57 protein-coding genes and 6 pseudogenes (2 of these 63 running past the window's edge) are annotated in these 54331 nt (G+C 70.8%); 35 read left to right on the forward strand and 28 right to left on the reverse strand.

Going from position 1 to position 54331, the window contains the following annotated elements; genetic code table 11:
* On the forward strand, positions 1-89 hold the 3' end of the coding sequence (locus A2U95_RS28490) for a GNAT family N-acetyltransferase (RefSeq protein WP_166028245.1). 457 nt of this gene lie to the left of the window's left edge; the window shows 89 of its 546 coding nt (coding positions 458-546); its start codon lies off the left edge, out of view; its stop codon occupies positions 87-89.
* 215 nt (positions 90-304) lie between these two features.
* Here the strand turns inward: A2U95_RS28490 and A2U95_RS28495 are convergent, their stop codons facing one another.
* The 3 genes from A2U95_RS28495 to A2U95_RS28505 form a co-directional block, all read right to left on the reverse strand.
* On the reverse strand, positions 305-613 hold the full coding sequence (locus A2U95_RS28495) for a helix-turn-helix transcriptional regulator (RefSeq protein WP_240958273.1): 309 nt from the start codon (positions 611-613) through the stop codon (positions 305-307).
* Positions 607-990 carry a type II toxin-antitoxin system RelE/ParE family toxin gene (locus A2U95_RS28500; protein ID WP_166028247.1) on the reverse strand — a complete coding sequence of 128 codons (384 nt, stop codon included), beginning with the start codon at positions 988-990 and terminating at the stop codon, positions 607-609. The genes A2U95_RS28495 and A2U95_RS28500 overlap by 7 nt, the downstream gene beginning before the upstream one ends.
* 405 nt (positions 991-1395) lie before the next feature.
* Positions 1396-1599 carry a hypothetical protein gene (locus A2U95_RS28505; RefSeq protein ID WP_166028249.1) on the reverse strand — a complete coding sequence of 68 codons (204 nt, stop codon included), beginning with the start codon at positions 1597-1599 and terminating at the stop codon, positions 1396-1398.
* A gap of 399 nt (positions 1600-1998) precedes the next feature.
* Between A2U95_RS28505 and A2U95_RS28510 the strand changes: the two genes are divergently transcribed.
* The 3 genes from A2U95_RS28510 to A2U95_RS28525 all read left to right on the forward strand — a co-directional run bounded on the left by A2U95_RS28510 (position 1999) and on the right by A2U95_RS28525 (position 3619).
* Entirely contained in the window at positions 1999-2916 is a 918-nt protein-coding gene (locus tag A2U95_RS28510) for a protein-glutamine glutaminase family protein (protein ID WP_206283096.1), read from the forward strand.
* A 23-nt stretch (positions 2917-2939) separates the two neighbouring features.
* Positions 2940-3110 carry a hypothetical protein gene (locus A2U95_RS33890; RefSeq protein ID WP_420857068.1) on the forward strand — a complete coding sequence of 57 codons (171 nt, stop codon included), beginning with the start codon at positions 2940-2942 and terminating at the stop codon, positions 3108-3110.
* Between the two features lie 233 nt (positions 3111-3343).
* Positions 3344-3619: a hypothetical protein gene (locus A2U95_RS28525; protein WP_166028252.1), complete on the forward strand. Its 276-nt coding sequence runs from the start codon at positions 3344-3346 to the stop codon at positions 3617-3619.
* An 814-nt stretch (positions 3620-4433) separates the two neighbouring features.
* Here the strand turns inward: A2U95_RS28525 and A2U95_RS28535 are convergent.
* Positions 4434-4847: pseudogene (locus A2U95_RS28535) on the reverse strand (hypothetical protein); the annotation flags it as partial.
* Positions 4848-4951: 104 nt separating this feature from the next.
* Between A2U95_RS28535 and A2U95_RS28540 the strand changes: the two are divergent.
* Positions 4952-5374: a MerR family transcriptional regulator gene (locus A2U95_RS28540; RefSeq protein ID WP_240958292.1), complete on the forward strand. Its 423-nt coding sequence runs from the start codon at positions 4952-4954 to the stop codon at positions 5372-5374.
* Between the two features lie 277 nt (positions 5375-5651).
* Here the strand turns inward: A2U95_RS28540 and A2U95_RS28545 are convergent, their stop codons facing one another.
* Positions 5652-5885 (reverse strand): hypothetical protein, encoded by a 234-nt coding sequence (locus A2U95_RS28545; RefSeq protein ID WP_166028254.1) that lies wholly within the window; start codon positions 5883-5885, stop codon positions 5652-5654.
* A 115-nt stretch (positions 5886-6000) separates the two neighbouring features.
* Here A2U95_RS28545 and A2U95_RS28550 point away from each other — a divergent pair, with 115 nt between their 5' ends.
* The 3 genes from A2U95_RS28550 to A2U95_RS28560 all read left to right on the forward strand — a co-directional run bounded on the left by A2U95_RS28550 (position 6001) and on the right by A2U95_RS28560 (position 7736).
* Positions 6001-6588: a hypothetical protein gene (locus A2U95_RS28550; protein WP_166028256.1), complete on the forward strand. Its 588-nt coding sequence runs from the start codon at positions 6001-6003 to the stop codon at positions 6586-6588.
* Between the two features lie 177 nt (positions 6589-6765).
* The gene (locus A2U95_RS28555; RefSeq protein ID WP_166028259.1) at positions 6766-7086 is read left to right on the forward strand and encodes a hypothetical protein; all 321 of its coding nucleotides are present in this window, start codon (positions 6766-6768) and stop codon (positions 7084-7086) included.
* Between the two features lie 320 nt (positions 7087-7406).
* Entirely contained in the window at positions 7407-7736 is a 330-nt protein-coding gene (locus tag A2U95_RS28560) for a hypothetical protein (protein ID WP_166028261.1), read from the forward strand.
* Between the two features lie 197 nt (positions 7737-7933).
* Here A2U95_RS28560 and A2U95_RS28565 read toward each other — a convergent pair whose 3' ends face one another.
* On the reverse strand, positions 7934-8857 hold the full coding sequence (locus A2U95_RS28565; protein ID WP_166028263.1) for an aminoglycoside phosphotransferase family protein: 924 nt from the start codon (positions 8855-8857) through the stop codon (positions 7934-7936).
* A 465-nt stretch (positions 8858-9322) separates the two neighbouring features.
* Here A2U95_RS28565 and A2U95_RS33100 point away from each other — a divergent pair, with 465 nt between their 5' ends.
* The gene (locus tag A2U95_RS33100) at positions 9323-9472 is read left to right on the forward strand and encodes a hypothetical protein (RefSeq protein ID WP_240958294.1); all 150 of its coding nucleotides are present in this window, start codon (positions 9323-9325) and stop codon (positions 9470-9472) included.
* A 1056-nt stretch (positions 9473-10528) separates the two neighbouring features.
* On the opposite strand, the gene A2U95_RS28575 is transcribed toward A2U95_RS33100, so the two are convergent.
* Complete coding sequence (locus A2U95_RS28575) at positions 10529-11377, reverse strand: NmrA family NAD(P)-binding protein (RefSeq protein WP_166028267.1); 849 nt, start codon at positions 11375-11377, stop codon at positions 10529-10531.
* Positions 11374-11799 carry a nuclear transport factor 2 family protein gene (locus A2U95_RS28580; RefSeq protein ID WP_166028269.1) on the reverse strand — a complete coding sequence of 142 codons (426 nt, stop codon included), beginning with the start codon at positions 11797-11799 and terminating at the stop codon, positions 11374-11376. Before A2U95_RS28580 ends, A2U95_RS28575 begins: the two co-directional genes overlap by 4 nt.
* Positions 11800-11885: 86 nt before the next feature.
* Here A2U95_RS28580 and A2U95_RS28585 point away from each other — a divergent pair, with 86 nt between their 5' ends.
* The 4 genes from A2U95_RS28585 (at position 11886) to A2U95_RS28600 (ending at position 13898) form a co-directional block, all read left to right on the forward strand.
* Complete coding sequence (locus A2U95_RS28585) at positions 11886-12497, forward strand: TetR/AcrR family transcriptional regulator (protein WP_166028271.1); 612 nt, start codon at positions 11886-11888, stop codon at positions 12495-12497.
* 121 nt (positions 12498-12618) lie between these two features.
* Positions 12619-12822 carry a hypothetical protein gene (locus A2U95_RS33105; protein ID WP_166028272.1) on the forward strand — a complete coding sequence of 68 codons (204 nt, stop codon included), beginning with the start codon at positions 12619-12621 and terminating at the stop codon, positions 12820-12822.
* Positions 12819-13238 carry a VOC family protein gene (locus A2U95_RS28595; protein WP_166028274.1) on the forward strand — a complete coding sequence of 140 codons (420 nt, stop codon included), beginning with the start codon at positions 12819-12821 and terminating at the stop codon, positions 13236-13238. Before A2U95_RS33105 ends, A2U95_RS28595 begins: the two co-directional genes overlap by 4 nt.
* 186 nt (positions 13239-13424) lie before the next feature.
* Positions 13425-13898, forward strand: coding sequence for a hypothetical protein (locus tag A2U95_RS28600; protein WP_166028276.1), 474 nt, complete (start codon positions 13425-13427; stop codon positions 13896-13898).
* A gap of 384 nt (positions 13899-14282) precedes the next feature.
* On the opposite strand, the gene A2U95_RS28605 is transcribed toward A2U95_RS28600, so the two are convergent.
* Positions 14283-14519: a hypothetical protein gene (locus A2U95_RS28605; RefSeq protein ID WP_166028278.1), complete on the reverse strand. Its 237-nt coding sequence runs from the start codon at positions 14517-14519 to the stop codon at positions 14283-14285.
* Between the two features lie 159 nt (positions 14520-14678).
* Here A2U95_RS28605 and A2U95_RS33895 point away from each other — a divergent pair.
* A pseudogene (locus tag A2U95_RS33895) lies at positions 14679-15109 on the forward strand (IS5 family transposase); the annotation flags it as partial.
* Between the two features lie 2 nt (positions 15110-15111).
* Here the strand turns inward: A2U95_RS33895 and A2U95_RS28615 are convergent.
* Both A2U95_RS28615 and A2U95_RS28620 read right to left on the reverse strand, forming a co-directional pair.
* On the reverse strand, positions 15112-15612 hold the full coding sequence (locus A2U95_RS28615) for a GNAT family N-acetyltransferase (RefSeq protein WP_166028280.1): 501 nt from the start codon (positions 15610-15612) through the stop codon (positions 15112-15114).
* Between the two features lie 287 nt (positions 15613-15899).
* Positions 15900-16280 (reverse strand): UTRA domain-containing protein, encoded by a 381-nt coding sequence (locus A2U95_RS28620; protein WP_420857069.1) that lies wholly within the window; start codon positions 16278-16280, stop codon positions 15900-15902.
* A gap of 121 nt (positions 16281-16401) precedes the next feature.
* On the opposite strand from A2U95_RS28620, the gene A2U95_RS28625 reads away from it, so the two are divergent.
* Positions 16402-16674, forward strand: a complete 273-nt coding sequence (locus tag A2U95_RS28625; protein ID WP_166028282.1) for a ribosomal protein L7/L12 — start codon at positions 16402-16404, stop codon at positions 16672-16674.
* Positions 16675-17472: 798 nt separating this feature from the next.
* Here A2U95_RS28625 and A2U95_RS28630 read toward each other — a convergent pair.
* From A2U95_RS28630 to A2U95_RS28645, 4 genes and pseudogenes are all read right to left on the reverse strand, one after another.
* Positions 17473-17961, reverse strand: a complete 489-nt coding sequence (locus A2U95_RS28630; protein ID WP_166028284.1) for an ATP-binding protein — start codon at positions 17959-17961, stop codon at positions 17473-17475.
* Between the two features lie 129 nt (positions 17962-18090).
* Entirely contained in the window at positions 18091-18429 is a 339-nt protein-coding gene (locus A2U95_RS28635; protein ID WP_166028286.1) for an STAS domain-containing protein, read from the reverse strand.
* A gap of 498 nt (positions 18430-18927) precedes the next feature.
* Positions 18928-19341, reverse strand: coding sequence for an SRPBCC family protein (locus tag A2U95_RS28640; protein ID WP_166028288.1), 414 nt, complete (start codon positions 19339-19341; stop codon positions 18928-18930).
* Positions 19342-19646: 305 nt separating this feature from the next.
* A pseudogene (locus A2U95_RS28645) lies at positions 19647-19817 on the reverse strand (IS5/IS1182 family transposase); the annotation flags it as partial.
* Positions 19818-20196: 379 nt separating this feature from the next.
* Here A2U95_RS28645 and A2U95_RS28650 point away from each other — a divergent pair.
* Together A2U95_RS28650 and A2U95_RS28655 are read left to right on the forward strand one after the other, a co-directional pair.
* Entirely contained in the window at positions 20197-20601 is a 405-nt protein-coding gene (locus A2U95_RS28650) for a RidA family protein (RefSeq protein ID WP_166028290.1), read from the forward strand.
* A 110-nt stretch (positions 20602-20711) separates the two neighbouring features.
* Positions 20712-21446 (forward strand): annotated as a pseudogene (locus tag A2U95_RS28655) (transposase family protein).
* A gap of 51 nt (positions 21447-21497) precedes the next feature.
* Here the strand turns inward: A2U95_RS28655 and A2U95_RS28660 are convergent.
* Entirely contained in the window at positions 21498-21812 is a 315-nt protein-coding gene (locus tag A2U95_RS28660; protein ID WP_166028292.1) for a hypothetical protein, read from the reverse strand.
* Positions 21813-22172: 360 nt separating this feature from the next.
* Here A2U95_RS28660 and A2U95_RS28665 point away from each other — a divergent pair, with 360 nt between their 5' ends.
* Together A2U95_RS28665 and A2U95_RS28670 are read left to right on the forward strand one after the other, a co-directional pair.
* Positions 22173-22472: a hypothetical protein gene (locus A2U95_RS28665; RefSeq protein WP_166028294.1), complete on the forward strand. Its 300-nt coding sequence runs from the start codon at positions 22173-22175 to the stop codon at positions 22470-22472.
* A 317-nt stretch (positions 22473-22789) separates the two neighbouring features.
* Complete coding sequence (locus A2U95_RS28670) at positions 22790-23002, forward strand: hypothetical protein (protein ID WP_166028296.1); 213 nt, start codon at positions 22790-22792, stop codon at positions 23000-23002.
* 49 nt (positions 23003-23051) lie between these two features.
* Here the strand turns inward: A2U95_RS28670 and A2U95_RS28675 are convergent, their stop codons facing one another.
* The 3 genes and pseudogenes from A2U95_RS28675 to A2U95_RS28685 form a co-directional block, all read right to left on the reverse strand.
* Positions 23052-23816 (reverse strand): GNAT family N-acetyltransferase, encoded by a 765-nt coding sequence (locus A2U95_RS28675; protein ID WP_166028298.1) that lies wholly within the window; start codon positions 23814-23816, stop codon positions 23052-23054.
* 103 nt (positions 23817-23919) lie between these two features.
* Positions 23920-24491: pseudogene (locus tag A2U95_RS28680) on the reverse strand (helix-turn-helix domain-containing protein).
* 195 nt (positions 24492-24686) lie between these two features.
* Complete coding sequence (locus A2U95_RS28685; RefSeq protein ID WP_166028300.1) at positions 24687-26135, reverse strand: FG-GAP-like repeat-containing protein; 1449 nt, start codon at positions 26133-26135, stop codon at positions 24687-24689.
* 826 nt (positions 26136-26961) lie between these two features.
* Between A2U95_RS28685 and A2U95_RS28690 the strand changes: the two are divergent.
* Positions 26962-27318, forward strand: a pseudogene (locus A2U95_RS28690) (transposase family protein); the annotation flags it as partial.
* A gap of 210 nt (positions 27319-27528) precedes the next feature.
* Here A2U95_RS28690 and A2U95_RS28695 read toward each other — a convergent pair.
* Positions 27529-27906: an ASCH domain-containing protein gene (locus A2U95_RS28695; protein WP_206283098.1), complete on the reverse strand. Its 378-nt coding sequence runs from the start codon at positions 27904-27906 to the stop codon at positions 27529-27531.
* 677 nt (positions 27907-28583) lie between these two features.
* On the opposite strand from A2U95_RS28695, the gene A2U95_RS28700 reads away from it, so the two are divergent.
* Positions 28584-29924, forward strand: coding sequence for a tetratricopeptide repeat protein (locus tag A2U95_RS28700; RefSeq protein ID WP_166028304.1), 1341 nt, complete (start codon positions 28584-28586; stop codon positions 29922-29924).
* Between the two features lie 50 nt (positions 29925-29974).
* Complete coding sequence (locus tag A2U95_RS28705; RefSeq protein WP_166028306.1) at positions 29975-30496, forward strand: hypothetical protein; 522 nt, start codon at positions 29975-29977, stop codon at positions 30494-30496.
* 414 nt (positions 30497-30910) lie between these two features.
* Here A2U95_RS28705 and A2U95_RS28710 read toward each other — a convergent pair whose 3' ends face one another.
* Entirely contained in the window at positions 30911-31447 is a 537-nt protein-coding gene (locus tag A2U95_RS28710) for a GNAT family N-acetyltransferase (RefSeq protein WP_166028308.1), read from the reverse strand.
* A gap of 271 nt (positions 31448-31718) precedes the next feature.
* Entirely contained in the window at positions 31719-32072 is a 354-nt protein-coding gene (locus A2U95_RS28715) for a VOC family protein (RefSeq protein WP_206283099.1), read from the reverse strand.
* Positions 32073-32117: 45 nt separating this feature from the next.
* On the opposite strand from A2U95_RS28715, the gene A2U95_RS28720 reads away from it, so the two are divergent.
* From A2U95_RS28720 to A2U95_RS28735, 4 genes are all read left to right on the forward strand, one after another.
* Positions 32118-32480 carry a hypothetical protein gene (locus tag A2U95_RS28720; protein WP_166028311.1) on the forward strand — a complete coding sequence of 121 codons (363 nt, stop codon included), beginning with the start codon at positions 32118-32120 and terminating at the stop codon, positions 32478-32480.
* Positions 32481-32901: 421 nt separating this feature from the next.
* Positions 32902-36675 (forward strand): hypothetical protein, encoded by a 3774-nt coding sequence (locus A2U95_RS28725; protein WP_166028313.1) that lies wholly within the window; start codon positions 32902-32904, stop codon positions 36673-36675.
* A 297-nt stretch (positions 36676-36972) separates the two neighbouring features.
* Complete coding sequence (locus A2U95_RS28730; RefSeq protein ID WP_240958307.1) at positions 36973-37626, forward strand: hypothetical protein; 654 nt, start codon at positions 36973-36975, stop codon at positions 37624-37626.
* An 81-nt stretch (positions 37627-37707) separates the two neighbouring features.
* Positions 37708-38286, forward strand: a complete 579-nt coding sequence (locus A2U95_RS28735) for a chloramphenicol phosphotransferase CPT family protein (protein WP_166028315.1) — start codon at positions 37708-37710, stop codon at positions 38284-38286.
* Positions 38287-38332: 46 nt separating this feature from the next.
* Here A2U95_RS28735 and A2U95_RS28740 read toward each other — a convergent pair whose 3' ends face one another.
* Positions 38333-39178, reverse strand: coding sequence for a hypothetical protein (locus A2U95_RS28740; RefSeq protein ID WP_166028317.1), 846 nt, complete (start codon positions 39176-39178; stop codon positions 38333-38335).
* A 403-nt stretch (positions 39179-39581) separates the two neighbouring features.
* On the opposite strand from A2U95_RS28740, the gene A2U95_RS28745 reads away from it, so the two are divergent.
* The 3 genes from A2U95_RS28745 to A2U95_RS28755 all read left to right on the forward strand — a co-directional run bounded on the left by A2U95_RS28745 (position 39582) and on the right by A2U95_RS28755 (position 44089).
* Positions 39582-41594 carry a M20/M25/M40 family metallo-hydrolase gene (locus A2U95_RS28745; protein ID WP_166028319.1) on the forward strand — a complete coding sequence of 671 codons (2013 nt, stop codon included), beginning with the start codon at positions 39582-39584 and terminating at the stop codon, positions 41592-41594.
* A gap of 70 nt (positions 41595-41664) precedes the next feature.
* On the forward strand, positions 41665-43707 hold the full coding sequence (locus tag A2U95_RS28750) for a M36 family metallopeptidase (RefSeq protein ID WP_166028321.1): 2043 nt from the start codon (positions 41665-41667) through the stop codon (positions 43705-43707).
* 175 nt (positions 43708-43882) lie between these two features.
* Positions 43883-44089, forward strand: coding sequence for a hypothetical protein (locus A2U95_RS28755; RefSeq protein ID WP_166028323.1), 207 nt, complete (start codon positions 43883-43885; stop codon positions 44087-44089).
* A 423-nt stretch (positions 44090-44512) separates the two neighbouring features.
* Here A2U95_RS28755 and A2U95_RS28760 read toward each other — a convergent pair whose 3' ends face one another.
* Together A2U95_RS28760 and A2U95_RS28765 are read right to left on the reverse strand one after the other, a co-directional pair.
* Entirely contained in the window at positions 44513-44758 is a 246-nt protein-coding gene (locus A2U95_RS28760) for a DUF5133 domain-containing protein (RefSeq protein ID WP_166028325.1), read from the reverse strand.
* 326 nt (positions 44759-45084) lie between these two features.
* Positions 45085-45597 carry a PadR family transcriptional regulator gene (locus A2U95_RS28765; protein ID WP_166028327.1) on the reverse strand — a complete coding sequence of 171 codons (513 nt, stop codon included), beginning with the start codon at positions 45595-45597 and terminating at the stop codon, positions 45085-45087.
* Positions 45598-45660: 63 nt separating this feature from the next.
* Here A2U95_RS28765 and A2U95_RS28770 point away from each other — a divergent pair, with 63 nt between their 5' ends.
* Both A2U95_RS28770 and A2U95_RS28775 read left to right on the forward strand, forming a co-directional pair.
* Positions 45661-46350: a cysteine hydrolase family protein gene (locus tag A2U95_RS28770; protein ID WP_166028329.1), complete on the forward strand. Its 690-nt coding sequence runs from the start codon at positions 45661-45663 to the stop codon at positions 46348-46350.
* Between the two features lie 80 nt (positions 46351-46430).
* Positions 46431-47072: a gamma carbonic anhydrase family protein gene (locus tag A2U95_RS28775; protein WP_166028331.1), complete on the forward strand. Its 642-nt coding sequence runs from the start codon at positions 46431-46433 to the stop codon at positions 47070-47072.
* 381 nt (positions 47073-47453) lie between these two features.
* Here the strand turns inward: A2U95_RS28775 and A2U95_RS28780 are convergent, their stop codons facing one another.
* Entirely contained in the window at positions 47454-48044 is a 591-nt protein-coding gene (locus A2U95_RS28780) for an SMI1/KNR4 family protein (protein WP_166028439.1), read from the reverse strand.
* 390 nt (positions 48045-48434) lie between these two features.
* Here A2U95_RS28780 and A2U95_RS28785 point away from each other — a divergent pair, with 390 nt between their 5' ends.
* Genes A2U95_RS28785 through A2U95_RS28795 form a run of 3 tightly spaced genes read left to right on the forward strand, consistent with a single transcriptional unit; the run spans position 48435 to position 51450 of the window.
* Positions 48435-49985: a PP2C family protein-serine/threonine phosphatase gene (locus A2U95_RS28785; RefSeq protein ID WP_166028441.1), complete on the forward strand. Its 1551-nt coding sequence runs from the start codon at positions 48435-48437 to the stop codon at positions 49983-49985.
* A complete protein-coding gene (locus A2U95_RS28790; protein ID WP_166028333.1) occupies positions 49982-51076 on the forward strand; it encodes a cobalamin B12-binding domain-containing protein in 1095 nt (364 codons plus the stop codon). The genes A2U95_RS28785 and A2U95_RS28790 overlap by 4 nt, the downstream gene beginning before the upstream one ends.
* Positions 51073-51450, forward strand: a complete 378-nt coding sequence (locus tag A2U95_RS28795; protein WP_166028335.1) for an STAS domain-containing protein — start codon at positions 51073-51075, stop codon at positions 51448-51450. Before A2U95_RS28790 ends, A2U95_RS28795 begins: the two co-directional genes overlap by 4 nt.
* 263 nt (positions 51451-51713) lie before the next feature.
* Here A2U95_RS28795 and A2U95_RS28800 read toward each other — a convergent pair whose 3' ends face one another.
* On the reverse strand, positions 51714-52031 hold the full coding sequence (locus A2U95_RS28800) for a beta/gamma crystallin domain-containing protein (protein WP_166028443.1): 318 nt from the start codon (positions 52029-52031) through the stop codon (positions 51714-51716).
* 1355 nt (positions 52032-53386) lie between these two features.
* On the opposite strand from A2U95_RS28800, the gene A2U95_RS28805 reads away from it, so the two are divergent.
* Entirely contained in the window at positions 53387-53713 is a 327-nt protein-coding gene (locus A2U95_RS28805) for a hypothetical protein (protein WP_166028337.1), read from the forward strand.
* Positions 53714-53925: 212 nt separating this feature from the next.
* On the opposite strand, the gene A2U95_RS28810 is transcribed toward A2U95_RS28805, so the two are convergent.
* Positions 53926-54331, reverse strand: partial view of an endonuclease gene (locus A2U95_RS28810; RefSeq protein ID WP_166028339.1) — the 3' end only. The gene runs 1595 nt beyond the window's last position; only the last 406 of its 2001 coding nucleotides appear in the window; its start codon lies beyond the right edge, outside the window — the gene reads right to left on this strand; the stop codon is at positions 53926-53928.

Consider the following 54331-nt stretch of genomic DNA (forward strand, 5'->3'; position numbering starts at 1 on the left):
GCTTCAGGGCCGCCGAGATCTTCGACACCTACACCCGGTACCACCGGGCCCTCGCCGCCTCACCCCGCGCGTACCCCGCCCGACGGTGAAACCGGACCGGACCAGCTGCCGTCGGACGGGCGAGCGGGCCCGATGTCATCCGGTCAACCTCAGCAGCGGGTCCGCCGGCGCGGCGCACCACGCCACGGTGGCTGCCCCGCCTTGATGCGGAACGTCCGTCGCAGGGCCGTCACCTGCGGGACATCCCCACGGCACCCGACAACCGGCCGAACGCCGCGACGACGTCTCCGCCCGCCGCTCTCCCTCAGGCCGCGTCGCCGATGCTGATGTGGAGCGGCTGTTCCAAGGCGGCCGCGACCCTGAGCAGCGTGCGGGTGGAGGGCAGGGTGAGGCTGGTCTCCAGCCGGGCGACGGCAGGCTGTGACATGCCCGCCCGCCGCGCCAGTTCCGCCTGTGACCAGCCACGCTCGGTGCGCCGACGGTGGATGGAACGGCCGATCTCGATCGCCAGGCCGGTCTCGTCGTAGACCTTCCGCGCCTCCGGGCCGAGATCCTCGCCCGCCCCGGAGAGCTCCTTGGCCCGACGGGTCCTCCAGGTGCTGTGCCTCACCATTCCTCCTCCTTCACGACCCTGTCGTAAACCTCATGATCCTCGGCGGGCTGGTGTCCGGCCTCGCATTCCTCCTGCGCCCGCCGCGCCCGCCACACCTCCGCGGCCTCCTGTATCCGCGTCTTGCGGAACACGGTCAGCAGGACGACCCGGCGACCGGGCGCCAGCCAGTACGTGATCCGCTGCTGATCACGGCGGAGCGAGAACCGCAGCTCACGCAGCTTGCCGCCCAGGTGACGCGCATGCGGTTCGCCGAGCGTCTCCGCGTGGTCCGCCAGGACGTCCGCCAGCTTCATCACGCGTAGGTAGTCCTCTGCCGGGAGCGACTCCAGCCACTCCCGCACTTCAATTTCCAGTTCGATCTCGTAGCGGCCAACCATAACAAAAAACGTATAGATCGGTTGCTCCGTTCTTGCGCGAACGGAAGATGATCACCCCGAACGGATGAACAGGTGGACCGCGTGCTCGGTCGAAGCGTTGCCCTGTGAATGATTTTCGGGTCGCCGCGCAGCGGGCCGTGAGGAGCGTCGTGGAGGCTCCACCGCGGTGGGTCCGGCCCTCACCGCGGCTGCGGCGCGGCTGATCCGTGATGGTGCACGTCGCGTGGACGCGGGGCGTGCCGTTGGCGAGGGCGGTGAGGCGGTGGTCGCCGGGCCGCAGTGACCGTGTCGGATGGCTGCGTCCGACGCTGCGGCGCAGTGGCGCCCGAGGTGCGCTCCGGGGGAGGAAGTGCAGGCGGGGCCTGCCGGTGTCGCCTAGGGCCGGGGTGAGGGCGTAATGGAGGATCAGGCGTTCGCGTGCTGCCGGACGGGGCCGAGGTGGAGGTCGAAGGCGAAGGCCGGCGGCTGTCCCGAGGGGGTGGAACCGCTGGTCGTGCGGAGACTGGTGATGCGTACCGGGATGTCGGGACCGGCGTTGACCAGTGCGAAGGCGTCCAGGTCGCCGCGGACGGCCCGATGCCGGAACCGGAGGGCATGCTCTGCCGGCATGAACGGACAACAGTTCCGGCAGCCCGTCGAGACAGCCCGCGATCAGGCGTCCGAACCGGACGACGGTGGGAAGGTCACCCGCCGGGCGACCTCCCCACGCGACGGTGCGTTCGACGACCCGGCGGGGGATGTGCCCAGGCCGGACGGACCCTGCAGGTGGGCACCGCCGTGGACCCCGCAGCTGCCGAACAGGCGGGACAAGTGCCCCTCGGGTTGAGATGATGCGGTGTCACTCCGCCGGGGGGCGGGGGGAGGGAGTGGTTCATGCGTCGGTCGGCTCGTGAGGAGATACCCGCGCAGGGCACGGACCGCGCGCTGAGGCGTGCCCCGGACCGGGCGGAGGGCGCCGGCGCGCGAGCGGATTCCCCTCCGTCCGCCCATCCCTCGGCCCTGTGGGCGTTGCAGCGCAGTGCGGGTAACGCGGCGGTCACCGCGGTGATCCAGCGCATGGAGGGTGCGGCCGGGAAACGGAAAAGGTCCACCTCGCCGGAGGATCAGGAGGCGCCCAAGCAGGCACGGGCGGCGACGTCCTCCGAGGAGGAGTACTCATCTTCTTCGGAGGAGGCGGAGACCTCCTCCGAGGAGGAGCGGGAAGAGCCGTTCTCGGCGCAGGTCATGCTGCAGATCGCGAACGAACAGCGCCGGATGACGGGGCTGCTGGAGCAGATGGACGAACGCGGCGCTCCCGATCACATCAAGAGAGCTGCCGAAGACAAGCTGGAGATCCTCACCCTGCTGCGGAACCTGGCTCCCATGCGGTCGGTGGATACCGTGCACGAGGCCATCAGGCTCCTCGGAATGAGACCGGACAGTACGGCGAAGACCCGGTATCTGGCGAAGCTCGAGGAGCAGCTCGACTACCTCGCGGAGGAGTTTCCGAACGCCGGTCCGCCGACCGCGGAGACCCTGCGAGCCATGTGGCCCGAACTGGTGCCCGCCTTCGGCGGCGCCGGCGGTCAGGTGGGCGAGGACGGTTGTGAGGACCGGGCCCATGCCATCTGTCTGGCGATCGCCCGGCGGTCCCCGGCGATCGCGGCCCACCATCTCTCGAAGCAGTGGGCCCTGCCCGATGGAGGACTGCTGCACGCCGATCACCAGTGGAACCACCATGTCGCCGCCTCCGTGACGACCGCGAACGGCGTTCTGGTCATCGATCCCGTCTTTTCCCGTTCGGAACCGATCGAACTGAGCAGGTGGGCCGCCATGGTCCAGGTGGACCTGGACACCAACGTCCACCAGGTCGCCTGGGGATTCCTCGGGAGGCCGGGGGCGGACAACCTGCCGGACGTCAACAGCGCGGTGGAGTACGTGCCTTAGGTGTCCTGACAAAGGCGTCGGACGTGGCGGTGGGCGATGAGGCAGGCGGTGAGGCCGAGGAAGGCTTCGTGGATGTCGTCCCGTCGTTCCTTGCGGATGCGTGGGCAGCGGAAGCCGTGCAGCCAGGCGATGGCGCGTTCGACGACCCGGCGGAAAAGGCTCGGGCCGGGCGGACCGGAACGTCCACCGGCTGAGGCGCGGCAGCCGAGGCGGGCATCCGCCGGCGTTCGACCATGGGGCCTACGAGCGGCGCGACACCGTCGAGCGGTGCATCGACCGCCCCGAGCGGTGGCGGGGGATCTCCGCGCCACCCGCTACGAGAGGACGGCGACCCTCCACCTGGCCGGCCTCCACGTCGCGGGCATCTCCCTCCAGGCAGCCCGCCGCTCCGAAGCCGCTCCGAACGGGACGGCCTAGTGTTGAGGCCGTGACCTGGAGTGAGGCGGAGTACCTCGACTGTCTGCGGACCGAGCGGCGTGGCTACGCCTGGGCGATGCGGCATCACGGAGGGCTGACACCGGCGGAAGCTGCCGCAGCCGCCTCGGAGCGATACCCGTACGAGCCGGATGACGCGCCGTACCGCGGGCTCATCTTCCACGATGAGGCATGGCACTGGGCGATGCTGGCGATCCACGGCGACCGGTACGTGGTGGAGCACCCCGAACTGGTCGAACCGCCACCCGGGTACCGGGCCCTCGGATGAGCCTCGTGAGGAGAGAGGACGTGAAGGGTGTCGGAAGGGAGGAGGGGTTCGGCCCCACGCCCGTAGCGCCGGTGGAGCCGACGGCAGCCCGTACGCCCAGGCGAAGGACCCTCCTGGCCGGCTCCGCGGGATCGGCCCCGCTCGCAATGGCGGCACACCGTCACCACGCGGGGAAGCGGGCGGACCGTCATCCGTGAAGGCTCCGCGAGCGGTTCGCCGAGGACATCGTGCTCATCCTGGACGGCGCCCCGGTCCCCGCCCGCGACCACACCGTCGCCGGGCGGTCGGAGATCCCCCTCGCGCTCGAGCAGGGACAGGAGCCGCTGCCGGTGGTGATCACGGCTGGGCGGTGGGGCGACCCACCGCGGTCCGAGCCGGTCCTGGAGCGATCCGGGTGCCGGTGTGGACGAATGACGGTGATGAGCGCGCCCACCGACGCTGCTCACGGCTCGTACAGCGGCAGGAAGTGGATGACCGCCTGCTCGTAGGGATGGGCGTCGCGGACAGCCTGCCGGACGGCGCTGGCCTGGTCCGCGTCACAGACCGATTCGATCCGGCACTCCTCGCTGTGCTGGGTGACGCCCACCTCGCCGTCGTACGGCCGCGCGCCCGGCAGTGCCTGCCAGGTGCCCGTCACCTTCCAGATGCTGGAACACCGCGCGTACTCGCCCACCCGCCCCGCACCGGCCGCGTGGAGGGCCTCGAGCACACCCTCCGCATGACTCTCCGGAACAGATATCTCGATCTTCAGACGCGTCGTGCCGGAACCCTGGCCGACGGGCCGTCCGGCCCGGTGTCCATGGCCGGCCCCGGGACGGCGGTTCCGCAGCCAGGGGGCCAGCTGGACGACTCCCCACGCGACCTCGACGGTGAGAAACAGCCACAGTATCCGTGAGGCGCCGCTGACCAGCGCGTATGCCATCCACGCTGAGAACAGGATGCGCGCGATGCCGTCGAAGAATCCGTGGACCGGCAGCGGCTGGACGATGCGCAGCGCGGCCCAGACGACCACCACCGAGCCCATCAGGTTCGCGTACAGGATCTGCCACGGATCGAGTTCGGGCAGAGCGCCCCAGCCGAGCGCCTCGCCCAGTGAGGACAGTACGTCGTGCACCAGCGCGTACGTCCACGGCGTCGCGAATCCCACGGTGACCACGAAGTCGTACGAGGCACTCGCGCGTACGGTGCGGAGATAGGCGGGGTGTGAGGGGGCATCAGGACGGATCATGACGAGGCTCCGGCTGCTTGACTGTTCGGCTGTCAGCGACGCCTCACGCTAAACAGTGGAGTACGGTCCAAGGTCAAGTCATCATCCGAAGGGGGACGGCGGGGATGCGCATCGGAGAGCTGGCCGCGCGGACGGGGGTGACCAGGGACACGATTCGTTTCTACGAGAAGGTCGGTCTCGTCGCAGGCCGGCGTCTGGCCAACGGCTACCGCGACTTCCCGCCCGAGACGGTGGCCTGGCTGCAGTACGTCCGCGCCGCACAGACACTCGGGTTCTCGTTGGCGGAGATCGCGCGGACCGGCGAGGAGTTGCGCGGGATGCCGGACGCGGCGGAAGCGCTGTCCGCGCTGTTCGAGGAGAAGATCAAGCTGGTCGACGCACGCATGTCCGAGCTCGCCGCCCTGCGCGCCGAACTTGCCGAGCGCGTGGGCACCGGATGCCCCTTGCGGGCAGTCGACCTGGAGAAGACCGGCGTCGGGAACATGGCGGGTCCACCGTTGACCCGGGCGCTCGGACCGGTCGACTGAAGCGCTCGGTCACGATTCCTGGTCCGGGACGTGGTGGCACCGGGCCTGCGAGGTGTGGGGGCGTCGTGCCGTGGAGCGGGGCAAGTGATCCTGTGCCCAGGGGGCGGCATCCCGGAACCGGGGCGGGTGAGTTCGGTGCCTGGACCGAGCAGGGCCGTCCGGGAACAGGGATGTGCTGGTCCGTGCTCCGCCGTAGGCATGACACAGGATCCGCTTCCGCACACGGCGGACACCGAACCGAGTGATCAAGCACGACATGCCGTTCGAGGAGCGGCTTCTACCGGCGGCGCAGGGACATGGGCCCGCAACGAGTGGACCAGTCACCGGCCGACGACAGCCGCTCCCCACCGGCCCGCACGACGACAAGCCCGCCGTCTTCGAAAGTGATGCGATCACCGGCAGCCAGGAAGAGCGGGCTCGCCGGCTCGAAGACGTATCCGTCGTCGGTCTCGAGGTCCTTCACCAGCACCAACCGCGAGGTCGGCGTGGCTCCGTCGGCTATCAGGCGCATGCCGGGACGATCCCACACGGCCTGGGCTCATCTCGACCCTGTTCGGCGGCTGACCCGCGGCTTGGGCGTCGAAGATCACGTCAGGGCGTGCCGGAAGTGCTCCAGGTTGACCGACGTGAGTGAACGGGGGCGCTGTTATCGATACGTCGGACCGGCCGAGCTGAAGGCTGCGGTCCGGCGTGGTGACGGCGGGCGCCGGATCAGTTCGTCGGCCGAGTTCCACGGCTGGGTCGTGGAGCAGTCGGCGGCGGAGCTGGCCGAACCGTTCACTTTTGTGGTCGGTACGGATGGTGTGCTTCGCCTGGCGCCGCGGCGGAGCGAGCACGTGGCCTGCGCCGGCGGAGGCATGGTTCTGGGTGCCGGCGAGATCGGTTTCCTGCGCGAGGCGGACCGGTGGACCGTGAGCGAGGTCAGCAACCAGTCCACCGGGTACTGCCCGGACGTCAGCTCCTGGGCGGAGGTAGCCCGCGCCCTGGACGCTGTGGAGCTCGGCCGGCCTTCCGGCTTCACCCACGAGGTGGTGTTCCGGCGGTGCCCCGACTGCCAGGAGCACAACATCGTGCGCGAGGGGGACTTCGTCTGCGTCTTCTGCGGCAGTGATCTGCCCGCGACGTGGAACGTGGACCCCCTCGTGCGACGGCCGGGGGCACAGCCACTCACCGATGGCGGCGAAGAGGACGGTCGCCTCGCACCCGGACAGTGATCCTCCACAACTCGGGATCCGCTGTCGGCACACGGTCCGGGAGTGCGATCGGCGCCTGACACCGCCGGAGAGCAGGCGGCCGCCCTGGCATGCATGACCGCCCGGAGCCGCCGGCGCTCCACGCCGTTGATGTCACTCGCAGACGGCGGACCGGCGTTCCGCTGACACGATGGCCCCATGGACGACCTCGAACACATCCGGGCACGGAGCATGGCCTACTTCCGCGCCCTCGACGAAAACGTCACCGTGCGGTACCACTTCCGCCACGCTGACGAGGAAGGCGGCGTGTGGTACTTCGAGGCCGTCCCCGACGGCGGTGAGCTGGTCGCCGTCAAGCAAGTGGAACTGACTCCGGCCGGTCACCCGCATCGGTACAGCTGGGAGCACCTGGAGGATGAGCACGGCTTCCTGACGGACCAAGCACTCGTCCCGGAAGAGGACCCACTGGAGGCCGTCCCGGTCGAGGAATTCCAGCGGGTGTGGGGAGCCTCCCCCTGAGCGGCGGACACGCTGATACGGGATCTGCCTGATCCGGAGGAAGCGAGGGACCGCCGATGACGATACGGGCCGACCCGGCCCGGGGAGGAGTGGTCGGCACCTGGGCCGCTTCGAAGACATCCGCCAGGTGACGCTCAGCTGCCGCTTCACGAGAAGTGAGCCAGAACCACGATTCAAGCGCCGCCGGCAGGGTCCGGCGGGGACGGTCCAGGACCGGCCGCCCGCCGCTCTTGGCCCTGCCCGACGAGTCGCTCGGCGCACCGGTCATCCGGCCCCGCGTGCGACGATCACCCCGTGGTCACCGACATCGAGGGGCGGAGATGGCACTGGGCCGCAAAGGAGCACGGCGCATGGTCGTCGGCGGTACGACCTATCGCTGGCGGCTGCGCCGCAGGCCGATCTACAGCCAAGCTCTCGGCTGGTCCCCATGCACCTATGCCGTGGAGCACGCGGATCGTCCGGGGACGACCCTCGTCGTCACCACGCACCACGTCCACCCCGGCAACTGGCTCGACGCTCCCGGCGGCTCCGTGCTGCCCTCCGATGTCGCCGGAGCCGTCGTCTCCGCCCTGCGGGCGGGGTGGGACCCCACCCGCAAGGGCTCGCCGTTCCTGCTCGACCGGTCCGCCGGTTTCTCCCGCTTGCTGTGAAGGTGAGGGAGGAGCACCGCACGCATGACAGGAGCGGCTGGGCAGTCCCGCGCACGGCCTGCTCCTGATGCCCGCTTCCCCTCCCGTGAGCTCGTCACACGACCTTGTCGAGCTTCGCCGGTGGTGTCCGACAGGTGTGAAGGTTCGGCAGGGAGAAATACCCGGCGGCGGATCTTCGTTTCCGAAAGGGGGCAGGGTCACCGGCTGAGCAGCGACTTCGCGATCACGATGGAGGACGAGGCGAGAGCGGTCTCGCCGTCGTCGATGTCCCACAGCGAGTTCTGCAGCAGCCGCCCGAGCGTCCAGCCGGTCGCGCGTGCGCGGTCCAGGCCGAGGACCTCGGTGAGCAGGTCGAAGCGGCGCCGCACGACGCGCAGGGCGCCGTTCTTCACGACGACGTCGTCCCACCTGCTGTCCAGGGCCGGCCAGAGGTCGAAGCCGGGGTCCCCGGCGAGCGGCTCGGGATCGATGGCGAGCCACGGCTCACGCTGCGCGGCGAGAACGTTGTCGTAGTGCAGATCCCAGTGCAGCATCCGGTCTCCGGGCTCGCCGGCCAGCTCGGCCACCGCCGACGCCCAGCCGCGCAGGAGCTGCCGGTCCGCCGGGTCAGCCAGAGCCGCGACCGCATGGGGAACCTTTTCCAGCATCTCGGTGACGATGTCACCGAGGCTGCGCAGTCCCTGCGGTGCGGGGACGCGGACCAGCCGGGCCTGAAGCCCGGCGAGGATGCCCATCGCCACGTCGTCGTCCTCGATCGAGGACAGCGTGCGGGCAGCGTCCAGCCGCTCCAGCAGCATGGTGCCGCTTTCGGGATCGTGGTCGAGCAGCCGAACGATCCCGTCGCCGTTCCAGGTGCGCAGTCCGACGAGTGCGGCGGTGGTCTCCTCCCTGGGCATCTGCAGTCGGAGGACCGCGCGCGTGCCGTGCTCGCGCAGCACCGGCAGCACCAGCGAGGCCTCCCCGGCTCCGACCGCGCCGTCCCGTTCCAGTTCCCAGCGGTCCAGGAATTCCGCAGCGAGGGCCGGCAGTCCGGCGATCCAGGCCCGGCCTTCCTCGCCGAAGCCCCTGGCGTACGACACCGCCAGGGACCGGGGGACCTCGACCGCTTCTGACGTGCTCAAATCGCGTGTCCTTCAACGGGAGTCACGTTTCCCGGCGCAACCTACCGGAGCACGGCGGACGGCCGTACCTCCGGCGGCCCTCACCGTTACGAGCTCCCTGGCTGATGCGGTGCTCGCGCTCGCGGACATCACGGCCACCAGGAAGGACCTGGAGGGCTACGGACCAGGAACACCACCTGATCCGTAGTTCTGTGCGCAACGGTCGCGAACGGCCATACCGGCCGGACCGCGGCCCTGCAGGACGCCGCCGAACGGCGTCGGTCGCCGTGGTTGTCGTACTCCGCTGCTGTACGGCAGGATCGAACTGTGTCCCGGTCAGTAGGCGCGCATACCGCCGATCCGTGCCCTCGGTGCTTCATCGAGGCCGTTCGTCCGGGCGAGCCGATGACTCGCAAGGGACGCGATGTGGTCGGCTACCTCTGCGATCGCTGCGGACACACGTGGTCGCGGCCGGTAGAGGACGACTTGGAGGTCTATGACGTCGTCAGGGTGGACCTCCCCGACGCCACGCTCCACGGCGTCGTCTGGCGGGTGGAGACCGATCGGGTCCAGGTACGAGGCGCGGGCGGTGCCTGGCTGCGGTGGGTCGAACGCTGGAGGGTCATCATCTACTGAACGATCACCCGGGTGATCCTGGAAACCGTCGTGGCGGCGATGCCACCGTGGGGACACATCCCACCGCCTCCGCGCTGAGAGCAGCGACAACGGCCCCTGACCTGGACATCCGGTCGAGGGCCGCTCTCCTGTCCGCGTGCCGTGACTGCTCGGTGTCCCCCGTGGTCCCCCGCTCGATCGGGCACGGCGGAGGCACGGCCGCCTTCTGATCCGCAGCTTCATGGGGAGCGGGCAGCGACGTCCACAGAGGCCGCCATGGGACTTCCAAGAGGCAGCGGCAGGCGGAGGCGGTCACTGCGGTTGCGGTACGGACGCCGGCTCCGGGACTGCGGCAGCTGCGCGACCTGCACAGCGACGATGAGATGGACGACGGCGAACACGGATAGCCGCGGGCCAGTGCAGTCGGAAGCGGTCCGGCTCGGAGTCACCGCCTATGACTCCGGGCCGGACCGCCTTGTGCGTGACGGTGGGTCGAGGCGTCGATGGCCCAAGTGCCTCACCGATGTGGAGCACAGAGCCGTCTCCCTGGCTGGTGTGGAACTACGCGAGCCCTACGGCCGCTTTGGCTCACCTCGAACTCCGGGTCTGCCTCGCCCCGGGCCATGAGCGTGTCCGGCCCTCGGAGCGGCCGAGAGGCAGGAGACCGGGTATCTGGGGCGGCATGAACGAGGGGCGAAAGATCCAGGCGTCAGATCGTGACGTCGAGCCAGTCGAAGATGCGCCACCGCCGAGCGAAGAGCACCGGGGTGGCAGTGAGCGGCGCCGCCTTCCTCCTCGGTGAAGGTCAGGAGCTTCTTCGGCGCGGTGAGGTGCTGGTGCAGCATGCGCGGATCGGGCTCTTCAGTGGCGGAGCAGAACAGGTCGGCGGCTGCTTCGCACACCAGGACGGGGCAGGAGGCCTTCTCCGCGCTTGCGTCGTAGAAGTTGTGGCGGGCGTACTCGGCCAGGAAGGCCCTGTCGGTCGAGGTCCTCATGACGTAGCGGTCATGGTCGCAGGCCCAGCCCGGCCGAGACTGGGCAGGGTCTCGAACCAGAACCGCTGATCGTCCTGGAACATCAGCTGCCGCATCGCGTCTCCCTCTCGAGGAGGGCCCGAAAGGCGCGCGGGGGCCGACCGGTGAGGCGCTGGACGGTGTCGGTGATGCGGTCCTCCGCCCCTTCGGCGATGGCACGGTCCATGCCGGCCAGCATTGCGGCGAACTCCACCGGTACCTGCGTCGTGAGGCGATCGCGCATCTGCTCGTAGGACAGGCGGCGGTGGACCACGGGCCGGCCGGTGACCTCGGTGATGATCGTGGCGATGTCGTCGTGGCTGAGTGCCTCGGGCCCGGTGAGGAGGAGATCGGTGTTGGGGGCCTGCTCGTGGGTCAGGGCGTGGACGGCGACGGCCGCGATGTCCTCGGCGTCGACGAAGCCGACCCGGCCGCTCGCGGTGGCGGTCCAGATGATGCCCTCGTCGCGGATGCTGCGGGCGTGCGCGTGCTCGCCGGTGAAGTTCTGCATGAACCACGAAGGCCGCAGTACCGCCCACTGTTCGAACAGATCGGGCAGGGCCTGGTGCACTGTTCCCACCGCCGGGCCGCCTGCGGGGATGGCCGAGGAGCTCAGCAGCACCGCGCGGCGCACACCGGAGGCGCGGGCCTGATGGAGGAACGGCAGCATGGTCGCCGCGGGGTCGGAGTCGCCCAGGGGCGGTATGAGGTAGACGCGGTCGACGCCGTGGAGGGCGGCCGCGTGGGTGGCGGGGTCGTGCCAGTCGAAGGGGACCGGCTCGGCGCCGGGGACCGGGGTGGCCCGGCGGCTGGCGGCTTTGACGCGGTGGCCCGCGGCCGTCAGCCGTGCGGCGGTGCGGCTGCCGGTGGTGCCGGTGGCGCCGATGACCAAAGTGGTGCCGGTGGTGGTCATCGGCTGCTCCCGGTGAAGTCGGTGCCGGGTTCCTGGACGGCGAGGGGGTTCCAGTAGTCGCGGTAGGAGGTGATGTGCCCGTCGCGAACGGTCACGACGGCGATGTAGGTCATGTCGAAGGGAGCGTCGCTCTCCACCAGGCGGCCGACGCCGCGCATCTCGACCACGATGGTCGCCGGATCGGTGGTCTGGTGGATCCGTAGGTCGGGGAAGTCGTGCAGGTCGATGTGGTCGGGGTAGTGGCGCATGTAGGCGGCGACGGCCTCCTTGCCCTCCAGACGCCGGGGCCAGCCGTCGGGGGCGAAGGGGAACTCCATGAGGCCGTCCTCGGCCCACAGGGCGACCCACGCGGGAATGTCCTTGTCGAGCAGCAGTCGCAGACTGTGGCGGTACAGATCCGCCGGGGAGGTCGGTGCGGACATGGGTATCCTCCAGTCACAGAATCCGGACCTTGGGTCCGCTTCAACGATACGGACCGCCGGTCCGTTTTGCAAAGGGAAGGAGCGGCATGCCCGAACGCCAGTCGTCTCGCAAGGACGCCATCCGCAACCGGGAGGCCGTGCTCGCGGCCGCCGACACCCTCTTCAGCCGCCGTGAGAGTCCCGAGGACGTCACCATGGCCGACGTCGCGGCTGCGGCCGGCGTCGGCAAGGGCACGCTCTTCCGGGCCTTCGGCGATCGCGCCGGGCTGCTCCGCGCGCTGTACGAGGCGCGGCTCGAACCGATCAGGCAGGCCGTCGAGACCGGCCCACCACCCCTGGGACCCGCGACCCCACCGCACGATCGCGTACCCGCCCTCCTCGATGCCGTCCTGTGCTTCAAACTCGACAACCGGCGCCTTGCGCTGGCCCTGGAGGAAGACGGGAGCAGCAGCCCGTACCGGGCGGAGCACTACGAGCGGTGGCACAGCCTGCTCCGAGCCGTACTGGAGCAGATCCCCGGCCTGACCGACAGCGACTTCACCGCCCATGCCCTGCTCGCCGCCACACGAGCCGACCTCGTCGAGCACCTGGCCGGAGAGGAGCGCATGACGCGGGAAGGAATGCGGGCACAGTTGGCGAACTTCGTCACCAGAGTCCTGGCCTCCGGCCCACCGCAAGGGTTGACCGCCGAGGAATGACCGAGGATCGGGCGAGTCCTTGATCAGCGGGGCCTCTCGCAAACGGCTCTCAGAGCCCCTTCTCACACAAACGCGGGCCGGACCACCTTCTGCGACTCGTGTTGTGCGTGGATTCGGGGCTGTGACGGGCACTCAGAACCCCTCTCCGGGCGACGCGGACGACGTCGAGCGCCACCCCTGCCCCCGCTGTGATGTCCAGCCCGGCTCGCCCCGCCGCTCGCGTGGCGGCGCGGTCGCCGGCGCGTACCTCGTCGCTCTCGTCCGCTCCGGCGCCACGTTCGAGAATGTCGTCCTGATCGAGCCCGAGGAGGCGGTGGCCGCGTGAACCGGCCGACGCACGGAACACTGCACCACGTCGAGATCTGGGTTCCCGACCTCGATCGCGCCCTTGCCTCACTCGGCTGGCTGCTTCAGACGCTGGGTTACGCCGTCTCGCAGAACTGGGACACCGGCCGCAGCTGGCTGCTCGGGCCGACCTACCTCGTCCTCGAACAGTCCCCGGCCCTCACCGCCGACCGGTATGACCGCCGCCGCCCCGGGCTGAATCACCTGGCCTTCCACGTCGAAGATGCCACCGCCGTCGAGAAACTCGCCGTCGACGCGGCCCAGCACGGCTGGAGCCTGATGTTCCCCGAACTCCACCCGTACGCCGGCGGACCGCAGCACTATGCGGCCTACCTGGAGAACACCGACGGCTTCGAAGTCGAGCTCGTCGCAATCAACCCACACCCCGACAGGTGAGCTGATCCGATCCACAACTCTTGACCATTGCTCACCCGGCCTGCGCCTCAGCCGGTCTTCCGCTGGGGCCCGCCGCCGAGCGCTGCTGTTCGTGCTTGTTGGTGCCAGCCGCCGCACGCGGTTTTTTGCAAGGGCGACGCTGTGGAGCGAGGGGAGCCGGCCCCGGTGTGGCGGAGGATGGTGTTCATGTGTGCTCTTTTCGACCCTCCTGAGCCTCGCCGCGTCTCGCCGGGCGAGTACCCGGTGTGGGACCAGGCTCTCGCCCTTGTGAACCGGGACCTGGCGGTGACGCTTCCCCAGCTGGAACCCCTGCAACTGCTGGCCCTTCCGCCCTACGACGCGGATGAGCCGGAGAACGTCCACGTCGCCATGGCCAACGGCGAGTGGCACGGCGACTGCCTGGACCCGAACTCGCAGGACGGCCTTGCCTCCGCGCTGGCGGGCGTTGCCGATGCCGCGCAGGAGACTGTCATGGAGCTTCTGTGGCAGGCGTGGCCCCTGTGCCCCGAGCATGGCCTGGGCATGCATCCAAGGGAGGATGCACAGGAGCGACTGTTCTGGTGGTGTGCGGGAGAACGGGCGCGTCGCGGTCCGGCTCATGTCCACGCGGCCGTGGGTGCACTCGACGCTTTGGGAGCGTCGATTCATACACGATCTTGAAAACCGTCGCAGCAGCGATGCCACCAGGAGTCCACCTCCCACTGCCTCCGCGCTGGTAGCAGCGATAACGGCCCCTGACCTGGACATCCGGTCGAGGGCCGCTCTCCTGTCCGTGTGCCGTGACTGTCCGGTGTTCCCCGTGGTCCCCGCTCGATCGGGCACGGCGGGGGGACGGCCACCTTCTGATCTGTAGCTCCCTACGGATCGGTCAGTGACGGTCATACCGGTTGCGCTACGGCTCTGAAAGGACGCTGCCGGTCGTAGTCGGTGGCTGTGGTTGTTGTACTTCGCTGCTGTACAGCACCGGTTCATGGGGACGCGTGGCCCCTTGGACGCCGAGCTGCGACAGCGGTGAGCTGGGCTTCCCGCCAGATCTGGCGGCAGTCAGTCGGAATCAGGGAGCCAGGATCGTGCATCCGCAAGAACAGCTGCCGCGAGGTCAGGAGGCAATTCTGCGGACGCCCAGACCTCCAGTTGGCCATCGGGTGCTTCGAACGAGCGCGACACAGCAATCTCCAGATCGCCACCCAGCTCCGCATACTCCATGCTCCAACAGTCATCGATGATGTTGGTGAAACGAGTTACGGCAAAGCGTCTTCCGGCGAATGTCACGTCACTCATGGCTGTTCATTTCCCCCGGCAACGGTCAGTTCCCCTGGAAGCGATGAGCCGAGTCTCCCACGTGCTTCATCCAGTGTCGGCTGCCTTCTGACCAGCGAAGATCTCGCGACTAGGTCGTGTATCGAAAAACAGATCTCGGCCTGTGAATGATCACGGTTCATGGATCGGGGAGATCTCACGGACGAGCGGTGGGCGGTGCTGGAGCCGTTGTTGCCGAAGGGCATGAGGGCGGGTCGGCCGCCGGTCTGACCTCGGCGGCGGCTGATCGACGGCATACGGTTTCGGGTTCGGACGGGTGTGCCGTGGCGGGACGTGCCTGTCGAGTATGGGCCGTGGGGTCGGGTCCATGACCTGTTCCGCCGGTGGCAGCGGAATGGCACCCGGCACCACATCCTGACCCGGCTCCAGTCCCGGGCCGACGTGCAGAGGGAGATCACGTGGGACCTGAGCGTCGATTCCACGGTGTGTCGTGCCCATCAGCATGCGGCCGGGGCGCGCAAGCAGGGGGCCTACAGAAAGAGCCGCCGGGCGGTGTCTTCACCGAGCCGGGTGATCCCGGGCTGGGACGTTCCCGCGGCGGGTTCACCACCAATCAGAGGGAACGCTGCATGCACACCAACTGCTTCCGCTCATCCCAGGATCGGGTGGCGGTGAAGCCGAGCCGTTCGTACAGAGCGATGGCCCCAGTTCGCCACTCCCACACCGAAAGCCGGACAGTGTGTACCCCGTCCTCCGCGGCTTGGGTGAGCGCAGCGCCGAGCAGGGCCGAGGCAACGCCACGGCCACGGGACTCCGGGTCGGTCCAGAGCCTCTTGATCTCCGCCTGCCCGTTGTTCGGGGAGGTCACCACCAGGCACCCCACAATGGTGTTGTCCAGGAGAGCCACCAGTACGACATCACTGGCGAATGCGGTCCGGGGGTCGGTGATCTCTGCCCGGTAGCGGTCCGGCAGTCCCTGCACGTCGGCTACCGATTCGCCTTTCTCGGCCTCCGTCTGAAGATGGTAGGCGGCCAGCAGCGCGGTCAGGCCGTCCTCGATCGGAGGGGTCTGGCCTGGCCAGCGGACGACAGTAACCTCGCGGTAGTCAGCCATGACACCTCCATCACACCGGAGGTCTTCGCCATGATCAAGACCCTGGCATCGTCAACAACGCTCGTGGGCGATACACCTAGCACGCGTGGGCCAGGGCATGGCGTAGCAACCACCCGCCGACCCCGCTCCCGTCCCGTATGCCTGGGCCGAGGGCATACGGGATGGGAGCTCCCCCGCATCAGCCGCACTCGGCCGGCACTCACGGGCGGCGCCCCGCCATCTCGGAGCCTGAGCGCCTCCGCCGGAGGCATGCCCTTCACCGCGGCCCCGCTCATGCGGTACTCGCCTCACCGCCTGGCCCTGCTCCTTCCACGGGGCGGCTTTCGTCCCGCGAACACGGTGCGACAGATCAGGACGACGGGCCTCTTGGAGAAGATCTTCGACTGCGCGGACTCCTCCGTCGAGGACATCCGGGAGCGGATCTCCTCGCGGAAGCGGACCGGCCTGTAGCCGAGTTCGGCCAGCCTGGCGTAGATGCCTCCAGGTCCGCTGTTCCCCTGGGTGAGAGCCGAGCCCGCGACCACAGTGGTGGGCAGGTAGCTTGTTGCGAAGAGGACCGGCTTGCCGTCCAGGACGAGGCGTCGGCACCTGACACAGACCGTCTCGTCGTCCTCCAGGTCGAGGACTGTCTTGATGTGCCCGGGGGCGTCCTCCTCGGAGACGGGCACCCGGCCTGACTCTGTGGATGTATGCCCACCCCATGCCGAGCAGCCGTCAGCGCACCCGAAAAGCCGTGGCTGCCGTCCTCGAGGGCGCATACGCTCCCGTTCGCTGAGGCAGGAAGGCGAGATGTCCGACGAGAAGTCCACCGATCACTACACGCTGCTCTGCGACGACCCGTCCCACGAGGTGGTGCTCATCGACTGCGGGCCCCGCGAGACGGATGCGATCCGAGCCGTGCGAAAGGTGACCGGGGTGAGCTTGTGGCACAGCCGGCTGCTGGCGCGCCAGGCCCCCGTCACCCTCCTTGAAGGGCTGTCCGCGTACAGGGCCCAGTCCGCTGTCGCCGTGCTCCGGAGCGCCGGCGCCAGAGCGGAGTGGAGACAGGAGCCGGAGCCCTGAGAGCGCACGGCCCCTCGCCTCGACGGTCCGGAGACGGCGCGCCGGCCGCGTTGCCCCGGTAGTGGTAGCGCACCCGCTTGCGCAGGTTCTGCGTACTGGTCCGGTTCGCCATGTACCGCGGGGCTGTCCCGACGTACAGCAGGCGCCCGGCCTCCAGGTCGGGGTGGGGCGACTGCTCGAAGTGCCACCCGTAGGCCCCTGCCGCCGCCGGGACAGGACTCGGACGAACCAAGACCTCCCGCGCCGACCACAACTGATCGGGACTGACAAGAGCGGTGGCTTCCACGGCACCTCCAGGCGCACGTCGGCTGACCGCCGCAGGCCACTGGTCGCCACTGACAGAGCATCCCCCGCCTGTGTAGCCGTGTGACCACCGCTTCACAGTCCACTCCGACGTCCTCGGCAGGCGGCTGCTGTGAGGCTTGGGCTGATGTCTGCGGCTGTCCGAACTCGTCGGCATCCGGCACTGTTGATGTCAGCCATGGATGTCAGGTGCCCCGCTTGGTCCGGCTACGGACGACGGTAGGCGACACGGTCGACACCGGGTGTGGGGGTCCGCGACAGATTCATGTAACACGGGTGGTCGGGGTCGCCTACCTCCATGAGCACGAACAGATCGACTTCGTGATCGGCGAAGCGATGGAGGTGCTGCAAAAAGAGTTCCAGCTCCTCGTCGGAGAGAGGCTCGCCATTTCGCTCGTTTCGCACTCCCCCACCCTACGGCTGGCCTGGGTGGCAGGAGCCTTCGTCCCGAGGTAACTCGTGGAGGGCGCTGTCCGCTGGAAACGGCTGCCAGGTTCAGTGCGGGACGGCGGAGGAGAACGCGGGACTGCCGTTGCCCGGCGGTGTCACGGGCAGGTGGGCGGTGATCAGTTTCCCTGTGGCACGCAGGGCGACGACGACTTTCTCGCTGACGGTCTGGACCAGGTGCAGGCCGTGGCCGCCGATACGGCGCGGGTCGGCCTTCTCCGGTGCCGGCTGTTCGGTGGAGCTGTCCCATACGGTGATCGTCAGCTCCTGCTCGGACATCCGCAGGGTCATCCCGCAGGTGCCCGGAGCGTGCCGGATGGCATTGGTGACCAACTCGCTCGTGGCGAGTTCGGCGTCCATGGCCAGAGCGGGCGGTACCGCTGCGTGGCCGGCCCGCGGGGCGTGGGTGAGGAATGTGCGTACGGCTCGACGGGCGTCTGCGGCCCGAGCCGCACCCTCTGCCCAGATTGCGGCGTAGCGCAGCGGGGTCTTCTCGTCCGTACCGTCTGTCGTTTGCTTGTTCAGCGGGACGACCATGTCGGTTTCCCTCAGTATGCTCGCCGTTCAGTGGGGGGTTGCGCTTCTGTCGCGTACCCAGGAGCCGGGGGCGTATACCACGGGACCGCCCGATGCCGCCCATCGGGGGTGCCCTCCGCTCCTCGCCGGTCAGGGCTGTGTGGCGGCGTCGCTGTCGGGGTGGATGGGGAAGATCTGGTCGAGGCCGACCATGCGCAGCACGCGGAGGGTGGGGGCGGGGACGGTTGCGAGTACGACGTCGGCGTGGGCGGCGCGGGCGTGGTGATGGGCGACGATCAGGGCGGTGATGCCGCTCGAGTCGCAGAACTCCATGCCGGTCAGGTCCAGGGCGAGGCGCTGGCCCGGCTTGAGGGTGAGGGTGGTGATCAGTTTGCGGAGTTCGCCGGCGGTGGTGTGGTCGAGGTCGCCGTTGATCTCCGGAACGGGTCCGGTTGTGGCGTCTCGGGCGGTGGTCTTCAGCGTGCTCATCCGGTGGCTTCGGTGGTATCTCACTCCGCTTCCACGCTCGAACGGGCGAGTCCGCCACCGCCCGGGCAGGTCGGCCGGACCTGTACCTCTTCAGCCGGTCGGACGGCATGCATGGCTTCAACCGCACACGTCGCGACCGGGGGGCCGGTGCCGGCTCGGGGACGGCACTTTCAGCAGTCCTCGTCTGCCGGTCTCCAGGGCTGTCGCCGCATCGAGAGACCGCGGGCGTGGCCGGGACCGGGCTCGTCCATATCAGAGCGTGCCCGCGCAGGTCGCGTGCCGGCTCGCCGCCGGTCTGGTCGAGCAGACCATGGCCGCATGCTGGTTCGCCGGCGCCCGCGACATCGCCGGCACCACCGCGGCGCAGGTCGGGCGGGCCGCCCTCCCACGCACTGCTCCTCGCCCACCTCCAGCAGGCCACCTTTTCCCGGTGCGGCGGTCGATCTCCAGCAGCAGGCCACTGTGTCACGGCCCTGAGCACTGGGCCCGGTCGGAGCCTTAGCCTGCCGCGTTGTCGACCCGCATGCGCACCTGTTCCTCCAGACGTCGCAGGCTGTCTTCCAGGGCCTCGTTGACCGCGCGTTCGCCCGGGTCGTGGCCCTCGTCGAAGAAGGACAGGTGGATGGTTACCTCGCTGGCGCCGCTGCCGATGCCCGCCACCTGAAGCCAGCCGGTGTAAGTGCCCTGCTCGCGGGTGCCCCACTCCAGGCGCATCTGGTCCGGTTCGGCTTGCAGCAGGGCGGACACGTTCTGGTCGGAGAGATCGTCGTGCACGGTCGCGGCAGGTGGGTCCTGGACGTGCACGTGCAGTGTGTCCGGCAGCCAGGCGTCGAGCTGGCCGGCATTGGCCGCTTGGTCGAAGACGTGCTCGGGCTGCGCAGGCATCGTGCGGGAGCGTTCGTACTCGGACATCGTGGGGGCGCCCCTTCCGGCCGGAAGTCGTACCCCGACTGCGTGCCCATTCCACGGCGCCGATAACGGGTGTCTCTTCCACGTCCGCCGAAAGGGGGACCCGCGGACTCAGCCGGCCGCGCGCGCCCTGGTCGCTCATGGTGGTCCGGGTCGGCCTCCACCTGCCGCCGGGGCCACCCGTGGTCGAGGTCAGCCCCAGCCGCTCGCTGGCCGCCGCGTGCCGCCGCTGCGGTCCACCGTCACCGCGAAGGAGGAGGACCTGCTGGAGCTGGCCGCCCCGGCATGATCAGAGGAACGATCACCGCGACACCGAATCCGGCTGCGAGCTGGGCAGGCGTGTGTCCCATTCGCAGGTGGGCCAGAGCCGGCAGAGCCTGGCGGCCGGTACTCAGACGCCTCCAGCGGGAGCCGATCACACGGCGGCGCTGCCGCAGGCGGGCGGACAGGAAGCGCAGGGCAGAGCAGGATACGTTGATGCGATGGGGTCTCCCCTGCTCGAGCGGAGCCGAGAGCTTGGGGAAGGGCGGACAAGCATGCGAAGCCTCTGGTGGAGACGGTTCTCTTGGTCGAAAACCCATCCACCAGGAGCTTCACCTCGTCGTCGGCCCAACCGGCGGGTTCCTGCCGGACGTTGGAAAGGGCTCAGTGGCCCCAGGACGCCGAATGGCTTGAGACCACGCTCCTTCCACTCGTCATACCGGCGCTCGAAAGGGCCCACTGCAGCCAATTTCGTGCGCGCGGAGAACACTTCGACGGCGCTGTCGGACAAGCATCGTTCGCACGGATCCGTAACTTCTACGCGCAAGGGTCTGTCCGCAACTGGCGGTCCCATGAGCCGTATCAAGGGAGTGAGTCATGAGTTCTCAGATGAAGGCATTCGGGTTCGGCATGCCGTGGGAGTCGTTGTACGGGTACAGCCAGGCCACTCAGGTCGGTGACACGGTTTACGTGTCGGGGCAGCTGTCTCATGACCGTCACGGCAACTTCGTGGGTGCCGGCGACTTCGAACTGCAGGTCCGCACCACGCTGGAGAATCTGGACCTGGTGCTGAGGCACTTCGGGGCCGAGCGTGGTCAGATAGCAGAGACCACGGTTCTGGTGAGAGGACTGCGGGAGAACTTCGACACGACAGCACGCCTCCATGCCGAGTACTTCGGGGAGCACCGGCCCGCCAGCACGGTCATGGGCGTTTCCGACCTGGCACTGCCGGAGCAGCTCGTCGAGATCGGCGCGCTCGTGCGTCTCGATGTGAAGCCATAGGCGAGGAGGCCGGCCCGCTTCCTTCGGTGAATCTCTTTCATCCTGCCCTGCAGGGGCGGAAAGGCCTGATCAGCGCGGGTGGTGACGTGGCAGAGCCCCTCGTCGCCGGTGTGGTGATCTCACCCGTCACACCGGCGATCGAGGGGCTCTGCGGTTCCGTGTCCTTCCACGCCCGACGTGCGCCATGAGCTCGTGGAGCACGTCTCGTGGCTCTTCCCCTGCCCGACGGTGTGGACTGCTCGCCAGGGCGGAAGCTGAGCTGCTTCGAACAAGCACTGCTCGCCCTGGCCCACCTGCGCATGAGCGCGACGGTCGCCCAGGCGGGAAAAGGGGTGCGTGGTGTCCGAGACGACGGCGTGGCGATACGTGGACGAGACGCTCGAAATCCCGGCCGCCTGGGCGCCGGGCCTGCATGAGGCGCTGGTGGGCCTGGGCGAAGGCGACGTCGTCGTCGTCGACGGGATCCTGATTCCCACCGACAGGGCGGCGCGGACGAGCCGTACCACTCGATGAAACACTGCCGGCACGAGATGAACGTGCAGCTCACCGCCCCTCCGCTCCGGCTTCTCCCGCGCGACGCCAGGACGCACTCATGACCTGACCGCAGCCCGCGCCCACGGCATCGTCCATGCCTCGAGCCCTGCAGGCAGTACAACCGCGGCCATGCCCGCCTGCGCGCCTCGGGTGAACCTGCCTCCGCCCGGTTGAGGTCCTGACGGGCGCTGCGCGGAGTCCGCTGCTCACCCCGGCGCACCAGCCGCACTGTCCAAGCCGTCCGCATGCCCTTGACCTGCGACTACATAGGACGAAAGAGGTTCATTGGTGCAATCGCCACAAGAATGTGACGATGGGGAGGCGCCCGCGCCGAAGCGCCTCCCCATGCCTGAGCGGTTGGGTCAGAAGATCGGCGTGTGCGCTTGGATGTCGGCGAGACCTTCTTCCATGGTCATCGACGGCAGCACGTGGACGCGGTTCCAATGGGGGAGACGAGCCTCCACCAGGAAGCGGTCGACATTCTCGGCCTTGTCGGACCGTACGACCACGACGACCATGTGCTCACGATTGACAAAGGGGCCGGCCACGATGTCGACGCCTGCCTCCTGGGCGAGGTTCAACATGTGGGGGGCGGTCTTGAGCATCAGGTCGCGCGTCGCCGCGTTGGCGGTCGGACAGATTTCCGGATCATGGGTCGCGAGCAGGACAAAGTGCATCTCACGGCTCCCTTTTCGCTAGGGGCCCGTTGATTCCAGGCTAAATCGCCTGGAAGTGCTCCGCGAGTGCGGCAAAGAGGCCGATCGCCGTGACCTCGGCAAGACGATCCGCCTACGGCTCCGCCCGGAGCGAAGCACCCCGCAGAGGTCCTCAGCACCGGGGCGGCGGTGGCGAAGTTCGCTGAGCACGAGCTCGTCGACAGCCCTGACATCCTACGAGAAGCTGTCGCATTCGCCCAGGACGACCACCAGCTTGTCCGTTGTCGAGGAAGAATAGGGGTTCCCCGTTCGCGGACAGTTGATCTCCCTGCCGGCCGAGGCGGTGCCGTGGCTGTCCTGGGGGCCGGATAGGTTGCCGGAATGACTGACACGGACCCGCTGGTGCCTGTCCTCGCCGGACTGGTCGTCGACGTCGTTCGGTTCCTCGACAGCTGTGAGGACGACGAGGTCGACCCCGACTCCGCCGTGAAGATGATGGAGAGCGTGGGCTGGGTGCTGACGCGGCTGCCGCAGGACCAGCGCGACCGCTTCCTGAAGGTGCTCGCGGACCTGGCCGAGGCCGAGCAGGACCCCGGGCGGCGGGAGTTCTTGCAGGGCTTCCCCTTCGCCTGCGGCCTGGTCGAAGAAGAGCCAGGGGACTCAGGCCGAACCGAATCCTGACCGGGCGGAGGTGCCCTGGCTGCAACGGATCGGTTCGCTGCGGTCGTGCTCGCCCTGATGGTCCAGGATCGACAACAGGTCTCCGCTGCGAACCGGCCGACGGTTGCTGCGGTGCCGAGCGCGCGGTCGACGCCAGCGGTCCCGTAGAACTTGGCCGGGGCGACCGCGTCGGCCGTCTTCGTCCTGATCCGGCGGACGCCGGTCGCCGCGGCCCTCGCGCTCGCCGAACGCACTCCACCAGCCGTGGCCATGGCAGCTCCGCCATCCGGGCCGCCCGGGTTGTCGTCGGTGGCCCGGGCCTCGTCGCCGGGGAAGCGGTGGCCGAACTCGGGATCGACCACCGCAAGAAGCGCGGCTCCCGAGGCAGTCGGCTTCCCGAGGCCGACGCCGAGGACCACAAGGACCGGCATGCCGTGGAGTGCGGCGTCAACCGCATCGAGAGGAACCGGGCTGTGGCCACGAGATACGACAAGCTCGATGGCCGCTGCGAGGTCACTGCCCTCGTAGCGGCCATCGATGAGTGGCGGTGACCGGCCCATTCAGGGATGGCGGCCGGACAGCCTGCGGAGTCCTAACGGTTCAGGGGTTGACGGCATGTTCGACGAACTGGCCGCAGGCGCGGAATCCCAGGCGGCGGTAGACGGGCTCGCCTTCGGCCGACGCCTGCAGGACCGCGATGCGGTGGCCTTGCTCGCGGGCCGCATGGAGGGCCGCGAGCGTGATGGCGCCGCCGTAGCCGCGCCGGCGGTGGGCGGCCAGGGTGGAGATGTTGTAGATGCCGATGACTCCCGCGTGGTGGAACAGCTCGGCTGAGCAGACCGGACGGTTCTCCACGTAGCCCACCAGGTACCGGGCCGGGCAGGTCGCGGCCAGGACCTGCGGAGCGGCCCGGGCGAAGAAGCGTCGGACGGTTTCGGCGGGCGGGTCCCAGTTCGCGGCGAGGACCGTGGCGTAGTCGGCGAGTCGTCCGGGTGTGGTCACGCTCCGGACGTCCAGTCCCGGAATCGCGGGAGGCGGCGGGATGGCGTCCAGCTCGGCCCACATCGCCGTCTCGCGTTCGGACACCGGTAGACCGGCCGCCGTCAGGCGGGCGGTGAGGTCCACCGGTGCCGAGGCGGGCCCCACCCACCAGGAGAAGGGACGGCCGGTGAGGGCCAGTGTTTCGGCGGTCTCGGTGATGCGGACCGTGACGTCGTCGGTGGTGAAGCGGGCCGCGGCGACGATGTTGAACGTGTCGTCGTCCAAACCGCTGTCCGCGACCAAGAGGTCGTCAGCCTCTGTGACGGTCGCTCCGGCCATGCTCCGGTGCAGGTGACAGGCGTGTTCCGCCAGGTTCCGTTCCATCCTGCCCGGCAAGTCGGCGCCGTCAATGAAATGATCATTCACGGTGATCGATCCCAGCACGACCAGACGAAGACCGCATGCCATTTCAGGCAGTGAACCGTTTTCATCCTGGATGTGTGCAGGTCAGCAGGGTGTGGACGGCTTGGACTGCTGTGCCGATGTGGTGGGTGGAACAGCGGGCTCGCCGCAGCGGTCGCCATGTTTCGAGTTGGGCGAAGGCGCGTTCGCCGGGTGCTCGGAGTCGGGCGTGGTCGCGGTTGAACTGCTGGCAGTGCTCGGGTTGTTCGCTGTGGTAGTGGTACAGGGTGCGGAAGGTGGCGCCGGCACCTTGGTAGGCGCGGTCGGCGAGCACGAGGACCTGCCGGGTCAGGCAGGCATGGATGATGCCGTGGGCGCGGGCTGCGGTCAGGAGGCCAGGGCCTCAAGGGTCTCGTCGACGTACCGCCAGGCGATTGCGGTGGAGATTCCGAATCCCGCCGCGAGCTGGGGTGGCGTCTCGTTCTTGCGCAGATGCACCAGCGCCAGCAGGACCTGGTGGAAGCAGCTCAGCTTGGGCCATCGTGTGCCGCGTTCACGCCTTCGGGCATGGACGAGCCAGGAGACGGGCTCGCCCAGCTGTGCATCGCCGAGCTGGTGGTACGAACGACCGACCCTGACGAGGTACTGAAAGGCCATGCAGGTGATGCCAGGGTGGAATCCGTCCGGCGACGGATGTTCTGAGCATCAGCCTGGCCGGAGATTGGTCGCCACGCGCATCAGACCGCTCGCGAGCACCACCAGGTAGGTCACGAGAACGTGCAAGGACGCGGTTGGGCCCGGCCCGGGGACGTACGTCCCCGGGCCGGGCCCAACTTCGGCTGCGGCTGGTGGTCAGCCGAGCATGCCGTCGCCGAAGCCGGCGTAGCCGGTGGTGGAGAGGCCCACCCCGGCGGCACCGAAGCTGACAGCGTTCTTCGTGGTCAGACCGGAGGAGGAACCGGGCAGGCTCCACACGGCTCCCATGGCCCCGTTCTCACCGTCGGCCCCGACGGAGAGGTCCGCGTGGTGATCGCCGTTGAGGTCGGCCAGCCGAACGGAGGAGCCGAAGTGGTCGTTGTCCTCGTTGGCGCCGGGGACGCCGGCGGTGTCCTGGTGGAAGGACTTGACGTCACTGGTCGACAGCCCCACGGGGGTGCCGCGGAACACCAGGACCGTGCCGGTGAGCGTGGCGGCGCCGATGCTCTCGTAATAGGCGGAGACGGCCGCGTCGGCACGTCCGTCGCCGTCGATGTCCCCGAGGGAGAGGGTCCAGCCGAAGTAGTCGCTGCTCTCGCCCGCGCCTGGAACCCCGGGAGTGTCCTGGTGGATGGTCTCCGCCGTGTCGGTGCGGATACCCGCGCTGCCGCCGAGGTAGGTGGTGACGAAACCTCCGATGCTCTCTCTCTGGGTGCCCCAGTAGGTGCTGGTGACCACGTCGTCGAAACCGTCGCCGTTGATGTCGCCGATCGCCGACCGGTTGCCGCTCTCCAGCACCTCGTCGAGAGCAAGGCCGGTGGCGGAGCCCAGGTACACCTGCGTGGCGTGGAACGCGTGCGAGGCATCGGGGTTGTACATGCCGTCGACGAGCAGGTCACCGGCGCCGTCACCGTTCACGTCGCCCGAGTGCAGCGAGACCGCGCCGTAGTCGGCACCGGTCCGCAGAGGGACGGTGAGCTTGTACCGCGAGGCGGCGCCGGACGCCTTGGTGAAGCCGCCCCTGTGCACCCAGACGCCCCTGCCCGTGCTGCCGACGGCGAGGTCGGCCTTGGCGTCGCCGTTGAAATCGCCCACGGCCAGCGACTGCCCGAAGGAGTCGTGCCCGGACACGTCGGGGTCGCCGACGGTCCGCGCACCGGAGAGGCCCGAGGCGCTTCCCCAGATCACCACGGCGGTACCGCCGTCGGCGTCATCCCCGACGTCCTCTCCGAGAGCTCCGACCACGAGGTCGGCGTATCCGTCGTTGTTCAGGTCACCGGAGGCCACGGCGCTGCCGAAGTGGTCGCCCTTCTCGGCGACGCCGGGTATCCCGCTCGTGTTCTGACTGATCACCTTCGAGCGCGAGGCGCTGATGCCGGAGGCCGAGCCGTAGCTGACGACCACCGCCCCCGCATACCGCACTCCGCCCACGGTGGCGGCGGAAGCGGCGGTCACGAGGTCGCGGTACCCGTCGCCGTTGAAATCGTCCGCAAACTCGGCCGTGGCAGCGGCTGCGGGAAGGACCGTGAGGGAAAGGAGACCACCGGTGAGAGCCGTCGCTGTCGCGGCCGCCAAGGCAGTGTGGACAAGTCTTCTCTTGTTCATGCGTCTTCCGGTCAGGACGGACAGGAGGAGCCACCCACGGGTGGAGGACCACCACCTGGGGCGGAGTTCTTGGCTGATGACTCACGTCGGTCGCGAAAGGTTGTACGACAGCCGGCGGTGATTCCGACCTCACCCGCTGGTGACACCCGGCGGGCGCTCCCCAGGCGGGGTACTCGCGGCTGCACGGCTCTGCCTCCCGAGTACCCAGCAAGGACTGCACAGCTCTGGTGACCGCACCGGCGTGGTGCAGGCCGGTGAAGCAGCTGGTGTAAGCGACGGCCGTGGATACCAGCCCGAGGAACACCACGGCGGCACGTCCATCCCTGACACCAGGCCGGCGGGCAACAACGGCAGGCCCCTCGCCAGGAACCCCAGGCCGGTCGTGGCGTTCCGGTCAAGGCCGGGCAGCGGCGCTCAGCGTGAGCACGGCAAACTCCAGCGCGGCAAGCAGCATCAGACCCGCACGGAGACGACGCAGCACAGTTGGCAAATCAGCGTGCTTGTTGGCAAACAACGCCGATGTTGCTCCGTGGGTTGCGAAGTGTGACTGAGCGCGACAGGTGGCCTTTGAGTATTCCGATTGGCCCCTGTGCACGATGGTTGGCCCCGTGTGAGCAGCTAGATCGCCCGCCCCGCCCCCCGCCGCCCGGGTTCCGGCGGGTGGCCAGGCAGGTCATGACCAGGTGTCCGAGGGTTCGAAGGTGGGGGTGTGCTGTGGAGGATTGACGGAGCGATCCGACGTTTGCGATGAGGCGGGAAGTCGTGGATGGGGCGGACTTGGCTTCGTTCGCAGGCGGCCCGTTCGACGTGCGAGCGGTGGTGGCCGGGCCGGCTGCTGTGGACCTCACCGGCCCTGCCCGGAGCCGTGCACGACGTCCGGGCCGCCCGCGAGCACGGCATCATCCGCACACTCACGGCAACCGGCATCACCTGCTGGGCCGACAAGGGCTACCGAGGCGCCGGGGGCACGATCCGTGTCCCGTACCGGGGACGCTGGAAAACCCTTTCCACAGGTCAGAAGGCAGTCAACCGGTCCCGTGCGAAGATCCGGGCTCTCGTCGAGCAGGCCGTCGCCACCCTCAAGTCATGGCGGCTCCTCTGCAAACTGCGCTGCTCGACCACTCGCATCACAAGCCTCGTCCAAGCGGTCCTCTGCCTGCATCTGGCCAGCTCGGACCGATGATGGAAAAGGCTCAGTGCCGCGCCGACGACCAACGCTTCCTGTGCAGCCCTAGGTCCGCCGGGGCCAGGGTGCCGTTCCTCCGCTCCTGGGCCCGTGCCGGAGCGACGTCCCGACCGCTGCGCCGGCACCCGGTGCCAGGAGCTGCCGTTGTCCGCGCCCGGCGCGCGCCGCCCTGCCGGGCGAGCCGGCGACCTGGGGTGCCACAACGCGCTACGCCGACGCGACGAGCCGGAACCGCAGGCACACCAGCGGCGTGTCCTCCTGCACCGGAGTACCGATGCCTTCCCAGAAGCTCCTGTGTCCGGCCCGCCACTCATCCAGCGACCGGTCGCCCTCCCCCTCCGCGGCGGCGTGCTCCCACGCGACCTCACCGAAGGAAGCGAGCTCCACACCGGTGATCTCGACCGTGGCGACGCAGTCACCGTCGTTCCCGAGGAGCGCCAGACGCTCGCCCTCGAACTCCAGGCCCTCCGTCTCCTCCACGTACTCGGCCAGCAGCCCGGTCGTGGCGGTTTTCCTCCCGGCCAGGACAAGAGCGTTGAGCCGCTCCCGCACCTCACCGGCCGTGCCGAGCTCCAACGCCCGCATGCCGTTCACCCGTGGCCACACGATTCCACCGCTCCCTCCAGTGCCCCCATCATCTTCCACGGCCCCTGGGCATCCCCACCCTGTGCCTGGTGGAGGACAGCTCCTCCACCTGCTGCGACTCGCCGACGAGCCGCGCGGGGCGACGGACGACCCGCAGTCACCCAACGACCGGGGTCCTCTCCGGAAGACAGGTACCGGACCTGGAGACCTCGGCCGACAAGCAGTACCGGCTCGCGATCCGCCGCCCCGGACCTTCGGGCAATGCCGGGTCGGGCCTACCAGATGCCGGGGGAGGCCGAGAGCCGAGGGCGGATCGTGACGAAGAGGTACGTGGACCGGCCCGGTGCGCGTCCGTGGGCCCGCGGCGTGGGCGGCGAAGCACCATGGCTCCCTCGGCCGCCCTCGGCACGGTGTCGCTCACGCGCCCGACATCGACGCGAGCCGCCCAGCTCCCGGCCGCAGGCGGGCACCCATTGGACGGGGCCATGGTCCGCCCCCGTACCGGTTCGAGCCCGTGGTGACCGCGCCAAGGCCAGAATCCTTTGTCCGTACGCACCTCCTGGCGCACCGCGCCCGCACCGGGGCGTCGGGCCGGCAGCCGTCGTCATGCCCATGACTGCGGTGAAGTTGCCGGTACGTGGCCGATGCGTCAGCCGTGCCCACTATGGTGCGTGGTCGTGGACGCCACCGATCTTGACCGCCGCGCCCGGACGCGGTCCGGCTGCATTCCGCCGGAGCTGGTTGCGCGGCTGCTCGAGCAGGGCCACGCCGACGTCGTGGAGGTGCAGGCCGGCCGTGGTGAGTGGTCCTGCGCCCTGGCGTGGGCGCGGGTGCTGGGCGGGCAGGGCCGGCAGGCCGAGGCGCTGGAGGTGCTCGGCCCGTACCTGGCGACCGGCTGGTGGACGGCCGTCACCGCCGCGGCCGAGCTGCTGGAGGGCTGGGGCCGCGCGGGCGAGGCGATCGAGATCACCCGGGTCCGCATGGAGGCCGGGCACCCGATGGCGCTGGAGTTCCACACACGCCTTCTGGCCCGGCACGGCCGCGCCGAGGAGGCGTTCACCCTGCTGGTGCCGTACGCCGACGACCGGGCCCTGGCCACCGCCATGGTCGACGTCGCCGGCATCGCCGGCCGCGACGAGGAGGCCGCCGCGCTGCTCACCGCCCGGATCCCGGCCGACCACCACTGCGACGGCCCGTGGTGCTGCCGCGGTCTCGATGCCGACACGGCGATCGGCCTGCTCGCGACGGTCCGCGAGCGCCAGGGGCGCATCGACGAGGCCGTCGCCCTGCTCCGCCGCCGGCGGATCACCTCCGTCAACGGCCGGGACCGGCTCGCCGACCTGCTGGCCCGGCACAGCCGGATCGAGGAACTGCGCGCCTACGCCACGACCGACGGACGTGAGGACGCCGTACAGCGGCTGGCGCGGCTGCTGGAGGAGCGCGGCGACGTGGAGGGGGCGATCGAGGTGTACGAGCAGGCCGGAGGTCACGCAGCCGGGAACCCGAACCTGGCCTACGCGCTCGCGCTGCTCCTGGCCCGGCACGGCCGGGGTGAGGAGGCGATCGCCGTGATGCGCGCCCGGGCCGACGCCCGCAACGGCGACGACTGGATCCTTCACGCCCTGTCCGAGCTGTGCCTCGACCAGGGTCGCCCTGCTGAGGGCCTGGCCCATCTCGACGCGCTCGCCGCCCGGCGCGGGGGCGCCGAGGAGTGGGAGCTGTTCTGGATGCGGCTGCCCCTGATCGCCGCCTGCGGCGGGGTGGACGAGGCGGTCGCACAGGCCCGGGCCCACCCTGAAGGCGCCACCTGGTACGCGGCGGAGCACATCGCCCGCCTCCTCGCCGGTGCCGGACGCACCGAGGAAGCCGTCACCGTCCTCCAGCGGCACGACCGCCGTAACAGCCATGACCTGGCCGGCTACCTCATCGACCTCGGCCGTACAGAGGAAGCCTTGGCCCTCCTTCAGCACACCGGCCCTCCACCATCACGGGTGCCGGGTCTGGCATCGGGCCCCTGACATACGGTCGGACCTGTGACGCGCACCCCGCAGTCCCGGCTGGTGGCCCAGTGAGCGGCTGGTGGGACCACTTGGAGGAACGGACCCGCCAGGAGGTCGACGCCGATGTGCTGCGCGACCGCCCGCTGCCGGCGGTCAGGTCCGTCTGGGAGGCGCTGCGCCCGCTGGGGGTGGGCCTGCACGAAGCCGAGCGGGTGGTCCACGCACGGTACGAGGCTCTGGGCGACCGCGTGCGGCGCACACCGCCCGATCCGCTGGACCTCGCCTCACTGGCGGCCCGCGCCGCGGCCTTCCCGGGCCGTGTGGCAGCGGTGGAGGCGCTCTGGGACGGCGATGCGGTCCACGACTGGTTCGTGGTCCTGGTCGCGGTCCTGGATGCCCCGGAGGGGGAGGGCCACCTGGCGACCGTCCACCACCGGCCTGACGGCCCTCCTCCGGGCGCTGCCGCCGCCGAGGCCGGCCGGGCGCTGGCCGGCCACCTTCAGGTGCCCTTCCACTTCGCCTCTCCGGACGTCCCCGATGACGAGGCTCCGCGCTGGAGGGCGGTCCGACGGACGGCGGGAGGGCCGTGACCGGGGCATGGGCGGAGCTCGGCGACCCGGACGATGGTGTGCGGCCCCCTGCCATGCGTGGCTCGGTCGAACCCGGCAGCGGCCGCTGCCGGGTTGCCCCGGCTCCCAGGTGACGCTGCTCGTCGCGCAACCGGCCGCGAGCTCCCGCAGCCGGGCACGTTCCGTCTGGTCGGCGGCCAGGTCCCGGCGCAGTTTCGCCGCGGTCCACTCGGACGCATACCGGCACACCACCCCGGCCGCGGGCGGGAGCCATTTGGCGGTCCGTAGTCGGCCTCGGACCTGCTCGAGTGTGCGGTCGCCGCGTCGAGGCCGGCGGCCCGCCGACGTCCTGCTCGTCAACGTGCACCGCTACGTCTGATCCGCCCCGGCTTTGTCCGTGCGTGCGGCGGCAGCACCTGTCCGTGAGTTCCGACGTCAGTGGTGATCAGCACGTCCGGGGACGTCCACGAGAGGTGACGGCGTGGTGGGTCGGCGAAGCCTCTTGGCCATCACCTGCTCCCTGGTCACTCCGTCGGACAGCAGGTCCCCGAGTTCTTCGGTGGTGATGAACCCGTGGCGTCGGTAGAGGGCGGTGGCGGACTCGTTTCCTGGGATCACCGCGAGTTTCAGTGTTGTGGAGCCCGATCGCAGGGCCCACATGGTGACTGCTTCGATCAACTGGTCGCCGACGCCGTCGCCTCGCGCTTCGGGACTGACCCACAGCGACCTGAGTTCGCTCGTCCCGCTGTCCCCGGGGATGCCTCTGACCATGCCGACAGGTCGGCTTTCCCGCAGCGCGACGACGTTGTAGGACCCGGGGATGGCCAGACGGGCGCGCCACTGTTCCTGGCCGCCCCCGTGCCAGTCGGCGAGGCGGGCTTTGAACGCGTGCGGCGCATCCGTCAGGGCGGCAACGCGGATATCCCGCCACAACGGCCAGTCATCTGACGTGATGATGTGCAAGTCCACCATGCAGTGGAGTGTGCCGCACGGCCGGCAAGCGGGTGGGCAGCGCTGGCCATCAGGGGGACGAGCACAGGTCAGCCGGCTTTGGAGGTGGAGGGTTCTTCGGCTCGGGCTCGGGTGCCGGCGAGGCGGTAGGAGTCAGTGCCGGTCTCGGTGGCGGCGTCAACGAGATGGCGTCCTGCTGTGTGGTGCAGCCGGGTTGGCGAACAGCGGCTGGGGCAGCTGGGGGCGGGCGAAACCGTCCGGTGCCTCCGCCCGAACGGCTGCCCGGCCCCGCTCAGCGCTTCCGCTCACCCAGGACGCAGAATTCGTTGCCCTCCGGGTCGAGGAGGGTCACCCAGTGCTGCTCGTCCCGCACGGTGTCGGCGCGCCGGGCACCGAGGGAGAGCAGCCGGGCGACCTCGGCCTCCTGGTCGTCGGGGCGGAAGTCGGGGTGGAGCCGGTTCTTCGACGTCTTGCCCTCGGGGACAGGCACGAAGAGCAGCCCCGGCATCCGGTCCGGCTCGGGCCGGATCTCGATGATCTCCTCGGATTCGTCGACCACCACCCAGCCGAGAGCCTCGGCCCACCAACGCCCGAGAGCGACGGGGTCGGCGGAGTCGACGATGATCTGTTCCCATTCGAGCGCCATGGGCGTGAGCATAAACAGGGTCGGCCTGCTGCCAGGGCTGGGGGGTTGACTGCCGGCGACCGCCGGCCAGCCGTCGAGCTCGGGACTGACGAACACTCGGGCGAAGCACTCGGGATCATCTGCCGGGCCGTCGTGGCTGTCTGCGTCCACGACGTCGTCGGCGAGCGCGAAGGTGACCGGTCGCGGCCTGGTCAGGCCGAGGAGATCCAGATTTCCCCGCTGATTTCCGGTGGGGACTGCGATCCAGTGGATCCAGCAGCCCGACAGCGGCGTGGGGCGATCATCGAGAAGCTTGATACGGATCGGATGTTCGACGGCCGCCTGGTCCCGGGCGGACAGACCGTCCTCGCCGGGGGTCTCCGCCTGGATCCGGACCCGTTCGATCCGTCGGGAGCGCGCAAGCGCTGAGTGACCGCCCGCGGCCGGTTGGCTTCCTACGGCTGTACATCGGCGGCCCGTCGCGATGGTCACCCCGGGGCGGCGCATACAGCTCGGTCTTCATCCTCTGCGGCATGACCAGCACCTTTCACCAGGAGCATCCCGATGCTGCCCCGAGGGCTGTCCCGCGATTGATCACGGCTGGCCGCGGATGCGCCGGTCCCGGTGCCGTTCGTCCGGTTACGCGGCCTGCAGGAGGTCGTGGAGGCGGGCGCGACCGCGCGGGGCGCGGAGCCCGACGTCGTACGTCATCGCGTCGAGGGCGACCCGATGGACACGCACCGGGCCTGCCGGAAGGGCCGGGCCGGGGCCGCCCGTGAGGGGCGCATGGTCGGGGGAGGCCGGGGCGTTGACAGTGGCGCGTGCTGAGATGGGGGCCACGGTGAGTCACATGAACGGACAGGGGGGTCTTGCCGTGGACGTGTCGAAGGTGCGCGCATCGCTGCTGGAGCTGCTGGAGCTGCTGGAGTCGTTGGGCGGGGCCGATGAGGCCGCGTCCCGCGAGGCCGGCGGGGAGACGGCGTGCGGGCGGGCCGCGGCGGCGGTGCGGACCGCGCTCGGTTCGGCGAAGGCGCCCGGCCTGAGGCGGCTGGTGGACGCGGCGCGCGCGGCGGGCGAGTGGGACGACGCCCTCGCCGCCGAGGTGCTGCGGCGAGGGCGGCCCGCGCGCGCGTTCGCCGGATTCCTGGACGGGGTGCCGCCGGACCCGGAAGGCGAAGTCGCCGCTGAACTGCGAGAACTGGCCGACCGCCACCTCAAGGGCGACCGGGAGCGGTGGCGGGGCCTGCACGACGCGCTCGGCACCGCCCGCGAGACGCTGCCGGACCTGGTCGCGGCCCGGCCCGCACCGGCCGGGGGCACGCCGCCGCTGCCGCCCGGGTCCGTCGCCGACACGCTCGCGCTGCTGCTGGAGCACACGGCACCCGAGCACGCGGCCGCCGCGCTGACCTCCCTGCCGGACCGCACCGTCGAGACCGTCCTGTCCCGTGGCGCCCTGCCCCGGCCCGCGCTGACGGCCGCCGTCGTGGCGCACGGCGACACCCGGTCGCGTACCGCTCTGGCCCGGCACCCCCGCGTCGACGCCCGGGTCCTGAAGGCCCTCGTCGCCGCCGACGATCCGGCGGTCAACGCCGCCGTGTACCGCAACCCGCGCTGCACGCCGTCCCTGCGCCGCGCCATCACCCACGCGCTGGACCGTGTCCCCCTCGACGCCGCGCTCCGCACCGAGCTGCTGTCCCCGGCGACGGACGGTTCGCGCAGCCTGACGGCGCCCCTCCTCGGCTGCGGCGACCCCGCACTGGTCGCACGCCCCCTGCGGTGGGGCGTGCGCAAGGTGGCCCAGCGGTACGCCCTGCTGCGCGTCTGGGAATGCCGGGGCCCCGAGGCCGTACGGGCGCTGCTGGCGGACGCCGCGGTCATGCGGTACGTCCACGAGGAGGTGCGGGCCGACGTCGCCGCCGCGCTCCGCGCACCGGACGGAGCGGCCCGGCTGCGCGCCGGGGGCGAGCCGTACGACGACCCCGCCGCGCTGCCGCGGCTGCTCGGCACCAGCCGCGGCACCAGCACCCTGCGCGACCTGTTCGACGAGCCGTACGCGCACGACGTGCGGGCCCTCGCGGCCGCCAACCGCCGGACGCCCTTCATGCCGAAGGCCGCCGAGGAACTGGTCCGGCACGAGGACGCCACGGACGAGGAGCGCGCCGAGTTCCGGCTGACGCTCCTCAACGCCCCGTGGCGCGCGGGCGGACGCATCGCCGGGAACCTCACGCCCCCGGAGCGGCGGCTGGCCGGCGAACGGCTGGACGCGTCGGCCGGCGAGTGGGCCACCGGCGTGGTGCGGTCCGGGCTCCTCGACCCGTCCCTGCTGGTCACCGTCGCCAGGCCGGCCGCGCACGCGGTGTGCGCCCTGCGGGCCCTGGCCGCCCAGGGCCTGTGGACCGGTGAGGCCCGCAGGGCGTTCCTCGCCCTCTGCCACGACACGCTCGGAGCCCGCCCGGACGCCTGGGAGGCCCTGTTCGGCGCCCTGCCGGACCATCCCGGGACGCTGGCGGAAGCGATCCACGGGGCAGCGGCCACCACCGGCGCCGGGCACCCGGCCGAGCCGCCGGCACGGGCGGTCCCGGACGCGCCGCCGATCCTCGCGGGGGCGGTGACGCCTGTCGGGGCGCCCGCCCCCGTCGGTGAGCCGACGCCCGTCGGTACGGTGGCCGCGGCGGTGACGGACGCGAGGCCGGCGCCGGAAGAGCCCGCGCTGCCGGAGGAGTCCGCGCTGCCGGACGGGCCCGCACCGGCGGACGAAGCCGCGCCTCCCGAGGAGCCCGTGGGCGAGTGGGCGCGCAGTGCGCTGGGGGCGCTCGACCTGCTGGTGTCGCTCGCGCCCGGCGGGGCCGCGCCGCTCCCGGACGACCCGGGCGTGCTGCGGTACCTGGCGGCCACCCGGGAGGGGGACACGCCCGCGTGGCGGCATCCCGAGTGGCTGTGGCGGGCCTGTGAGGACCGGGGGCTGGACGACCTCGTCCACCCGTGCGAGACGCCCACGCGCGAGGAGGCGCTGTCGTGGTTGCGGGAGAGCACCGACCGGGCCGCCGAGGCCCGTGTCGCCGAACGCGCCTACCTGTACGGCGTGCTGGACGGCGACGACCTGCTGCACCACCTGCCCGCCGCCCGGCTGACGGACCTGCCGTACGGCTGGGAGCACCTGGCGTTCACCGCGGCCTGGCGCCGGTCCGTCGCCGCGTTCCTCGACCGGGAGCTGGGAACCGACCCCGACGCGTGGCTGGGCCTCGCCGCCGCGGCCCGCGACGCGGACGGCACCGCCTCCTGGCCGGTGCTGCTCGACCGGTCGCGCTCCCGCACGGCCGACGTGCCGCGCGAGCCGTGCGGCGTCACCGGTGACGGCTCGGCACCCGCCGACCCCGAGACCGCGCTCGGCCTGCTCGCCCGCGGCGACCACCTGTGGAAGTGGCCCCTCGGCGCGCTGCTGTGCGAGGCCCGTGAGGAGGCCGTCGCCGCGGTGCTGCCCCGCCTCGCGCCCGACGGGCCGTGGCTCCTCGCCGCCTACCTCATGCGCCGCACACCCACCCCGCGCGCCCCGCTCGCCCACCTCCTGCGGCTGCGCGACCCCGCGGCGCTGCGGGTCCTGTCCGTACAGCACCGGTGGCTGAGCGACGACGCCGTGCGCGGGCTCCTCGACCTGGCCGACCCCGACGTGGACCTGGCGCTGCTGCGCACCGCCCACGACCGGGCCGTACTGCGGCGCCTCGTCGCCCGCCCGGGCCCCGCGACCGCGCGGCTCGCCGCCGACCTGCGGGCCGACCCCCTCGCCGGGCCGCCGGGCGGCCCGGTGTGGCTGGAGTCGCCGGAACCGGACCTCGTGGAGCTGCTGTTCGCCCGCTCGGGCAAGCACCTCAACCTCGCCCAGCAACTCGCCGGATGCCTGAGCCTGCTGCGCCACGGCGGGCCCGGGCGGCTGGCCGCGCTGGCCGGCAGCGGGTCCCTCGGCGCGACCGTGACCCGGCTGTGCCAGAAGGCCCTCGCGTCGGACGACCCCGAGGCGCCCCTCGCGGCCCGTCTGCGGCGCGAGCTGTCCGGAGAGCGCCTGGTGAAGCGGCTGCGCCGGGCCCGCGACCCATGGGCGGCCCGCGAGATCGTCGCCGGGACGCCCGGCCCCCTGGACTGGGACGCCCTGGAGGCCGCCCACCGCGACGAACCCCTTGCCGGATGGGAGGAGCTGGTGCGTCACCCCGACGCGCCGCACGGCATACGGCTGCGCCACGCCGCCCACCTGCGGGCGCCGTCCCGGTACGGGGCGCCGCTGGGCCGGGAGCTGACGGTGGCGCGGGTGCGCTGCGGCCTCGGCCCCCACCACCGCGAGCCCGTGGACGCGCTCCTCGACCACCTGCTGGAGAGCGGGCAGCTGACCGGCCGGGACCTGGTGCACGAGGCCGCGCCCGCGGCGGTCGTCCTCGCCTACCTCAACCGGGCGCGTCTGCGCCGCGACGCGCCCGTGGAGGTGCGGGCCGCCGTGACGGAGACGGAACGGCTGGTGAGGGACCGGCTCGGCGGCGACCCGGCAGCGTGGCGCAGGGTGGCCGCCCGCCTGACCGAGCGGGAGCCGGACCGGCGGCAGCTGGCCCCGGTGCCGTCACTCCTGTCGGTGCGGTAGGGGCCGACGTTCCGCCCGATCCGGACAGGACCGCGCGAAGGGCCGGCCGGAGCCTTCCGGCCGGCCCTTCGCGGACCGCATCCGCACCCTGGCGCCGCGGACCCGTCGCCCGTTTCGCGGAGGCGTGACGGCTCAGCCCGGGGAGCGGGGCTGTCATGACGGCTCCGGTGCCGTGGTCGCACCAGCCACACCGTGATCGTTCCCCACCCCCGGGAGGAGACCGGGCGAGTCCTTCCGCACGAGGGGCAGTGGCCACCGGTGCTGCGTCTGCCGGCATGGCCGGTCCAGAATGCCGTCGTGGCCGAAGACGCACGGAGCAACACGGAACCGCGTTCATTCCTGACCTGCGCGGCGGAGGTGGCTCGGCTGCTGGGCGTCGAAGACGTCACCGCGGAGCCGGACGACCGGCGGGCCCGCCGCCTCGCCCACGCGGTGCGCAAGCCCCTGCTCGAGCGCGCGCGTCTGCCCGAGGAGCTGTTCGTCCCGTTGATGGCCGCAGCCGTCCACGACCCGGATCCCAGCTTCTGCCGCTGGTTCGTCGAGCCCGCGGTCTACGCGTTCGGACGCCGCCGCGTGATGGCGGCACTGGTCGACCACCTGCGGAACGGCACGGACGCCGAGCGAGCGGGTGCCGTGCGGGCCTGGTACGCCGCCCATGTGCCCTTGCGCGCGGACCGGTCCCCGGCGTACGGACCGGGCGGGGTCCGTGATCCCGCTCTGGACGAGTCACAGGACCTCGAGCACGCGTGGTGGGAGGCCTCGATGCGGGTGTTCGCCGAGGCCGCCGATCCGCGGATGCGCCACCGTCTCCTGCTGGGCCTGCCCACCTCCCGCGCGGCACACCCGCCCCACCTGCACGAGCTGTTTGAAAGCACACTGGTATCCGCCCGGGCCCACCCCGACCCGCACATCCGCCGCTGGGCCGCCGCGGCAGACCACGACGGGGTCTGAGACCGACTCCCACCCCTTCCTGGCAGTTACGAGACGTCCCCACCCCGTCCGGCCGGAGCAACACCATGTGAGCATGCCGACATGGCATCTGGACGGATCATCTTCCTCAACGGCACCTCCAGCTCAGGAAAATCGAGCATCGCCCGAGAGCTTCTGGACATCCTGGAAGATGGCGTCTTCTTCCACCTGGCGGTCGACAGCTTCAACGCGATGCGCAGCAAGCGGGAGCTCGGGACGCAGGAACTGGACGCCGCGCTGCGGCGGACCAGGATGGGCTTCCACCGGTCGATTGCGGCCATGGCCGCAGTGGGCAACGACATTGTGGTCGATCACGTGCTGAGCGAGCCGTGGCGACTGCTCGACTGCCTGAGGGTTCTGCCGCCCGAGGACGTCCTGTTCGTCGGCGTCCACTGCTCGCTGGACGAGCTGACTCGCCGCGAGCTGGCCCGGGGCGACCGTCCTTCGGGCCTCGCGGCGTACCAATATGACCTGGTGCATGCCCACGGCGACTACGACGTGGAGTGCGACACCAGCACGGCGAGCCCGCGCGAGTGCGCACAGCTCATCAAGGAATTCCTACCGTACCGCTCCAGTCCTACCGCCTTCACCCGCCTCCAACGCCGTCATCTGTCGGGTGGCCACTCCGAAAACGCCCGGTGAGCGACGGGCGCCCGGGCGGTCCCCGGTGGTGAGGCCTGCCGGAGTGTCACGCGGGGAACGCGGCGAGCCTCCCGTACCCGGTCGGCTCGAAGCGGAAGCGGTCGTCGGCGAGGTGACGGTCCCGGATGAGTTCCACCAGGACGAAGTACGCCGAGATGATCCCGTCAACCGCCGTCCGCATGCCCCGGGCGGCCTCCTCCCGCCCTTCGAGGGAGGAGGGCAGGACGAGTACCTCCGGACGGTCCGGGTCTTCCCAGACCAGGGCGTCCGAATGAGCCGCGAAGCGCTTCATCGCGGCGACCAGCCGCTCGTGCGCCCGCTCCAGTTCCTCATCGCCGAAGCACGCCCCGGAAGGATCGAGCTCTCCGTTCATGTAGGTGACGGGCAGGTGGTGTCCCCGGCGCTGGAGGATTCCCCAGACGGATGCGGCGACGCCTCCGGGAAGGCGGCCGAAGTTCTCCGTCCTCCGCAAGCCGGAGAACCATTCGCTGTCCCATCGCCACTCCCGCAGGAAGGCGTTCGCGCTTTCCGTATCGCGCTCCCGGGAGGTGCGGGGAGGATTTCCCGAACGCCTTCTGGGCGGGATCCCGTGACGCTCCTCGACGGCATTCCGGTACAGCATGTGCCAGAACTCGACGGAATTCTTGACGTATCCCTCGTTCCGGGATTCCGCCCTCTCCTCCAGGTATTCGACCAGGAGCCGGAACTGCCAGTCCTTCACCGGCAGCGCGGAACCGTCGAACCAGGAGCGGACTTCCGTCTCGGACCAGTTCTTGCCACCGACCCTCGGTCTCCGGCCGAAGGCCAGCAGGCCGCCGACCGGCACGCCGGACCTGATCCAGAGCTCCCTGAGGCGGTGGGAGAACTCCCCCTCCCGAAAATCGCTGTCCATCACGCACCCCAACGTTGCACTGCGGTTGACGAAAGGGTGCCGTGCGGTCGTCGCAGAACGACCGCACAGCAGAGAGGTCAAGCGTTTCAGGCTATCATCGCGCCGCCTGCCGGGCGAACTCCGGAATATATATTCTGACGACATTTCCGGCAGGTCGAGTCCCAGGAACTCTTCGATCGGCTTCGGATCACGTCACGACCGAGCCGTAGGGCGACGCGGCCTGGATTCCCTCCGTTCCCGTTTCACATTTTTCCCGTTCAACGAAATGGGTGGACCGGCTGGGAAGTTGTTGGCCAGGAGGTGCGGAAGTAGAATGAAAACCCGGCTGAAATGCGGCCTGTTTCCGGCCGCCGCCGGATCGCTGCCCGCACCGCAGAGACCGTACGCACGCGGAGGCACCGGGATGCCTGTGCTCTTCTTCGACATCGGGGCGACCCTGGCGGACGCCCACGTCCGGACCGACGGTTCCCTCATGCTGCGGCCCAGACCGCGCGTCGAACACGTCCTCGGCACCTTCGGCAGGGAATGGCGCAAGGGCATCATCTCGGACCCGGGCCCCAGTCTCGGTGCGGCCGAACGGGCGGAAACCGCTCTGCACCAGGCCTTCGTCGCCCAGTTCCGCGACGACCGCCTCATCCACTGGGGCCCGAAGACGAGCCGGACCCTCTTCGACACGGCGGCCGCCTCGGCCGTCGCGGCAGGGGAGGAGGACGCCTCCGTCTTCGTGGGCGAGGACGCCCGCGAGCGGGCGTTCGCACGGGAGGCGGGGATGCGGACGGCGCCCCACCCCGTGTTCACCCGCGCCGCCGTGGAGGACCGTCCGGTCCTCTGGGCCCGGATCACGCTGCCGGACGGTACGGGCCTGCCCGAGCTGGAGGCGGTGGCGAACGAGACCGAGGTGGTGCCGGTGCACGTCGCCTCCGAGCGGCTGGTGCTGGCGATGACGACCACGCGCGGTGCGGAAGCGCTCGCCGCGGCCGGGTTCCTGCCGGACCTGCGCGGAGCGGTGGAGGAGACGACGGCCTTCCTGGTCCGCGACGACCGGCCGTCGCCGTCCACGGAAGCCGCGGCCGGTGCGTCGTCGGACGGCGCGACGGCATCGGCGCGTGCCACGGCGGCCTTCGGATTCGTCGCCGGGTGGATGCGGGGGGAGGAGGGAGCACCGGGCGCCGGCCGGCCGCCCGTGCCGCTGGGACCCGCCCCGGGCGGGGTCTACGTGGCCGTGCCGGCCGACGTGCCGGTGGAGGACTTCCACCCGCCGGGAGCCAGGCCCGGCCACACCGAGCGGCTGCTTCCGGACCCGGCGCTGCTGTCCCGCCCCGGCACCCGCTTCGCGGCCGGCTTCGCCTCCCCGGCCGGTCTGCGGCCCCCTCCCGGGCGGGAGTCCGCCGGGGAGGCCGGAGACGGCCTCCCCTCCGCCGAGGCCCTCGCGGCGGTCCGCGCCGCCGTGACCCCGGAGGTGCTGCGGGAGCACACCGCCCGCTTCTCCGGCCGCGAACCGCTGGTGGAGGGCGACCCGCTGACGGTCCGCAGCCGGCACGCCGCCACCCACGACAACACGCTGGTGGTGCGGGTGCTGGCCAACCGCCTGCAGAACCTCGGGCTGACGGTGCGGCTCCACCCGTTCCCCTGGCGCGGTCACCACCTGTTCAACGTGGAGGCCGAGCACACCGTCGACGGCTCCGACGCCACCGTGCTGGTCACCGCGCACATGGACTCCACCGCGACCAGCGAGGACTTCGTCGACGAGCACGGCCTGCCGCGCCCCTACGACCCGGCCCAGGACCCCGCGCCGGGCGCCGACGACGACGCCAGCGGCACCGCGGCCGTCCTGGCCGCCGCCGCGTGCCTGCGCGACCTGACCGCCGGCGGCAGGGAGCCGGCCCGGAGCATCCGCTTCGTGCTGTTCAACGCCGAGGAACAGGGCCTGGTCGGCAGCAAGTTCTACGCCCGCGCCGCGGCGGCGGCCTCGGACCCGATCGCCGGCGTCCTCCAGATGGACATGATCGCCGGACACCAGCCCGGGACGAAGCCCGTCGTGGAGGTGCACGCCGGCTCCGCCGTGCCGGGACCGGTGGAGGAGGCATCCGACCTGCTGGGCGACCGGGTGGGACAGGCCCTGCTCGCGCTCGCCGCCGAGGATCCCGGAGGCCTCGGACCGAAGGTCCAGCAGCTGACCGGTGACGCCGACCCGGCGATGGGGCGCAGCGACCACGCCAGCTTCCACGAGCGGGGCTACGCGGCCGTCGCCGTCTCCGAGGACCTGTTCGCCACCCCGGGCGGAGCCGAGGGCACGGGCACCCGGCAGTACCACACGACCGGCGACACCGTCACCGACGTCGATCACGACCCCGACTTCGCGACCACGGTCGCCCGGGCCGTGACCGCGACCGCCCTGACGCTCGCGGGTGTCTGACGCGTGCCGCGCACCGACCGACTCCGGCGGACACCCCTGCCGGGTGCCCGCGGCAGGAGGACGAACCACCATGACACAGCTCATCGACAAGCGGGACCTCGCCTACGACCGGCTGACCGAGATCGACGACGCCGGGGCCTTCCTGCGGGAGACCGGCCGCATCGCGGAGTCGCTCAACCACACCCTGGAGGCCGACGACCGGAAGGTGAACCGATTCACCGGGCACCTGACCGAGCTGAGGGTGAGCGGCGCCCCCGGCCTGCCGCCCGGCCTGGAACGCGCCGACGGCGGGATCACCGACGGCGACTACGTCGCGCGCGCCAAGGAGTACCTGTCCTCGGTCACCGAGGCCCTCGGCTTCGCGAGCGACGAGCCCGCCGAGTTCGACGCCGACCCGAACGTGCCGGTCACCCACGGCGGCATGCGGGTGGTCAGCCTGCAGCAGACCCTCAGCGGCATCGAGGTGTGGGGCATGGCCCCCAAGGTGTGGCTGAGGGAGGACGGCACGGTCGACCGGGTGGTCGGCGACACGGCGAGCCTGCCCGCCCACGTGTCCGCCGCCCCCGAGGTGACCGCGGAGGCGGCTCTGACCGCGGCCGTCGCGAAGGCGGCCGAGCCGGTGACGCTGGAGACGCCGTTCGGCTCCGACGAACTGCCCGCCCTGGAGGTCCCGGACGCCCTCCCCCGGCTGACGTTCCAGCCGCGCAACGACCAGCCGATGACCTTCGCGAAGGGGCCCTTCGACGAGGAGATCCCGTGCCGCCTGGTCTACCTCTACATGGGCGACGACGTCCGGCTGACGTGGTCGTTCACCCTGTCGCGGAACAACATGGCCGTGCAGTACGGCGCACTGGTGGAGGCCGACGGGAAGACCGCCGACAAGACCGCGCCGCAGATCCTCCACTTCCAGGACCTGACCGACCACGCCGTCGCGGGGAAGGTGTTCCGCCGCAATCCGGCCGAGAGCACGTTCGACAAGGTGCCCTTCCCGCTGCCGGTGGACGACTACCCGGTCCGGCCGAGGAAGGCGCTGGCCGGCTTCCCCAACCCGTGGGTGGAGCGGCACGACGGACACGTGGCCACCGTGGGCAACAACGTGACCGCCGTCGACGGCGACAGCGAGCTGCAGGTCGAGATCGAGGTCGACGCGGCGGGCGACGCGGTGTTCGAGCCGCTGCCCGACAGTCCCGAGCAGTTCGTCACCAACATCTTCTTCTTCTGCAACTACATGCACGACTTCTTCCAGATGCTTGGCTTCGACGAGAAGCACGGCAACTTCCAGGTCACCAACGCCTCCGGGGAGGGCAGGGGAGCCGACCCGGTACGGGCCTTCGCCCACCCCCGGCAGGTCCCCGGCACGGCCAACATGACCACTCCGCCCGACGGCGGGGCCGCGGTCATGAACATGGGCCTGGTCCGCCACACCGGCAGGCACACCGCCAACGACGGTGACGTCGTCTTCCACGAGTTCACCCACGGCGTGAGCAACCGCCTCGTCGGCGGCCTCCTCGACGCCCAGGGGCTGAAGGAACTCCAGTCCCGGTCGATGGGCGAGGGCTGGTCCGACTTCTTCGCCCTCACCACCCGCAACAGCGTCCGCGGCGAGGACCGCACCGTCGTCGGCGACTGGGTCGTCGCCGACCCCGGAGGCATCCGCCAGCGGCCCTACGACGCGCAGTACCCGGGCGGCTTCGGCGACATCGGCAAGGGCCCGGGCCAGCTCGGCGGCCTCGACTACACGAGGATCCACAACGTGGGCGAGATCTGGTGCGCCGCCCTCATGGACATGGTCTGCCGGAGCAGCGCCGCGCTCGGCGACAAGCAGCGGGCCCACCAGATCGCCTGGATGGCCGTCGTCGACGGGATGAAGCTCACCCCGAAGAACCCGTCGCTGCTCACCGCCCGCGACGCGGTCCTGCGCGCCCTGCGGGACCTCGAGGAGAACGGGAACGGGACCGCGGAGATCGACGAGGGCGAGTACGCCGCCGTCCGCCCCGCCGCCTGGGAGGCCTTCGCCCGCTTCGGCATGGGCTTCGACGCCTTCTGCCCGAACGCCTCCTTCCACGGCTGCCGGGCGGGCAGCGCGATGCCGCCGGAGGGACACGTGGACTGAGGAGTGCCGTGACACCGCCCGTCGGTGACGGGTGGTGTCACCCGCGGCCCCGTTGAGAGGACGTGCTCGACGCGGGACCTGGCCTACGCGTGAGAACGAGCAGCCAGGCCGCCGGAACCCCGCAGGAGACCGTTTGCCCGAGGGCGCGGATGGAACTCGTCCGGTACAGGAGGTGATGGTTGTGCCCGAGCCGGGAAGCAAGAAGTACGACGTCCGCCGAGCGCGGCTGCGCAAGGACGCGGAGCGGTCGGGCGTCAGTGACCAGAACGCCAATGAGGCCGCCAACGAGACGCTGCAGAGCGATCCGAAATGGCAGAGCCGCGGTGCGCGCACCGAGCGGGGCGCCGGCCCGAAGAGCGAGCGCCCCGGAAACACCGACTGACCGCCGCCGGCAGGGCTGAAGAAGTCCGGCGGACCGAGGAACCGGATCCGCCGCCACGCAGGCGGCGGATCCGGTGTGCTGTCCTCGCCCGGAAACCCGGAGGATGTCCGCGCACGGCCGTCACGCCGGCGGCACGATGGCCGAACACGCGGGGCCGCTCGTGACTCCGTCCGACACGCGAGCGGCCCGCCGCGCGTGCGGGGGCAACGGGCGGCGAGTGCGCGGCATGACAGGCGGACGGGTCAGTGCCTCGCGTGGCGGGCGGCGTGGTTGCGGTGGGCGACGGCGGACGGGCCCCGGGGCACCGGAGGCCGTAGGGGACGGCGCAGCCAAGCGGTGGGGCCGTTGCGGCGCGCAGCGGCGGAGAGGCCCGCGCAAGGAGCGGACGCCGGGGGTGGTGGGCGCCCGCGCCGGGGCACGGAGTCACGCGGCCAGCGTCTCGTCCTTTCGGGAGGCGCTCACACGGTTCGTGCTGTACTGCTCCAGCAGCGCGTCGGCCGCGCGCAGGGCCTCCTCGGCGGTGCGGGCTCCGGTCATCACGCACAGCGTGTACGTGGTGTCCTCAAGATCCCTGCTGGTGCGGCCGGTGGGGTGCACGTCGTGTTCGATGCGTGCCTGGGCGAACCGGGCCAGAACGGCTCGCAGTTCCTTCTCCGCCGGAATGATCAAGGCGTTCCCTTTCCTCAGGCTGTCTCGCGGGGCAGCCGACCGGCCGCGCGGAACCGGCTGCGTCCAGACTCTGACGCCACGGCGTACCGCCATGACTCAAGCAAGCTCCAGTTGCCCCGCATCGGAGGGTTCATGCCACCGAGCGTGCTGCCCGTCAGGTCGGCCCCCGCCTGCTTGGTGGAGAGCGACGACGGCTTCGGCGAAGCCTTCCTCGGCCTTGGCTCTTGCCTCATCACCCACCGACGCGTCCAGCGCCTTCGTCGGGAATCTCTTGGTCTTCCGTGCGGAAGGGGGCACCTGGGCGGCGAGGGACCGCCGTGCCGACGTCAGGTCAGCAGTTCCCGCAGCCACGACCGTTCCGCGCGGCTGGTGGCGCGGGCGATGGTGAGCATGCCGCGGCGGTAGGGGTCGTCGGTGTCCTCGGCGCCCAGGAGGCGGTCGCCGTCGTGGAAGAAGCTCGCGGGCTGTTCCAGGAAGTCCAGTCGTCGGCGCAGTACCGCGTGCTGGTCGGCGAGGTCGGGAAGCTGGGAGAGGAAGGCCAGGACCGTGAAGTACCGGGTGCTGTCGCTGATGTCCAGGCCGTCGGCGTCCCGCAGCCGGCGCAGCAGCTCGGTGCGGCCGGCGGCGGTCAGGCTCAGGGTGTGCCGCTGGACGGCCGAGGCGCCCGGCTCGGTTCTGCGGTCGAGCAATCCCGCCTGGACCAGGCGGTTGATCGCCGGATAGAGGCTGCCGTCGCTGACCGGGCGGGCATGGCCGGACAAGTGCGCTATCCGGCGCCGTAGTTGGTATCCGTGCAGTGGCCCCTCGGCCAGGAAACCCAGGATCGCAAGTTCCAGCATGCTGCTACTCTCGCACATCGAAACGAGGTACCTCGAATCGATGCAAGGGATGAGGGGGCGGCAATGACGTACACCGAGGAATGGGTGACCGCGCGGGCGCGGGAGGCCTACGAGCACGGCCGGGCTTCGTTCGACGTACGGCCCGAGCGCACGGCGCTGCTGGTCATCGACATGCAGGACGAATTCGTCCGCCCCGGGTGGAGCCCCTACTGGGTGCCCGCGGCCACCCGGATGGCTCCCCGGCTGAGGCGACTGGTCGAGGACTGCCGAGCCGCCTCGGTCCCGGTGATCTGGACCATCTTCGACGACACCCATCTCGGGCTGGACCGGCCGCACGCCCTGCCCTTCCTCCCCCACGCCGACACCGACTGGCGCCGGCCGGGCCCCGCCGAGGTGTGGGCTCCGATGGGCCGTCGCCCCGACGAGGTCCTGATCCGCAAGCCCTCCTACGGCGCGTTCTACGACACCCCGCTCGACACGGTGCTGCGCAACCTCGGCCGCGACACGGTCATCGTCACGGGCACCCTCACCAACTACTGCTGCGGCACCACGGCCCGGCAGGCGTACGAACGCGGCTACAAGGTCGTCTTCGGAAGCGACACCACGGCCACCGACGACGAGTCCCGCCAGGAACCGGAACTCGCCGTCCTGCGGAAGGGCTTCGCGCTCGTGCTGACCGCCGAGGAGATCACGGACCGGCTGGTCACCCCCGTCCCGGCACCGGAGGGCGGGAACAGGGCGTCCGTCGCCTGACGCGGACGGCGCGGGCACGGACGAACGCGGCGTCCGAAAACCGCCAGCGCGCTCGCGGCCGGCGGAGCCAGAATCCGTTCATGAACGCTGACACGCAGGGAATCCGCATCCGGCACCGCGGGCACGAACCGCAGGTCCATCCCACCGCCTACGTCGCCCCGACGGCCACGCTGGTCGGTGACGTCCGCGTGGGGCCGAGGGCGCGAGTGATGTACGGTGCGGTGCTCGATGCCGAGGGGTCCCGGATCGAGGTCGGGGAGGCCTCGGTGATCTGCGAGAACGCGGTGCTGCGCGGGTCCGCGGTCGCCGGCGATCAGCCGGTGCTCGTCGGCGACCACGTCTTCGTGGGGCCGCACGCCACGCTGCTGGGCTGCGAGACCGGCAGGTGCGTCTACGTGGCGACCACGGCGACGGTCCTGCAGGGCGCGCGGTTGGGGGCCGGCTCGGTGGTCGCTGTCGGCGCGCTCGTCCATGCGCGCACCGTCGTGCCGGACGAGTACTTCGTGCCGCCGCACACCGTGGCGCTCGACGCGCCGGTGCGGCTGCTGGCCCCTGGCGATCCGGGCTTGCCCGAGGCCGTCGGCCGGGTGGGCTTCGCCCAGGTGGCGTTCGGCGTCGATGCGGAGTGGACCGACCGGATCAGCCGGTACGAGCGCATCGCGGAGGTGCGCGTCGCCGAGTTCGGCGCGCACGCGGACGATGAGGTGCTGGATCGCGGGTAGGCCGTCTCGCTCGCATCATTCGATCGTCGGTCCGGTGGTGCCGTGGGCCGACGCGCGGCGGACGCGGATCGCTCCGTTGTTTGCGGACCGGACCCCGAAACGGAGTGGCCGGTGACGGGATCACCGTGAGGTGACCGACGATCGTCCGTGTCCGCCGATCCGCCGCCGGGGCCCGCACAGAGGAGCCCCGGCGGCGGGTTGGCCGGCCATGCCACCGGCTGTTCCCGCGGCGGACCGGTCACCAAGATCCACCTCGCGGCCGACGGCCGCTGCTGCCCGCGGTGTTCGCCCTGACGGGCGGACGAGCCGACGGCACGCCGGCCTTCACGTCGTGGGCATCCTCCTCCGGCCAGCCCGCCGATCCGGACGAAGCGGTCTCGGCTAGGCCTCCGCGAACCAGGAGCGGTCCTGGGCCCAGTGGGTCACCCACCCCGAGAAACCGGGCGTGCCCGGCATCAGGCAGGTGCCCGGCCGGGTGCCGAAGGGTATCGCGCCGTTCTCGTCGATCAGCCAGACGTGACCGCGCTGCGGACCGGTGACGATCAGGTGCCAGTACATGCCGCAGCCGTCGGTGCCCAACAGCAGTGAGCCGTGGTCGTACACGGGGGCCGTCCGGTCCTCGAACTCCTGCTCGGAAAGCGCCGTCTCGTCGTCCTCCATCTCCCACAGCCATGCCTCCGTGAGAGGAAAAGGCTCGGCGAGCAGGCGCTCGGGGCGGCCCGAACCCCAGTCCGGGGGCGTTTGCGCGAGGGGCAGCAGACCGTAGGAGGGCGGCCCCGCGCGCAGTCCGTCGCAGACCTCCGCCACGAACGTGCGGTACGGCTCCGGAAGCACGATGCCGTGCTCCGCCTCGAAGGACCGCACCGCATCCGAGCCGATGGGCGGCAGAGCCTCGGGGCGGGACGCGAAGATCTCGCGGAGGGCGGCCAGTTCGGCCGGGTCACAGACTTCCGTGTTCATGCCGGTCATCATGCAGGAACCGGAGAAGACGGCCCAGCCGCACAGGGGTGGTCGGCGACCGGTGGGCATGGACGGAGCCCGGACGACGCTGTTCCGCTGTCCCCCACGCCGACGGAGCAGTGAAGGCCGTGACCGGTGGCCCGATGCCGCGACGGGTACATCGCCCACACATCCATGCAGGTGGTGTGGGGAAAGGGGGTTTGTTTGCCAGGCGGGTGCCTCGTGGGGGATCGTTGCCGGAAGGAAATGATCCCTTTGGAGTTGGTGAGGTGAGGGATTCGCCCAGCGGGTCCTCGTCATTTGGATTCCACCCGAACGCAGACCGTCACGGACACGGAGCCCGACTTCCCCTGGGGACGTGCTCCGTACCCGGTCCTGGTCGCTGACGCGGCAGGCGTGCTGGTGCGGCTCAATGATGCCGCACAGGTGCTCCTGCCCGCAGCCCGGCCCGGATCCCGCCTGGCCGACCTGGTTCCGGCCTGGCTGGCGGAGGCCGATCAGGCGGTACGCCTGGCCGGCCCCCGCAGCACGCCCTCGCGCATACCGGCGTCCGGCGCGATCGGGACGCGGCGCTTCGAGGCGCACGCCAGCACGCGGGACGACGGCATGGTGGCGTGGTGGCTGGTGGACGACACCGATCGGCAACTCACCCGCGAAGCGCTGCACATGGAGCGGGAGCGGACGGCGTTCCTCGCCAAGGCGTCCAGCGCCCTGCTCTCCTCCCTCAACCTGGCGCGCTGCATGGACATCACCGCGCAGCTGGCCGCCGAGAACCTCGCCGACGCCGCCCTGGCCATCGCACCGGCCCGGGACCGCTGGCTGCCGGTGGTGTCCTGTGTCCGCGGCGGCACCCCCACCGCGGGGAAGGAGGCGATCAGCCCCGACGACGTCCCCGGCCTGGGCGAAGCCCTGCGCGGGTTCCCGCCGGTGCCCTCCCGGTGGATCGACCCGTCGCTGGCGCCGCCGTGGATGATCCCCGAAGGCTTCGGCCCCATCAAGGCCATGGTGATCACCCCCCTGCCCGGGCACGGCGTCCCGGCCGGCGCACTCGTCCTGCTGCGCAAGGAGGGCAGCGCCGCCTTCACGGAGGAGGAAGAGGTCTTCGCACGCCTCTTCGCCGCACGCTCCGGCGCGGCGATGTCGGCCGCCCGCCTGTACGCCGAGCAGACCGCCATCACCGACGTGCTCATGCGGGAGCTGCTGCCCCCGGCCCTGCACCACGTCGCCGGCGTCCACTACGCCGGCGGCTACCGCCCCTCGGCGGACCACGAGCGGATCGGCGGGGACTTCTACGACGTGCACCCCGCCACCCAGCAGGGCGACCCCACACTGGTGACCCTGGGAGACGTCTGCGGCAAAGGCCTGGAAGCCGCGGTCCTCACGGGAAAGATCCGCAGCACCCTGCACGCGCTCCTGCCCCTGGCCGACGACCACCAGCGCATGCTCACCCTGCTCAACGCGGCCCTGCTCGACTCCCACCACACGCGCTTCGCGACCCTCGTCCTGGCATCGGTCGTGCGCGACGGCCACAGGGTCCAGGTGCGGCTGACGAGCGCCGGCCATCCCAAGCCGCTGATCATCCGCACGGACGGCACCGTCGAGGAGGCCGACACCCGCGGCACCCTGGTCGGCGTCCTGCCGGAGGTCCGCGCCCGCACCACCACCGTCACACTCGCCCCCGGAGAATCCTGCGTCCTGTACACCGACGGGATCACCGAGGCCAAGGGCGGCCCGCTGGGCGACACCCTCTTCGGCGAGCAACGCCTCGTCCGCGCCCTGTCCGGCTGTGCCGGAATGCCCGCCGAAGGCATCGTGGAGCACGTCCAGATGCTCGTCTCCCAGTGGCTCGGCAACCGTCGGCACGACGACATGGCCGTCGTCACCATCTCGGCACCCCGCACCCATCACCTGAACGCGGTGGACGGACGCACCCGCGGGAGGTACACCTCATGAACCCCAGCACCCCACCCCGCACCCTCGGCCACCCGCACATCCGCGAACTGACCGACCAACTGTGGAACGCCGTGGCCACCGCGGACGAATACCTGGCCACCGACGTCGTCCTGCGCGCCCTCGACGACGGCGTCGACCCCGAAACGGTCCTCCTCGACGTCATCGCTGCCGTCCAGGGCACCGTGGGCGAGGAATGGGCCGCCAACCGCATCAGCGTCGCCCAGGAACACGCCGCCACAGCCATCAACGAACGCGCCGTCACCGCGCTCGCCCTGCACCCAGCCGCCCGCACCACCCCCCACCGCGGCCGGATCACGGTGGCCTGCGTGGACGGCGAGTGGCACGCCCTGCCCGCCCGGCTGGTGGCCGAAGTGCTCAAGCTGCGCGGCTGGCAGGTCGACTACCTCGGAGCGCAGGTCCCCGCACATCACCTCATCTCCCACCTGCACACCACCAAGGCCGACGCGGTCGCCCTCTCCAGCTCGATCGCCACCAGGCTGCCCACCGCCCACGCGGCCGTCACCGCCTGCCAGGCCATCGGGCTGCCCGTCCTGGTCGGCGGCGCGGCCTTCGGCCCGAACGGCCGCTACGCCCACCTGCTGGGCGCCCAGGCGTGGGCCCCAGACGCCCGCGGCGCCGCGGACCGGCTCGCCCAGGGCCCGCTGCCGCGCCCGCAGATGGACCACCAGCCGGTGGACGACCTGCCGCACCTGGCCGATCAGGAATACACGTTGGTCGTCCGCAACAACCACGCACTGGTCCGGGCCGTGCTCCTCGCCCTGGAGGACGCGTTCCCCGCCATGCGCGCCTACGACGACATACAGCGCGAGCGCACGGCGGAAGACCTCGCCCACATCGTGGACTTCCTCGCCACCGCCCTCTACCTCGGCGACGAGGACCTGTTCACCTGGTTCATCGCCTGGACCGCCGAAATCCTCCAGGCGCGGGGGGTTCCCGCGCGGTCCCTGCCGCCGGCCCTGGACCTCTTCGCCCGCGAGCTCAAGGACTTCCCCCGGGCCCGCCGCATCCTGCGGCGCGGCGTCGAGACCCTCACCACCGACTCCTCCACCACCGCCGGAACGCCCGCATGACCACGTTTCCCCCCAGCCTGCACCTGACCACCGTGACCGCCGAGGACAGCGTCCGCATCGAGATAACCGGTGATCTCGACTACGACAACGCCGGACTCCTCCTGAACGAAGTCACCGCCCGGCTCGGTGCCCGGCCCCGTCCGGGCGACCTGCGTCTGCACTGCGCGGGAGTCGGCGCCATCGACTCCACGGGGCTGTCCGTCCTGCTGATGATCGGCCGCCGCACCGCCGCGGCCGGCACGCGCCTGCACCTGGACGAGCGGCCCGCGATGATGGACCGGCTCCTCGACCTCACCGGTACGCTCGAGTACTTCACCGCCATGACCACCGCGGCGGCCCCGCACACCGCGGCGGAAGGTCCGGCGACCACGTAGACGCCACAGCCGGGCCGGGCTCCACGGCCGCATCGTCCGGCGGAGCGATCACGCCGCCGGCGAAGGTCTCCTCAGGGGTGACGATGGGCGTCCTGCCGTACTCGACCAGCGCACGGGGCAGGACGGGTACGGCAGGACGGGCAGCCGACAGGGCTCCCGGATCGGCAGGTTGAGGCTTCGAACACCTCACCCGACGACGCGGGAGCCCTGCCCGTCGCGGGCACCGGGGCCGTCGCCGGTCCGGTGGCCGCGACAGGCAGGGCTCACAGGATTTCGATGGCGTTGACCTTGGGAGGCCGGTTCGGGTAGCTGATCACCCTGTGACGAGGGATCGTCACCACGGCGCCGTTGGCGTCGTGGAGCCGCACGTCGTTGTTCCCCGTGGAGATCTTGTCGATCCACCACCCGCCGAAGTCCGTCTTGCCGGCGTTCGCGTAGCAGTCCTCGCTCTTCAGGCCGGTGCTGTGGTGGGACTGGATCCGCAGGAAGTCTCCCTGCTCAGCGCAGCTCACCTTGTTGATGGCGTACGCGGTGCCGGTGGGCACCACCATGGTGAACGCGGCCGCTGCGGCGAGCGCCATCACGGTGGCACGCCCGGTCTTCTTCGTCTTCGAGAGCACTGTGTTCCTCGGTCGGTGTCGGACAGAAGTCACGCCTCGCCATGGTCGTCCCGTCGTGCCTGGATCATGTATTCGCCACGCATAGCTGTGGCCTGATCGGACGAGTGCGGTCGCCCGCCTTGACCGACCACCGAACGCGGAACGCGAATCGAGGAGGTATGTCGCTCCGGCATCCTCTCCGGCCCGGGCGGTGCGGAAGTACGCCGAGGGGCATCGCCGAGTTGGGGACCGGAGTGACGGTGTCGTTCAGAATGTTTCATGTAACAGCAAAAAAGCGTCGACTTCAGCTTCCTCCGGCCGGTTCAGGTCCCGTTGTGGTCCGTCTTGGACCTTCATGGACCGTGTCGCACCTTCACGGTTCCCGCCCAGGGTCCCTGGCACCGGGGGACGGTCTGCCTTTCTTGCGCTTGTCTTGCTGTTATTCACTGCTTCCTTGCCATGCAGGCCGAGAGGAACACCCTCGTCCGAGGCGGGCACGGAAGGCGAAGTCAGCACCCGGGACCGATCGGCGCGGACAGACCGTGACGCCGCGCCAGACCCCGGTCCGGCAGCCGGATCCCTACCTCGGCCGGCGCCTGCCCGAACGCCTCACGGACATCACGGGCGTCCGCGGTGCGGGACAGGTCGGCGAGCTCGCACAACGCCGGAGTGACCAGCCCGGCCGCGAGCGCTCCGGCCGCGACCGCCGGCAGATCCTCCGGACGCACCTCACCCGCCCGGCAACGGCACGCCGCCTCGCCCAGGAACGCGAGCCCGCTCCGCACGGAGGTCCCCTGCTTCCGGTGTCGTTCCTCCCGCCCCCCCATGACCCCTACGATGCCGGCACCGTTTCCCGGAAGGCACCCAAGGACGGGTGACTGCGCCCCGGAGACGGGCGCAATCACGGTGCGCAGGACCGGCCCGGCCCTGCGGACCCGGTCCTCGACGCACCCGTGCTGCCCGGCACACCGGGGCGGACACAGACGAAGAGCCATGCGGCCGCACGGACCCGCACCGGGCCTCACGCCGACGGATTTGCGGCTGATCCTTCTCGAGGGACGGCGCCCTCCAGGATCGGATTCACCGTCATCCGCCGGTTCCGCGCCGCGTCCCGCTCACGCACGCCACCGGACTGGATGGCCGCATCGTCGGTGACTAACCTGGGAAGTGCGCACAGATATGCGCGGGCACGTGGCGCCGCCCGGCCCGACGCACCGAAACACCTGCTCACCACAGCCGTGAGCCAGTGGTCTCCGCCCTGGCCCCGCCAGGCAGCGGGACCACGTCGCAGATCCGCTATTCGTGACTGGGGTGCTCCCATGGGCACGATGCAACACGTGGAAGAGATGCAAGTCGTCGAACTGACGGAGGAAGCCGCACCGCTCGAGACCCAGGAACTGGCCGGACCCATCCGGGCCATGAGCGGGAGGGGCCATGGACAGTTCTGGGCCGTTCTCAGCAACGCGGGAGTCAACCGCCACAGCCGAGTCCTCGCGTCGATCACCGAGATCGGGTTCGACGGCGGGGGAGCCTTCCCCGTGAAGGGGCTGGCGCGGTGTGAGGTCAGCAATGTCGTCCCCACCGACGGCAACCAGCTCAACTGCTGGGTGAACATCGGCTGGCAGACCGACCTGGCATACAGGATCTACTTCACCGTCGAATAGGATCGCCGCTTCCCTCCGGAGCCTCGGGCCGACGCGCCCGAGGCTCCGGCCTTGCCGGCCCGGCGCCCCCTCCGCACGTTCCGTGTCCAGGAGACAGGGCCGGCCCCGAGGTCCCACCCGAACCGCCGAAGGCGCGAACCCGCGGCCCGGTGGTCCGACCCGAGCAGTCCGCCGACGGACCGCTGCGCGGTGGAGGCCCAGGCACGGGCCGGTCAGGCCCAGACCTCCGAGAAGTCGACGGCGGCCGCCCACTCCGGGTGGTCTATGAACGGGTTGCGGTTGCCCTGTATCTCCGCGATGGCCGCGTTGCGGTGCAGCTCGTACTCGGTGACCGGCTCCCGCTCGTGCCAGGCCAGCAGAGAGGGCAGCCGGTCCCGGGTGAGCTCTTTCGTGTCGCCGACCTGCTTCGGGTAGCGCAGCAGGAAGTACAGGGTGGCCCTGGCGACGGCGCCCCGGTGGTGCTCCGGTTCGAATCCGTTGTCCTCCCGCAGCCCGCAGTCCTCCCGGTGGACCTCGTCGAACTGGGGGAAGTCCATGTAGGGGATGTTGCTGCGGAAGCTGTTGCAGGCGACCTCGCACGCGAACAGGTGGTGCAGGTCGCCGCGCATGGGCTCGCGC

This window comes from Streptomyces chilikensis, assembly GCF_001642695.1.
Lineage (GTDB): Bacteria > Actinomycetota > Actinomycetes > Streptomycetales > Streptomycetaceae > Streptomyces > Streptomyces chilikensis.

Excerpts from the sequence above, each read along its gene's own strand:
- A2U95_RS28495 (WP_240958273.1), bottom strand. The coding sequence starts at position 613 with ATGGTGAGGCACAGCACCTGGAGGACCCGTCGGGCCAAGGAGCTCTCC.
- A2U95_RS28500 (WP_166028247.1), bottom strand. The coding sequence starts at position 990 with ATGGTTGGCCGCTACGAGATCGAACTGGAAATTGAAGTGCGGGAGTGG.
- A2U95_RS28505 (WP_166028249.1), bottom strand. The coding sequence starts at position 1,599 with ATGCCGGCAGAGCATGCCCTCCGGTTCCGGCATCGGGCCGTCCGCGGC.
- A2U95_RS28540 (WP_240958292.1), top strand. The coding sequence starts at position 4,952 with ATGCGCATCGGAGAGCTGGCCGCGCGGACGGGGGTGACCAGGGACACG.
- A2U95_RS28545 (WP_166028254.1), bottom strand. The coding sequence starts at position 5,885 with ATGCGCCTGATAGCCGACGGAGCCACGCCGACCTCGCGGTTGGTGCTG.
- A2U95_RS28555 (WP_166028259.1), top strand. The coding sequence starts at position 6,766 with ATGGACGACCTCGAACACATCCGGGCACGGAGCATGGCCTACTTCCGC.
- A2U95_RS28560 (WP_166028261.1), top strand. The coding sequence starts at position 7,407 with ATGGCACTGGGCCGCAAAGGAGCACGGCGCATGGTCGTCGGCGGTACG.
- A2U95_RS28575 (WP_166028267.1), bottom strand. The coding sequence starts at position 11,377 with ATGACCACCACCGGCACCACTTTGGTCATCGGCGCCACCGGCACCACC.
- A2U95_RS28580 (WP_166028269.1), bottom strand. The coding sequence starts at position 11,799 with ATGTCCGCACCGACCTCCCCGGCGGATCTGTACCGCCACAGTCTGCGA.
- A2U95_RS28585 (WP_166028271.1), top strand. The coding sequence starts at position 11,886 with ATGCCCGAACGCCAGTCGTCTCGCAAGGACGCCATCCGCAACCGGGAG.
- A2U95_RS28600 (WP_166028276.1), top strand. The coding sequence starts at position 13,425 with ATGTGTGCTCTTTTCGACCCTCCTGAGCCTCGCCGCGTCTCGCCGGGC.
- A2U95_RS28605 (WP_166028278.1), bottom strand. The coding sequence starts at position 14,519 with ATGAGTGACGTGACATTCGCCGGAAGACGCTTTGCCGTAACTCGTTTC.
- A2U95_RS28615 (WP_166028280.1), bottom strand. The coding sequence starts at position 15,612 with ATGGCTGACTACCGCGAGGTTACTGTCGTCCGCTGGCCAGGCCAGACC.
- A2U95_RS28625 (WP_166028282.1), top strand. The coding sequence starts at position 16,402 with ATGTCCGACGAGAAGTCCACCGATCACTACACGCTGCTCTGCGACGAC.
- A2U95_RS28630 (WP_166028284.1), bottom strand. The coding sequence starts at position 17,961 with ATGGTCGTCCCGCTGAACAAGCAAACGACAGACGGTACGGACGAGAAG.
- A2U95_RS28635 (WP_166028286.1), bottom strand. The coding sequence starts at position 18,429 with ATGAGCACGCTGAAGACCACCGCCCGAGACGCCACAACCGGACCCGTT.
- A2U95_RS28640 (WP_166028288.1), bottom strand. The coding sequence starts at position 19,341 with ATGTCCGAGTACGAACGCTCCCGCACGATGCCTGCGCAGCCCGAGCAC.
- A2U95_RS28650 (WP_166028290.1), top strand. The coding sequence starts at position 20,197 with ATGAGTTCTCAGATGAAGGCATTCGGGTTCGGCATGCCGTGGGAGTCG.
- A2U95_RS28660 (WP_166028292.1), bottom strand. The coding sequence starts at position 21,812 with ATGCACTTTGTCCTGCTCGCGACCCATGATCCGGAAATCTGTCCGACC.
- A2U95_RS28665 (WP_166028294.1), top strand. The coding sequence starts at position 22,173 with ATGACTGACACGGACCCGCTGGTGCCTGTCCTCGCCGGACTGGTCGTC.
- A2U95_RS28675 (WP_166028298.1), bottom strand. The coding sequence starts at position 23,816 with ATGGAACGGAACCTGGCGGAACACGCCTGTCACCTGCACCGGAGCATG.
- A2U95_RS28685 (WP_166028300.1), bottom strand. The coding sequence starts at position 26,135 with ATGAACAAGAGAAGACTTGTCCACACTGCCTTGGCGGCCGCGACAGCG.
- A2U95_RS28695 (WP_206283098.1), bottom strand. The coding sequence starts at position 27,906 with ATGCGGGCGTTGGAGCTCGGCACGGCCGGTGAGGTGCGGGAGCGGCTC.
- A2U95_RS28710 (WP_166028308.1), bottom strand. The coding sequence starts at position 31,447 with ATGGTGGACTTGCACATCATCACGTCAGATGACTGGCCGTTGTGGCGG.
- A2U95_RS28715 (WP_206283099.1), bottom strand. The coding sequence starts at position 32,072 with ATGGCGCTCGAATGGGAACAGATCATCGTCGACTCCGCCGACCCCGTC.
- A2U95_RS28725 (WP_166028313.1), top strand. The coding sequence starts at position 32,902 with ATGAACGGACAGGGGGGTCTTGCCGTGGACGTGTCGAAGGTGCGCGCA.
- A2U95_RS28735 (WP_166028315.1), top strand. The coding sequence starts at position 37,708 with ATGGCATCTGGACGGATCATCTTCCTCAACGGCACCTCCAGCTCAGGA.
- A2U95_RS28740 (WP_166028317.1), bottom strand. The coding sequence starts at position 39,178 with ATGGACAGCGATTTTCGGGAGGGGGAGTTCTCCCACCGCCTCAGGGAG.
- A2U95_RS28745 (WP_166028319.1), top strand. The coding sequence starts at position 39,582 with ATGCCTGTGCTCTTCTTCGACATCGGGGCGACCCTGGCGGACGCCCAC.
- A2U95_RS28750 (WP_166028321.1), top strand. The coding sequence starts at position 41,665 with ATGACACAGCTCATCGACAAGCGGGACCTCGCCTACGACCGGCTGACC.
- A2U95_RS28755 (WP_166028323.1), top strand. The coding sequence starts at position 43,883 with ATGGTTGTGCCCGAGCCGGGAAGCAAGAAGTACGACGTCCGCCGAGCG.
- A2U95_RS28765 (WP_166028327.1), bottom strand. The coding sequence starts at position 45,597 with ATGCTGGAACTTGCGATCCTGGGTTTCCTGGCCGAGGGGCCACTGCAC.
- A2U95_RS28770 (WP_166028329.1), top strand. The coding sequence starts at position 45,661 with ATGACGTACACCGAGGAATGGGTGACCGCGCGGGCGCGGGAGGCCTAC.
- A2U95_RS28775 (WP_166028331.1), top strand. The coding sequence starts at position 46,431 with ATGAACGCTGACACGCAGGGAATCCGCATCCGGCACCGCGGGCACGAA.
- A2U95_RS28780 (WP_166028439.1), bottom strand. The coding sequence starts at position 48,044 with ATGATGACCGGCATGAACACGGAAGTCTGTGACCCGGCCGAACTGGCC.
- A2U95_RS28790 (WP_166028333.1), top strand. The coding sequence starts at position 49,982 with ATGAACCCCAGCACCCCACCCCGCACCCTCGGCCACCCGCACATCCGC.
- A2U95_RS28795 (WP_166028335.1), top strand. The coding sequence starts at position 51,073 with ATGACCACGTTTCCCCCCAGCCTGCACCTGACCACCGTGACCGCCGAG.
- A2U95_RS28800 (WP_166028443.1), bottom strand. The coding sequence starts at position 52,031 with ATGGCGCTCGCCGCAGCGGCCGCGTTCACCATGGTGGTGCCCACCGGC.